The organism is Acinetobacter lwoffii, assembly GCF_015602705.1.
Taxonomy (GTDB): domain Bacteria; phylum Pseudomonadota; class Gammaproteobacteria; order Pseudomonadales; family Moraxellaceae; genus Acinetobacter; species Acinetobacter lwoffii_E.
Genome location: NZ_CP059081.1, coordinates 2821342 through 2879012, shown reverse-complemented (window position 1 = coordinate 2879012; position 57671 = coordinate 2821342). Strand labels below are relative to the sequence as shown.

Sequence of the window (57671 nt, the reverse complement as noted above, 5' to 3'; positions counted from 1 at the left end):
TAAGCCTTAATTGAGTGAACAACTGTTCACTCAATCAAATGGTGAGGCTTTATAATTTGTAGTCGATAATCACTGGAGCATGATCGCTAAACCATTGTTCTTTATAGACCCAGGCATTAACGGTTCGCTCTTTCCAGTCTGGAGAGCAGGCATGATAATCAATCCGCCAACCAACATTCTTGGCACGCGCCTGACCACGGTTTGACCACCAGGAATACAGCTCGGCTTCTTTACGCACTTCACGGAAAGTATCGACATAACCAAGCTCATCGTAGATATGATCCAGCCAGGCACGTTCATGCGGCAAGCAACCCGAGGCTTTCTGGTTACCCGACCAGTTTTTAATATCAATACGTTTATGCACGATATTATAGTCACCGCAGACAATCACCGATTTATTTTCATCGCGCCACTGTTTCAGAATTTTTGCGTATTCTTCCAGAAAGTGATCTTTACGTGCTTGCGCTTCATCGCCTGATGAACCCGAAGGCAGATACAGGGAACAGATCTGTACAGTTTGATCTAAACCCAAGTCAAATTCAGCGGCAATAAAACGGCCTTGTGAATCGGCCAGTTCAAAACCCAGGCCATCAGTTAAAGATACAAAAGGCAGACGGCTATAAATGGCCGTACCGGCATAACCCGGACGCTCGGCAGGAAACAGGTGCGTGTACCAGCCTTCAGGCTTGAATTTGTCCGTCCACTGCGCATGCGTGATCCGGCTTTCCTGCATGCAAATCACGTCGGCATCCGACTGTTCCATCCATTCTAATAGGCCTTTGGTGACAGATGAACGTAAGCCGTTGACATTAATTGAAACGACGCGAAGAATTTTTTGATCACCTGGATAGCTACTCTTTGGTATCATGCGCAAGTCTTACCTTAATTAATGGATTTAGGAGCACCTCATGTCAACGCCAGCTCAGTTTAACCCGCAAGCTTTTATCGAACTCGCATTATCACGCGGTGTGCTTAAATTTGGTGAGTTTACTTTAAAATCGGGGCGTGTGAGTCCCTATTTTTTTAATGCGGGTCTGTTGAATGATGGTGAAGCCTTGACACTGCTGGCTTCTGGCTATGCTGCAAAACTGACTGAATGTGACCATGTTGAAGTGATTTTTGGCCCTGCCTATAAAGGCATTCCTTTTGTGGCAGCAACTGCTGTGGCTCTGTCGCAAAATCATGGGGTAAGTGTGCCGTGGGGTTTTAATCGCAAAGAAGCCAAAGATCATGGCGAGGGTGGCGTATTGGTTGGTGCTTCTGTAGAAGGTAAAAAAGTCTGGATCATTGATGACGTAATTACGGCAGGCACAGCGATTCGTGAAGTCGTCACTATTTTGAAGAATGCCGGTGCTCAAATTGCTGGAGTTTTGGTAGCGCTAGACCGCCAGGAGAAAGGTCAGGGGGATTTATCTGCGATTCAGGAAGTGCAGCAAGAGCTTGAGATTCCTGTACATGCCTTAATTACCATGAAAGATTTAATGGACTATCTGGAAGCGAAAGGCGACCTAGAAGCTTTGGCGAAAATGGAAGATTACCGTGTTAAATACGGGATCTAAGCCCGGATTGGCATAGAAAAGGAAGCGTGAGCTTCCTTTTTTTATAGATACTCAATTTGTTAAACATTTGAAATCTATTATCTCTGTCTATTCTTGTAAGCATTGGCTTACATCGATTCCAGCACTTTGCGGCTGTTTTGAATAGTGGAAATTTCCTATGATAGCTTTAACAGGAACAGGAGGTTCCACACAAGAATAACAATAGATAAATACAAGGAAAGTAAGGTACGACAGGAGTTATACCAAGCGAACCCATACGGAAAACCCCTGGCAGATGCCAGGGGTTTTTCATTTCTATTTCTTTATAGAGCAACGCTTACAACAGCAATGATTCAGAACATGATTCTTAAAAATTCACTGTTAATGAGCTAAATAGAGGAGTAGAAAACCTTTCACCAAAATTATGAATCTTCAGAGCTAAAAAAAGCACCTGAAGGTGCTTTTTCTTATTGCTGTGCTAAATTATAGCGCAACGATATTGATCGCATTTGGACCTTTTTGACCATCAACCACGCTAAAAGAAACGCGCTGACCTTCAAACAAAGTTTTGAAACCAGAACTGCTGATTTCTTTAAAGTGTGCAAAAACGTCAGGACCTGATTCTTGTTGAATAAAACCAAAACCTTTAGTTTCGTTAAACCATTTTACTGTACCGGTAACTGTAGTAGACATAATATAACCTGTTAAATTTTAATAATTTTAGTCATGCAAATGACTATGGATAACTTGGAAAAACAACAAGAATTGAAATAAAGATCTGAAAAAACTGAGGATTATAAATAATACTGCGGCACTTAAAGAAGCTTAACTAAACAACGCTTTTTTCTAGTTAAAGACAGCATAGCCTAAATCAGAAAATATTCAAGTTTTTTATATTTATTATTTATTTTTCTTATAAAAGTAGCTCAATTCTTGTTTTTTAAAGCATTTCAAGCTGATTCGCTTGAGCTTTATCATTTACATTTAAGCTTTAGCGAAGCTAAACAATAAATACACGTTGTGTTTGTGTTACTTTATGTTAGTCAAAATCGTTCAGTACCCAGCAAGATTTTACTAAGTCATTGTATTTTATAAATTTTGGTGAATTAGTATTTGTAGTTTTAAGATAGTTATCGTCATTGTTTGTGTATAAAAATCCACCTATATTAAAATTCAATTGGAAAAATTAACTATAAGAATTTCTTGATTTTAATTTAAAACCAAATATGAGTGAGTCTCATGGATTACTGGAACAGTGTGTTACTTATATCCATCATCACCATGGTTGGACTGGCCATGATCATCCTGTTCGTCGGATGTAAAATGTGGAAGAACTTGGTGGTCACTTTACTGATTGCCACCTTGATTGGTTTTCTGATTGTATGTGCAATCAATTTTGTTTTTGGCGATCGTCTTCAATTTCTATGGGGTGCCCCTGAGACTGGCGATAGCAATTTTATGCTGGAAATGGGGCTGATGAGCCTGTTAATTGGCGGCGTGAGTACCTTTATCATTATGTTAGGCACTTTGGTGGCTAAAAGTAACAGTAGAAATCAAGGCGATGAAGACTAGTTTTTCGCAAAATAACAAGTCTCTTAATGAGTGGGAAAGTGCAGAAAAGCATCGCATGTACAGTTCATAGGCTTAAAAAATCTTTCTCAGTCAAATGTATAGTGCCATAGCGCTACGGGACATGAATGGCGTTTCACATCCCGTAGCTGCATAATTTTCTGTATCAAAAATTTAGAACATCATTCTTAGACCTGCACCATAGATCCAGCCTTTTTCTGAATCAGAACTTTGCTGCCAGGCTGTCTGTTGGTTGCCTTTGCTGTATTCATAACCGACTTCCAGATAAGGCATGAGCTTTTTGCTCAGTTCATAGCGTGTTTCCAGACCCAAGGTTGCATGACTAAGGCCGGTTTTTTTCGCATTCGCTGCCTGATCATTCAGGATGACATCCAGTTCGACAAAGGGCTGCATAATCAGTTTCTGCGTCAATAACAGGTCACGCTCTGTTTCCAGTTTTAATCCGACAAAGTCATCTTCACCGACATAAACATGAGCATCCGTTTCGAAAAAGTAGGGGGCCAGGCCATGTAGCCCAAATACTGCATCGAAGCGCTCGTTCTGCTGTTGTGTAGCAGGCTCGGCTAAATTTTCCTGACGGTAGCGCACACCGACCTGTACATCCCAAAAATCGGAAATATTTCGGCTATACAACACTTTGGCATCATATTCAGCCGGCTGGGATTCCTGTTTGTCGGCTTCTAGCTTGAGGACGATTTTGTTTTCATCCGTGCCAATTCTGGCTTGGTTCTTGGACTTGAATGCCCCATTTCCCTCTGAACTATGCTGCCATTTCTGGTCCAGAATAATCTGGCTATAAATCTGTGCGCCATGTTCTTTACGGTGGTCATGTTCGCTGGCAGAGCTGACTGAATTTTGTGGTGTGCTCAGCGCCTGCTGTTGATGCAATAACTTTGGTGGCAGTTGATAGGATGAGGCATCTGCTGTTCCAGTATGCTGTACGTGGTCATCAGCCATGTTTTGCATGGCATGATGCCCACTATGATGTTGATGTTCAGCATGGCTTGTATGATCGCTAGAATCTGCCGCAAAAATACTCAGACTGCTTAGGGTAAGCGCACTACTAAGCACTGACTTTACAAGAAGATTAGTGATGTGCATGGCTTTCTCCTTGGGCAGCTGCTGGTTTCGACGGCATTTTTTGTGAAGAAGGGTGAGATGCTTGATCCTCGTCAACCTGTGCCACAATCAGCTTGTTCATCATGCCGGCACTCATGTGATAGAGCAGATGGCAGTGAATCGCCCATTCTCCAAGTTCGTCAGCCGTGAGAAGGGTGGTCACCGTTTTCCCGGGCGGCACAATCACGGTGTGTTTATTCGGCATATTTGCAGCAGACTGACCATTTTCCAGCTGCATAAACATGCCATGCAAATGCATCGGATGGGCCATCATGCTGTCATTAATAAATTTCAGCCGGATCCGCTCGCCATATTTCACCTGAAGTGGTTCGGCATCACTGAATTTTTTACCATTCATGGTCCAGATGTAGCGCTCCATGGTTCCACCCAGACGAATCACCAGTTCACGTTCTGCTGCGCGGGTATCAGGTTGCGGTGTCAGGGCTTTGAGGTCTTGATATTGCAAGGCTTTGTGCCCTGCAGGCGTAGACATATTGGCCCAGCCCTCAACCGGCTGATGAGGCTGATTGGTTCCGGACATGGCACTATGACTTGCATGCATGTCATGCTGGGCATGATCATCATGTTTAGGCGTACCTGTTGCAGATTGTATGGTCTGACTGCTGTGTGTGTCATGCGACATATCATGCTGTTCGCCATGCCCCATATCTTCCATGGTCAATAAGGCACGAGGGCGCGGTGTCGGTAATTGAACCGGAGCCGGGGTTTTGCTTGAATCAGTTGCCTGATGCAGACTGCCAATGGCAAAGCCTGAGCGGTCGATCGATTCTGCTTCAATCTGGTAATGCGCTGCAGTGGGTTCCACAATCACATCATAGGTTTCAGCAGTTCCAATCCGGAATTCATCTACAGCGACCGGCTGCACAGCTTGTCCATCGGCGCTGACCACGGTCATTTTCAGCTGGGGAATACGCACATCGAAAAATGACATGGCGGAAGCATTGATGAAACGCAGGCGGACTTTTTCATTGGGCTGGAACTGGCCACTCCAGTTCTGTTGTGGTGTTTTTCCATTGACCAGAAAGGTATAACCGGTAACATCGGACAGGTCGGTTTTCAGCATACGCATCTGGTTCCACATCTTGCGGTCTGACCAAGTGGCCTTGAGGCCGTCACGTTTCACCTGCTGGAGTACATCACCCAAGGTTTCGCGCTGGTTCTGATAATATTCGGCCGATTTTTTTAAATTGTTCTGAATCTGCTGGCTGCCCTGTTCGTGAAAATCCGACAGCATCACCACATAATCCCGCTCGGTTTGTTCATGTGCAGGTAGCGATGTCTGGGCTTTGGGGCGAATCACCAAGGCGCCATAGAGGCCGTCCTGTTCCTGACCTTTGGAATGTGCGTGATACCAGTAGGTGCCGTTTTGACGAACTTTGAAGCGATAAGTAAAAGACTGTTTCGGTTTGATGCCCTGAAAACCGTTAAATCCGGGGACACCATCCATCAGCCCGGGCAGGAGCAGGCCATGCCAGTGCAGTGAGGTATCCTGATTGTTCAGGTTGTTTTGTACATGAATGACTGCATCATCACCTTCTTCGAATTCCAGCAAGGGTGCAGGGAATTTTCCGTTTACAGTGATACGCTTGACCGTCTTTCCGGTGAGATTGATCGGGCTTTCATCAATGACCAGATGATATTCTTTTACGGCTGCAAACAAGGCAGACGACGAGATGAGACCGAAGCCCAGACACAGGCTTTGACTGATTTTAAGCAACATAACTTAATCCTTAATGAATAAAAAAATTTAAAAATTCAGGATCAAGCTTTGGGTGGGCGCAGGATTTCTTGCCAGTAACCGGCAAGGTGCTGGGCATGGTAAGCAGGGAGGAGGGTTTTTTCCGGATAACCGTGATCAGGCACGCTTAACTCGGGCGTTGTAATGGGCAGGCTGGTGACCAAGTTCTGGCAGGCCATAGTGCCACAATCCAGACAATCTGATGACTGCTGGGTGCTGTCACTGACACAGTCCGGCTGAATCAGTTCCTGATCTTGATGATGATCAGTCTTATGCAGCGAGTGAGAAGCAGAGGGTTTTGTCATTTCCAGACAATGAGGATTCGTTTTTTCAGACGGCATAACCAGATGCATGGTGTTTGCAGATGCGACAGACACACTGCTCCAGCCTATGGCAAAAACCACAAGCATCACCAACCAGATCTGTTTGACGAGCCGTATGAGCAAAAGTACACCCTGAAAAAATGCGCTGCATGTTTGAGCAATAAAAGCATAAACGCAGTAACTCAAATTAGCAAATTCTGGACAAGATTATTTTTTAGGTCACCTACATACTACTTTTTTCATAGGTTCAGGTTTCAGTTTCGCACTTTTCGCATTTTTTACAGTCTAGCAGCATCCCGAGTTTTTCTTTACGTCCTTGCTCGGTCATCACCCATGGGCGATTTTGCCAGGGCGGGGTATGCCGCACATGCTGGCCATGTCCGCAGGCCAGCTCTGCAACCCAATGCTGTTCCTCATCCAGGTGAAAACCGATAATGGCCTGTTGCATGGCAAACCTCCTGTGGGCTCAATCTGTCTCAGTACCTATATAAAATAAGTCATGCAAAATCACCATAAACAAAAGAATCGACACAAGCTATACTCCTTGCCAAGTCATTTTTTGAAAAAGAGCAGAGACACATGCGCGTACTTGTTGTGATGGATCCCATTGAAAATGTAAACCTGAAGAAAGACTCAACCATGGCGATGCTATGGGCAGCAGCACGTCGCGGGCATGAACTCGGTTATGCATTGCAGCAAGATTTATATATCGATCAGGGCAAGGCCTTTGGTTTGATCGCGCCGTTACAGGTATTTGAAGACTACGACCATTATTATGAACTTGGCGAAAAACAAAAAGAGTCGATCGCTGCTTATGACGTTGTCTTGATGCGTAAAGATCCGCCTTTTGATATGAACTTCGTCTATACCACTTATATTCTGGAGCAGGCAGAGCGCGAAGGGGCATGGATCATCAACAAACCGCAAAGCCTGCGTGACTGTAATGAAAAACTGTTCGCGACCCAGTTCCCGCATCTGCAAGTTCCGACCTTGGTGACTTCGCAGCAAAGCCTGATCCGTGAATTTCTCAAAGAACAGGTCGATGTGATTGTAAAACCGTTAGATGGCATGGGCGGCACCGGGATTTTCCGTCTGTATCAGGACGGGATCAATATCGGTTCAACCATTGAAATACTGACCAATAATGGTACCCAGCCGATTATGGCGCAGCGTTATATTCCGGAAATTGTCGAAGGCGATAAACGCATCCTGATGATTAATGGCGAGCCAGTGCCGTATTGTCTGGCCCGTATTCCGCAAAATGGTGAAGTGCGCGGTAATCTGGCCGCGGGTGGTCTAGGCGAGGCGCGTCCACTGACTGAAAATGACAAAGCCATTGCGGCACAAGTAGGGCCGTATCTCAGAGAAAAAGGTCTGGTTTTTGTGGGGCTGGATGTGATCGGAAATTATGTCACTGAAATTAATGTAACCAGTCCAACCTGTATCCGTGAAATTGACGCCCAGTTTGGCACCTCGATTGCGGATGATCTGTTTGCCGTGCTGGAAGCGGGGCGGGCCAATCAGGTTTAAAGGCAAAATCAGGTGAAAGAAGAGTCTGCTTGCAGGCTCTTTTTTATTTATTTCATTTGGGATCGCTTATTTAGGATAACGCTTAAATAAAAATGCCGTCATCACGATGCCCAGCATCGAAAGGCAGACAGTGATAATGGCAAGATTGGCCCAGTATTGGGTGGCAGATATCAGCGCAGCGCTCAGGGTCGGTATAAAAAACTGTGCGCAGGCTGAAATTTGTAACACCAGACCCACACTGGCCGCTGCTGCATAAGCGCGTGGTGCATAGTGCAGGGTAATCGCAAAAACAGTGGTCGGGATCATCCCGCCAATCAGTGAAAACAGCACGGCACTGACAACCTGAAATTCAAATGAGAGCCAGGAATTTGCTGCAAAAACCAGACAACTGCTGCAGAGCATTGCCACAAATCCGGTGCTCAATAAGGTGTGCGGTCTATAACCCTGTTGTAGCAACATGCCTGCGCCAAAAGTACCCCCCAGATTGGCCAGAACGACCATTGAAACCAGCATCCCTGCGCTTTTTAAGTCCAGCCCCTGTTCCACATACAGCGTAGGCAGAAAGCCCGTGACAGTAATCCATTGACTGGTATAACAGGCAAAAATAATCGCTAGACAGATAATGGGAGGATGGGTCAGAGTAATTTTAACAATCTGCCAAAATGAGGTGTTTTCCGTAGCTGCCTGAGAAGAGTCTGGCTGTGTTACCAGGACAGGTTCAATATTTAAATATTGTTTAATCATGCCAGCAATGACAAGGCACAGGCAGCCCAAAATGGCCCAGATCGTTTGCCAGTCCAGATATTCAAGCAGCAGAGGAATCGTTAATACGGCCAGACTGACACCGATGCCCATATAGGAACTCCAGAGTCCCATCTTGAAATTCAGTGTTTCAGCGCGGCTGGTACGTTTTAAAATTGCTGGCGCACACAAGGAAATGGTTAAAAAACCGATTCCTTCCATAAAACGCAATACATATAAAGTGGCAGGCTGCGTAATCCAAAGCCCGGCAAGACTGCTCAGCCCTAAAATGATTAAGGCTATGATCAGGCAGCGCTTTAATCCCATTTTTTCCGAGAAGGCGCCAATGCATAGCGCAAACAGCATTCCGGCGGCCTGCACCAACGCTAATGAAAAACCAGCCTGAGTAAAACTCAGGTTTAAATCCTGCTGTAACACAGGAATCACGGCTGAAAGTTTGCCTACATGGATCGCAGCCAGATAACCGGCCAAGATAATCCATACATCACGACATGATATTTTTGACATCTATCCGAACGGAGTCCATTTAAAGCATCTGCTTGTACATCAAGCATCATTCATATATAGATATGAATAGCATGAAACTTTTATAAAATTGATAGGATTTAAGCCTAAGATTATCGGCCAATGATAAGAGAGGAGGTGAACGGGAGAAAACGGAAGACCGCTGTAAATAAAGCGCTCTTCGTGGCAAAGTTATTGATAATATAATGAGAAAACTATTTAAAATTGATATGATATGTCACTTAAGTCGAAGGAAAAGTGCAGACCTTATAAATAAAACGAGTCTAAACTTGAAGTTTGCGTGAAAAAAACAATTAAAGCCTTGTTGAAATAAAGTAAATAAACTTTCATGGCCTGAGGTTTGTGATTACAATTGATTACTTAAATCAGATTTCCTGCTCCATTTTTTGAATTGAAGAATTAGACCGTGACCGACGCTCAGCAAAAACAGCCTAAACATGTCATGATGATGGCCGCAGGTACAGGTGGACATGTGTTTCCAGCGTTAGCTGTTGCCAAAGATTTACAACAACAAGGTATACAGGTCTCTTGGTTGGCCACACCCGCAGGCATGGAAAACCGTCTATTAAAAAACCAGAATATTCCCATTTATCAGATTGATATTCAGGGTGTGCGTGGCAACGGTTTTCTACGTAAGGCCTTGGCGCCTTTTAAAATCATGAAAGCCACCTTCAGTGCCATGAAATTTATGAAACAGCTTAAGGTCGATGCCGTGGCAGGCTTTGGCGGTTATGTGGCAGGCCCGGGTGGTTTGGCCGCGCGTATCTTAGGCATTCCGGTGCTGATCCATGAACAGAATGCAGTTGCTGGTTTTACCAACACCCAATTGTCGCGTGTGGCAAAGACAGTGTGCCAGGCATTCCCGAACACTTTTCCGGCCCAAGAAAAAGTCGTGACTACCGGCAATCCGGTACGACAAGAAATTAGCGAAATTTTAAATCCATCCTGGCGTTATCAGGAGCGTGACAAGGTAGGAATGCCCTTACGTATTTTGATCGTTGGCGGGTCTTTGGGGGCGCAAGCCTTAAATGAACGGGTTCCGGAAGCTTTAAAGCAACTCAATGTGCCATTAAGCGTCTATCATCAGTGTGGGCAAAACCATGCCGAGGCGACCCGGGCACGTTATGAAAATGCACCAGCCAATCTACAAGTTGAAGTACAGCCCTTTATTGAAGATATGGCCAAAGCCTATTCTGATGCCGATCTGGTGATTTGCCGTGCCGGAGCTTTGACTGTAACTGAAATTGCCACTGCCGGGGTGGCTGCGATTTTTGTGCCGCTTCCAAGTGCGGTGGATGATCACCAGACGGCCAATGCTGGTTTCCTGGCCAATATCAATGCGGCAAAGATTTGCCCGCAGGCCACGATGACCCCGGAAAGTTTAAAAACATTATTAGAGCCGATGCTGAATCGCCAACTGTTAATGGAAATGGCCGTGAAAGCACGTCGACAGGCTCAACCCGATGCGACTCAACATGTGGTCCGTTTAATTCAAGAATTGTAATCCGAGTAAACTATGTCTCCAACAACCCCAGCTGAACAAGCGAAAAAGTTAATTAAAGTGCCGGAAATGCGCCGTATCAAACACATTCATTTTGTGGGGATCGGTGGCGCAGGCATGTGTGGTATTGCGGAAGTGCTGAAAAACCAGGGCTATAAAGTTTCCGGTTCAGATATCAAGGCATCCAATACCACCGCACAGCTGGAAGCGAATGGCATTAAAGTCTATATCGGGCATACTGCAAATAATATTAAGGGCGCCAACGTGATCGTGGTCTCTACCGCGATTGATAAAGAAAATCCGGAAATTAAAACCGCGATTGAAAACCGTATTCCTGTGGTTCGCCGTGCGGAAATGCTGGGTGAACTAATGCGTTACCGTCATGGTATTGCCGTTGCCGGCACGCATGGCAAAACCACAACCACCAGTCTGATCACCTGTATGCTGGCTGAAGAAAACATGGATCCAACCTATGTGATCGGTGGTTTGCTGAACCGTACCGGTATGAACGCAGCCTTGGGCGCCAGCCGTTATATCGTAGCCGAAGCTGATGAATCAGACGCCTCTTTCCTGCACCTGGAACCGATGGCTGCCGTGGTGACCAATATTGATGCCGATCATATGGATACCTATGGCGGTAGCTTCGATGTCCTGAAAGATACCTTTATCCAGTTCCTGCAAAAACTGCCATTTTACGGCTTGGCCGTAGTCTGTGGTGATGATGCTAATATCCGTGAAATCATGCCGCGGATTGCACGTCCGTTACTGACTTATGGTTTTAATGAAGACAATGACATCCGCGCAGTAGATGTTGATCAGGATGGTATGCAAACCCACTTTACCGTATTGCGTAAAGAGCGTGAGCCATTGCGTGTAACGGTCAACCAGCCAGGTTTGCATAATGTGCTGAATGCCCTGGCCGCGATTGGTATAGCAACCGATGAAGGCGTGTCTGATGCTTCAATCTGCCGTGCACTGGAAGGTTTCAGTGGTGTGGGTCGCCGCTTTGAGGTTCAGGGTGAGTTTGCGATTGAGGGCGGTGACGTGAAACTGGTGGATGACTATGGCCATCATCCAAAAGAAGTCGAAGCAACGATTAAAGCCGCGCGTCAGAGTCATCCGGACCGTCGTCTGGTCATGATGTTCCAGCCACACCGTTATAGCCGTACCCGTGACTGTTTTGATGATTTTGTGGAAGTGCTTTCTACTGTAGACCAGTTATTGTTGCTGGATGTTTATCCTGCCGGTGAAAAACCGATTGTCGGGGCGGACAGCCGTACTTTGGCCCGCAGCATTCGCTTACGTGGTGAAGTCGAGCCGATTCTGGTTGATGCGACGGACGGCAACCTGAATCAGATCATGAGAAAAGTATTGCAAGCAAATGACTTGTTATTAACCCAGGGCGCAGGTAATGTTGGAGCAATCTCAGTCGAACTTGCACAAAATCACTTATATATAAAATAGTCATCTTGTGTGACTGAATTGAATTGACCAGATTGAAAAAAGTTTAAGGATATAAACGTGTCAAATGCTTCAAAATTCGGAAAAGTTGCCGTGTTGCTTGGTGGTAAATCTGCAGAGCGTGAGGTTTCTCTAGACAGTGGTACGGCGGTACTTGAGGCATTAGTGCGTTCAGGGGTTAATGCGGAAGCGTTTGACCCGCAGGAGCGTAGTGTCACAGAACTGGTAAATTATGATCGTGCTTTTATTGTATTGCATGGACGTGGCGGGGAAGACGGCCAAATTCAGGGTGCACTGGAATGGTTAAACGTGCCGTATACCGGTACCGGTGTACAAGGTTCTGCGATCGGCATGGACAAGGTCAAGACCAAGCAGGTCTGGCAGGGCTCGGAATTACCGACAGCGCCGTATCGTATTGTCACCAGAGATTCTGATGCGACCGACATTGTTAATGCTTTAGGCTTGCCTTTGATTATCAAGCCGGTGCATGAAGGTTCCAGTATCGGCATGAGCAAGGTCGAGAAAATTGAAGACTTTGCCGAAGCGATTACCAAGGCAACTGAACATGATGCCGTGGTGATGGCAGAAAAATGGATTACCGGCCGTGAATACACCATTGTGGTTTTAAATGGTCAGGCGCTACCGGTGATTCGTCTTGAACCGCCTCAAGATGTTGCCTTCTACGATTATGAAGCGAAATATCAGCGTAATGATGTGCAATATGGCATTCCATGTGGTTTAAGTGAAGCTGAAGAGCAGCAGTTAAAAGCCTTGAGTTTGCGCGCATTCCAGGCAGTCGGTGCCAGCGGTTGGGGCCGGATTGATGCCATGCAGGATGAACAGGGCAACTTCTGGTTGCTTGAAGTGAATACCGTGCCGGGAATGACCAGTCATTCACTGGTGCCAAAGGCGGCAGCTGCAGTCGGTTACAGTTTTGATGAGCTGTGTGTGGCGATACTGGAACAGACCTTGACTGGTTCGGCACACTAAATATGGCTCAACTTCCTGTTTCCATGCGCCGTAAACGTGCTGCGATTACTTCAATTCACGACAAGCCGCCAACACGCAAAGAAAAGCTGACCAATTTTGGTGGCTGGTTATTGTTGTGTATTGCGCTACTGGTGCTGGCCTTTGGAATATTGGGCTTATATAAAGTCATGACCAATAGTGATGTGGCAGAGCTGGGTGTCGTGGGTACGCGCTCGGCTGCTGAACAGCGTCAGGTCATGCAGTATGTGTCACCGATCGTGACCGAAAACTATTTTACTTCGGATTTGGAAGCGATCCGTGATCGTACCCTGGAATTATCCTGGGTGGATCGGGTCGTGGTTTCCCGAGCCTGGCCAAATGGCATTCGGGTGCGGGTGATGCCGCATCATGCGATTGCGCGTTGGGGAACGGGACGTTTATTGAGTGACAGTGGTGTGATTTTCACGGAAGTCACACCCAAGAATTATCAGGCATTACCGTTACTACATGGGCCGGCGAGCCATGCAGAAACCATGATGCGTCGTTATAATGAAATTAATCAATTATTTTTGCCACAAGGCATTCGTCTAAAAGAATTATATCTCACCGAGCGAATGACCTGGTTTATGCAGTTTGATTCGGGTTTAAGAATAATTGTTGATAAAGATCAGACCATGAGCAAATTACAACGCCTGAGCCATCTGTCTCAGAGCGATTTAAAGCCCGTCTGGTCTAAAATTTCGGCCATTGACCTGCGTTATCGCAATGGATTGTCGATCCAGTGGAAAAATTCAATTCCGCCTAAAATTGTAAATGGACATTTTATTGTAACCATTGATGACACGGGCGTTGAGAATAAGGTAACAGTAAAGCCATAATGACCGGCTTTAAAAAATAGAGGCATTTAAAGCCATAAATCTAACAAACACGTAATGGTAGTAGTGAATAATGAGTGAAGCTGTTCCCTCGGTTGTGGCGATTGACATTGGGACACACAAAGTTTCAGTTTTGATTGGCAAGGTACACGCGCCAGACAATATCCAAGTGATTGGTATGGCCACCGCTCGTAACCGAGGCATGAGTAAAGGGAAAATTGTCAGTCTCGATAAAGTTATTACTGCAATTAAAAATGCCGTTCAAGAAGCAGAAGATATGGCGGAATGTCGTGTACATTCTGCCTGGGTCTCTATTCCAAGTGCCGAATTAAAAAGCTTTTATGCTTCAGGTCGCACCTCGATCGACAATAGCGAGCATGCGATTACCACCAGTGAAGTGGTGCGTGCACTGGAATTGGCTAAAGCTAGTCATTTGACTTCAGATCATTATCTGGTCAGTGCTGTGCCTCTGGGTTTTGAGCTGGACGACTCACCGGAATGGGTGTTAAACCCGATTCGGATGTCGGCACATAGCATGACCGGACACTATCATTTGATGATGCTGCCGATCAGTACCATGCAGAATATTGATCGCGCCCTGAAAGGTGCCAATATTGGTGTAGAAAAAATGGTGGTGTCGAGCTTGGCTACTGCTGAAGCCAGCCTGCTGAAAGACGAAAAAGAATATGGCGTATGCTTAGTAGATATCGGTGCCGGCACGACCAATGTTGCAGTGTATGTGGATGGTCGTTTGGCCTTAACCCATACCTTCCAACGTGGCGGTGAACATGTGACCCGTGATATTGCAGCAGTATTGCAAACCACGACCGAAGAAGCTGAACGTCTGAAATTATTGTATGGCTGTGTCGACCTGAAAGTGGTCAAGCCGGATCATATGATTCAGTTCCAGGGGATTGATGGGCCACAAACCATCAGCCGGATTGAATTGACTGAAATCATCATGGCGCGTTATGAAGAAATTCTGGGTCTGGTGCGTGATGAATTGGTGAAAAACGGTGCTCTTCAGGGCTTGTATCATGGTGTGGTATTGACCGGCGATGCTAGTCATATCGAAGGAATGGTGAGCTTTGTTCGCCGTACCATGGGGGTCTCGGCGCATTTAGGTAATCCGCCGACTCAGGTGTATGCAGACGAACAACATCAGGCTGCTTTACGCCGCTCGCAATATAGTACTGTGGCTGGTTTGCTGATGTTTAGTCAGAGTGATACCCAGGACACAATTGTGGAACAGGATGATGTAGAACGGTTGTCATTGGCTAAGCGGGTCAAAAGAGCCTTGTTTGGCTTTAATGACACCTTGAAATCAATCTTTTAAGTCGATTTTTATTGTGAATATTGTTGGGAAGATGTAGTTAATCGGGCTTGTACTTGACAAGTGAACGCATGAGCAGCATTCTTAAAAACAATTTTATTAAGATTAAGGCAGTATACGGGCTTAGTGACTGCCAATTATGAATTAGGAATTTTATAGGTCATGGCCTCATTTGAATTTTTCGAAGACGATCATAGCGATAGCAATGGTCAAGCCCGTTTCACTGTGTTTGGTGTAGGTGGTGCGGGTGGTAATGCTGTACAACATATGTTGCAGTCCGATATCCAGGGCGTAAAGTTTGTTTGTGCCAATACGGACAAGCAGGCATTGGATCGCATGGAAGCCGAATTTAAAATTCAGCTGGGCGAGCAAAGTACCCGTGGTCTGGGTGCAGGTGCAAATCCGCAAGTCGGCCAGACCGCAGCAGAAGAAAGCCGTGAACTGATCCGCCAGCAGCTTGAAGGGACCGATATGGTCTTTGTTACTGCAGGTATGGGTGGTGGTACCGGTACCGGTGCAGCGCCAGTCGTGGCTGAAATTGCGAAAGAAATGGGTATCCTGACCGTTGGTGTCGTGACCACGCCATTTAACTTTGAAGGCAAACGCCGTTTACAGTCTGCTGAAAAAGGCATCGAAGCCCTTGAGCAGCATGTAGACTCATTAATCATCATTCCAAACCAGCGTCTATTGAAAGTCTTCCGTGATATTTCAATGAAAGATGCATATAAAAAAGCGGATGATGTTCTACTGAATGCAGTACGCAGTATTTTTGATTTAGTCGTCCGTCCTGGCCATATCAACCTTGACTTTGCTGACTTGAAAACAGCCATGAGCACCCGTGGTTATGCCATGATGGGTGTGGGTCTGGGGCGTGGTGAGAATCGTGCACGTCAGGCTGCTGAGCAGGCAATCCGTAGTCCATTACTCGACAACGTGACTATCATGAATGCCAAAGGTATTCTGATTAACGTGACCGGTGGCGATGATGTGACTTTCGGTGAAATTGAAGAAATTACTGATGTCGTGAACCAGATTGTCGATTTAGATGAGGGTCAGGTGTTCTACGGTACCGTTTTTGATCCGGATGCGCGTGATGAAATCAGCGTGACTGTGATTGCAACAGGTTTAACCCGTCATGCAGCGGATTCAGTTGAACCGACCAAACGTACTAATGTACAGGCAACTCGTCCAGCAGCAGTTGCACAGGCTGTGGTGGAAGATGATGATGTACCGGCAATTCAGCGTCAGCAGCATGAAACAGGGGCAGCAGCGAATCCAGCGGCGGCTTCGGTTTCTAGCTCGCGCCCAACGCCAATGAGCATTCAGGATTATCTTAAGAATCAACAGCGTAAATAACATGTAACATCATGTGTTTAGATGGATTAGACAGGAAAGGTGGCTTTTAAGCCACCTTTTTGTTTTTTATCAATGGCCAAATATGCTAACGTATAGCGGTTTTATAGATGAACAGATGATAAAAGCATGTTGAAACAACGTACCCTGAAACGTGTCGTGAAAGCGAGCGGAATCGGTCTTCACAGTGGGCAGAAAGTCATGATTAACTTTGTGCCGCACCATGCCGATGGGGGAATTGTGTTTCGTCGTATAGACCTGAACCCACCAGTGGACATTCCAGCTGATGCCATGCTGATTCAGGAAGCCTTTATGTGCTCGAACCTCGTTCAGGAAAATGCCAAAGTAGGCACCATTGAACATGTCATGAGTGCGATCGCTGGTCTGGGCATTGATAACCTGATTATTGAAGTATCGGCTTCTGAAGTCCCGATTATGGACGGCAGTGCAGGTCCGTTTATTTACCTGTTGATGCAGGGCGGTTTGCAAGAGCTGGATGCTGCTAAAAAATTCGTCAAGATTATTAAACCGGTTGAAGCACTGATTGATGACAAACGTGCCATTTTTAGCCCACATGAGGGCTTTCAGCTGAACTTCACCATTGATTTTGATCATCCTGCCTTTAAAAAAGAACATCAGTCTGCCAGTATCGATTTTTCTACTGAAACCTTCGTTTATGAAGTCAGTGAAGCGCGTACCTTTGGTTTTATGAAAGATCTGGATTATCTCAAAGCCAATAACCTGGCGCTGGGTGCCAGTCTGGAAAATGCCATTGGTGTGGATGAAACTGGGGTCGTTAATGAAGAAGGTTTACGTTTCTCGGACGAATTTGTACGTCATAAAATTCTGGATGCCGTGGGTGATTTATACCTGCTCGGACATCAGATTATTGCCAAATTTGATGGTTACAAATCTGGACATGCCTTGAATAATCAACTTTTACGCAATGTGAAAAGTGATCCAAGCTGCTATGAAATTGTAACATTTGATGACGAAGCCAATTGTCCAATCATGTATGTGAATGTGACATAAGTCATTGTGTTTGTGTCTTTATGTTTTTGTTATTGCTTTAATACTGTGACACACATCACATAATGTTTGCTTTTTAATTTATTACATTTGATTGCGATGTTACTTTTTATTGCTTGCCAAACGTAGTAAAGCTTGGCTAAGCTTAGGGTCGCTTATAAAGTCAGCAGCACTACGAAGTAATTCCTGTGTTTCTGCATTTAAGGCTCTTTCAGGTGTTGCTGAAACAGGTGGCGTTTGCGAAGGATTCCGCAGGCAAACTTGAAGTTTAGTGAGATCTGTTAATTCATTTATTTGAGAGAGTTGTGAAATGTATTGCTTTTGAAGATAGGCCAATTGACTGATCATGGCCTGATTTTCACCAGTAATCGTTAACACACCATTTTGATAGCAGACAACTTGCCAGCGTTCCGGTTGGGGCAATAGCGGTTGTACGAGTTTCGTAAGTTTCTGCCAGCCAGCGACTTGTGATGAGAGAAACGAAAAGTTTCCTGTTTTTATCTGTTTTCTTGTTTGTTGAAAAACGTTGACAGGTTCCGACATACATAATTCCTACATATTTATGTCTTAATCTTATGCGCTTCTTTTAGTGGATATCAAGGATAGAGATCTTCAAGGAACTCGATTAAAGCAGTTTAGAGAGGTTTTTTATGCATATGCGACGTATTTTGTTGGCATTTTCTTTATCAGTTTCAGCGGCTTCGGTTGCGTTCGCAGATTTAGTCAATCTAAATCAAGAAAATGGTTCAACAGATCGTATCGAGCAATTGACGCGTACTCTGGCACAGGGTGCATATACTCATCCAGATGATATCGATATTCCAGCACAGACTAAATTGAATGTTCAGCTTCGTGAGAAGCCGGTTGAATTGAACAATCGTACGCTTGCTCAGAAGTATGCCAATACTTCATCCAACAAAGCGGCAGCAAATAGTGCTTATTCTTGGTTAATTTCTCATCCTTTACCTAATTCTCGCGTAAGTTCAAATTACGGTGGCCGTACTATGGGTGGCCGTGCTGAAAATCATTCAGGCCTTGATCTTGCAGCGCCAAGTGGTACACCAATCTATGCAACAGGTCCAGGGATTGTGACCAAATCAGGTTGGGGTACAGGTTATGGTCAATACGTTGAAATCAATCATGGCAATGGCTATTTAACGCGCTATGCTCATGCTTCACGTCTTATTGCACGTGTGGGAGAGCAGGTGCAAGCGGGTGATCATATTGCCAACGTTGGTTGTACTGGTCGCTGTACCGGTCCACACTTGCATTATGAAGTAGTAAAAGACGGTCAACGTAAAAACCCATCTACTTATTTGGCCATGTTACCTTAAGTATAGACCTGAATAACAAGATGCATCTCTATACATAAAAAATCTCCGATAAGCATTTTAAAGCGTTTAAGCTGAAGGCTCTTCAAGTCAACTTGAAGGGCTTTTTGTTTTATCGCTTTTAGATATCATATTATCACCAACTATTATAATGATTGTATAATAAATCGCCTTTATTGACTATTTTTTGTTATGTTGTGTAATTATACGTCACCCATCATTTAGTTCCTAAATAGTACTGCTAAATCGCATTCAGCTGAGGCCATACCTGCTGAGGTCTCAAATATGGTACATATAAGACATTAGATTAGGCTTTTAGGAACTGTAGATTATGGCGTTTTATGGCGATACAGACGCGCAAGAAACCCAAGAATGGCAAGATGCATTTGACTCTGTTTTGCAGCACATGGGCACTGAGCGTGCAGCATTTTTGTTAGAAAAACTTTATCAACGCGCAATTGCAAAGCATGTTCCTATTCAGCGTTTAAATACTCCCTACTTAAATACGATTTCTGTTGAAGAACAACCTGCCATGCCGGGCGACCAGGACATGGAGCGTCGTATTCGCGCGCTGATCCGTTGGAATGCCTTGGCAATGGTCTTACGCGCGAATAAAACCGGTGATGATCTCGGTGGTCACCTGGCGAGTTTTGCTTCTTCCGCAACCCTTTATGATGTGGGCTTTAACCACTTCTTCCGCGCCAATAGCGATAGCTTCGGCGGCGACATGATCTATTACCAGGGTCACTGTGCACCTGGTATTTACGCGCGTTCATTTTTAGAAGGTCGTTTGACAGAAGAGCATTTGAATAATTTCCGTCGTGAAGTGGGCGGTAAAGGTTTGCCATCTTATCCGCACCCTTATTTGATGCCGGACTACTGGCAGTTCCCAACCGTATCGATGGGTCTTGGACCAATCATGTCGATTTATCAGGCACATATTCAAAAGTACCTGATGAACCGTGGCCTGATCAAAGAAGAAGATCGTAAGGTTTGGGCGTATTTGGGCGATGGCGAGATGGACGAGCCGGAAAGCCTGGGTGCAATTTCTCTGGCAGGTCGCGAAAAGCTCGATAACCTGATCTGGGTGGTGAACTGTAACTTGCAACGTCTGGATGGTCCGGTACGTGGTAATGGCAAGATCATTCAGGAACTTGAGTCACTATTCCGCGGCGCAGGCTGGCGTGTGATTAAAGTTGTGTGGGGCCGTCATTGGGATCCACTACTGGATAAAGATAAATCCGGTGCACTGAAAGCAGTGATGGAAGAAGCAGTCGATGGCGATTTCCAGCGTTACCAGGTAAAAGGTGGTGCTTACGCGCGTGAAAAGTTCTTCGGTAAATATCCAGAAGCCAAAGAGCTGGTGAAAGATTTAAGCGATGAAGATATTGATAATCTGAACCGCGGTGGTCATGACCCGTACAAAGTTTTTGCTGCTTATGCTGAAGCATGTACGGCTAAAGGTCAGCCGACCGTGATTCTGGCGAAAACCGTGAAAGGTTATGGTTTGTCCGAGGAAATCGAAGCAGTCAACAAAACTCACCAAATCAAGAAGATGCAAATCAATTCTTTGAAATATGTGCGTGACCGATTCAATCTTCCTTTCACTGATGAACAGCTTGAAGAAGTACCATTCTACCGTCCAAGCGAAAATTCGCCTGAATTGAAATATATGAAGGCACGTCGTGAAGCATTGGGTGGTTATCTGCCTGCACGTCGTAAGGAAAGCGAACAGCTGGCGATTCCTGGACTTTCAGTATTTGATTCGGTCTTGGCCGGTTCAAATGGTAAAGAACAATCGACCACGATGGTGATGGTGCGTTTAATCTCTGCACTTCTTAAAGAGAAAGCGATTAAAGACCGTGTTGTGCCAATCGTGCCTGATGAAGCCCGTACTTTCGGTCTGGAAGGGATGTTCCGTCAGCTCGGTATTTATGCCGCGCATGGCCAGAAATATACCCCGGAAGACCAAGAACAGCTGATGCATTACCGTGAAGCCAAAGACGGTCACATGTTGCAGGAAGGGATTAACGAAGCCGGTGCGATGAGTGCATGGGCAGCATTGGCGACCAGTTATTCAACCAATAACCTGCCAATGATTCCGATGTACATGTACTACTCGATGTTTGGTTTCCAGCGTATTGGTGATATTGCCTGGGCAGCCGGCGATGCACAGGCACAAGGCTTCTTGCTGGGTGCAACTGCGGGTCGTACGACACTGAACGGTGAAGGCTTACAGCATCAGGATGGTCACTCACACATCTTGGCCAATACCATTCCAAACTGTGTCTCTTATGACCCATGTTTCGGTTATGAATTGGCAGTGATCGTGCATGACGGTTTACAGCGTATGTATGTGAACCAGGAACGTGTGTTCTATTACCTGACCGTGATGAACGAAAACTACGAGCATCCGGAAATGCCAAAAGGTGTTGAAGAAGGCATTAAGCGTGGTATGTACTTACTGGAAGAAGATGAAAAAGCCACTGTTCAGTTACTGGGCTCAGGTGTAATCCTGCGTGAAGTGATCAAGGCGGCGAAGATTCTGCGTGAAGAATATCAAATTCATTCAAATGTCTACAGCGTGACCAGCTTCAATGAACTGGCACGTGACGGTATGGCATGTGAAGAATACAACCGCTTGCATCCGCTGGCTGAAGACGTAAAAGAAGCATGGGTATCGAAACAGCTTCGCGGTACTGAAGGTATCGTCGTGTCTGCAACCGATCATATGCGTGCTTATAGCGAACAGATCCGTGCTTATCTTCCAGATGGCCGTCCATTCGTAGCATTGGGTACTGACGGTTATGGCCGTTCAGATACACGTGCCAACTTGCGTAGTTACTTCGGTGTTGATGCTGCCCATATTGTGGTTGCAACCCTGAAAAAACTGGCAGATGAAGGTGAAGTTGATGCGCGCCTGGTAAAAGATGCGATCTCGACTTTTGAGCTTGATACAGATCGTCCAGTGGCTTGGGCACCGCAAGAAACCCCATCTGTACATGCTGTTGCTGACTACAAAGAGGAGAACTAAGCATGCAAATTACGACTCCTGATATTGGTGTAGATAAGGCAACAGTGGCCGAAATTCTGGTCAAAGTGGGTGATACGATCGCGATCGATGACAGCATTGTATTGCTTGAATCTGATAAAGCCTCTGTTGAAGTGCCTAGCACTTCAGCAGGCGTGGTAAAAAGCATTCTGGTGAGTCAGGGTGATGAAGTGGCTGAAGGCGCGGTACTGATTGAGCTACAAGCTGAAGACGGCAGCGCTGATGTGGTCGAGCCACAGCAAGCAGATGCCTCACAAAAAACTTCAGAAAATACTCCGACTTCATTGCCGGATCAGGAAATCATGCAGGAACTGGCTTCACATCAGCCTAAAGCTTCTGCTGCTCCTGAGGCTCAAGCAAGCTCACAAGTGGTTGATGTTCAAATCCCTGATATTGGTGTAGAAAAAGCTACTGTAGGGGAAATCCTGGTCGCTGTCGGTGATGAAATCGAGGTAGATCAAAGTATCGTAGTGGTGGAATCAGACAAGGCGACTGTTGAAGTGCCAAGTACGGTTTCAGGTACGGTGGAATCCATCCAGATTAAAGAAGGCGACACGATCAAAGAAGGTGTGGTCATTCTGAAAGTGAAAACGGCTGTTTCGGCAGCGTCAGCACAGACAGAAGCATCTCAAGCACCAGTTGCTCAAGCGGCCACCCAAGAGAAAGCAGTTGAAGCACCACAAACGCCAGCAGCACCTGCAGGTGATGTTGAAATTGCTGTGCCTGACTTGGGTGTAGACAAGGCGGCTGTGGCGGAAATTCTGGTTCAGGTCGGTGATACGGTTGAAAAAGACCAGAGCATCATCGTGGTGGAATCAGATAAAGCGACTGTTGAAGTGCCAAGCACTACAGCCGGGGTGATTAAAGCCATTCACGTGGAACTGGGTCAAAATGTCTCTCAAGGTCTTGCACTGGTGACAATTGAAGCTGAAGCACAAGCACAAGCACAAGCACAAGCTGCTCCTGTTGCAGCCAAAGCAGAAGCACCGAAAGCGCCTGCTGCAAAAGCAGCACCAGCACCTGCTGCATCTTCTACTCAAACAGTCGCGACATCGGATAATGCCGACAAATTGACCAGAGAGCAGAATGTCGCTAACTCGAAAGTCTATGCCGGTCCTGCTGTGCGCAAACTGGCACGTGAACTGGGCGTCGTGTTGGCAGACGTTAAAGCATCTGGCCCACATGCGCGCGTCATGAAAGAAGATCTGAAAGCGTATGTCAAAACGCGTCTTACTACGCCACAGGCGGCTCCTGTCGCCGCTGCTGCTCAAGTCGCAGGTCTGCCAAAACTGCCAGACTTTAGCGCTTTTGGTGGTGTGGAAGAGAAAGCCTTGACGCGTTTGCAACAAGTGTCTATTCCACAGTTGTCGCTGAATAATTTCATTCCGCAAGTGACCCAGTTTGATGCAGCAGATATTACTGAACTCGAAGCATGGCGTAATGAACTGAAAGGCAACTTCAAGAAAGAAGGTCTTAGCCTGACCATTATGGCGTTCATCATCAAAGCAGTTGCGCACTTGTTAAAAGAAGAGCGTGAATTTGCTGGTCACTTGGCCGATGATGGCAAGTCAGTATTGCTACGTAACGAGATCCATATGGGTATCGCGGTCGCAACGCCAGATGGTTTGACTGTGCCTGTACTGCGTCATCCAGATCAGAAGTCAATTAAACAGATTGCCACTGAGCTAGGAACCTTGGGTCAAAAAGCGCGTGACAAGAAATTGTCGCCGAAAGATCTGCAAGGTGCGAACTTCACTATCACTAGCTTGGGTTCAATCGGTGGTACAGCATTTACGCCATTGGTGAACTGGCCGCAAGTGGCAATTCTGGGTATTTCACCTGCAACCATGCAACCGGTCTGGAATGGTGAAGGCTTTGATCCACGCTTGATGCTGCCGCTTTCATTGTCCTATGATCACCGTGTGATCAATGGTGCAGATGCTGCACGTTTCACTAACAAGCTGACCAAGCTGCTTAAAGATATCCGTACTTTATTGATCTAAAAATCATGTATATGCCCTTTATTTTCTCTCTCTGGGAGAAATACAAAGAGGGTGTAAAGAGAAAACCCTGCTTCGGCAGGGTTTTTTGCTGCTGCATTGAAAAATAATCTATTTGATTCTATACTTGGCGCACTTCATTGGGGAGTAGCCGCCTTTTGCGCAAAGCAGAAGGGTGATGGTCAACATATTTGCTCAACCGAGCATGGTCATCATAGCAAAGAACCAAGTCAGCTTTTCCAAGCTTTCTTTTGTTGGCAAGACCTTTGATTTACCACTCTGCAGATTTTGGCTAGCAGGAGCGGTGAGTCATTGGTATTGGATGCTAGCCAGAGAAAAACCTCATGTATGAATTCCTACTGTCGACTGCAATCGTAGCGCTGGCTGAAATGGGTGATAAAACCCAACTGCTGGCATTGCTGCTTGCCGCACGCTTTCGCAAACCTGTTCCTATTTTAGTTGCTATTTTATTGGCGACACTGATTAACCACGGCCTTTCTGCAGTATTGGGACAATGGGTGACCACGGTGATCGGGCCGGAGGTGCTACTGTGGATCGTCTCGATTGGCTTTATCGCAATGGCTGTCTGGATGTTGATTCCGGATGAACTCGGGGATGAAAATGCCAGTATCAATAAATGGCAAAAATTCGGGGTCTTTGGTGCGACATTTATTTTATTCTTTCTGGCAGAAATCGGCGATAAAACCCAGATTGCTACGGTCGCATTGGCAGCACGTTTCGATAGCGTCTTCTGGGTGATGCTCGGTACCACTTTGGGCATGATGCTGGCCAATGCACCTGCAGTGTTTTTGGGAGATAAGCTGGCGAACAGACTCCCGATCAGCCTGATTCATAAAATTGGTGCGGCGATTTTTCTGGTGATTGGTGTTGCAACACTGACTCAACATTATTTCTTTTAAATCATAAAATAATAAATTACATGAATCCTGAGCTAAAAACTCAGGATTTTTTATGGTTAAAAATCTCTCAAAAATATTGATAAATAGTGTGATATGGCTAGTTTTATTGATTGTAAGTTTGATTAATTCCTTATATTTTATACGGGTATAAAAACGTTATTTTTATTATAAATTGGGGAATTTACATGGCTTTTGAACGCACCACATCGCAGGTTCTGTTTGATAACGGGACACATAAGTGCATCAGTTTTACCAGTCTGGTCAAAGGTGAAGGCGTTCAGGCAAACCAGTTTCTGATCATTGATCATGAGCGCGCAGCGGTACTTGATCCGGGTGGTGATTTAACCTATGTGCCGCTGACCATGGAGCTGAATAAATATACCCGTTTGACCAACCTGGATTATGTCATGGCCTCGCACCAGGACCCGGATATCATCACCTCGATGCCGCGCTGGCTGGTCTATACGGATGCCAAAGTGGTGGCATCCAAGCTGTGGGCGCGTTTCTTGCCGCACTTAAACTCGGCCTTTATGAGTGACCGGATGAAAGGCAACTGGCTGGATCGATTGGTGGAACTTCCGGATCATGGTCAGATCGTTTCGTTGGGTCAATCACACATTGTGGCGGTGCCGGCGCATTTCCTGCATTCGGTGGGGAATTTCCAGTTTTATGATCCGATTGCCAAGATCCTGTTTTCGGGAGATATGGGCGCATCGATGGTCGATGATGCTGCCAAACCATTGGAAAACTTTGCGGCGCATATCCCAAAAATGAAAAGCTTTCATCAGCGTTATATGTGCAATAACAAGGTGATTCGTCTTTGGGTGAACATGGTGCGGGGCATGGATATCGAGATGATTGTGCCGCAGCATGGCACGCCTTTTATGGGTAAAGAGCAGATCACCCAGTTTCTGGACTGGATTGAAACGCTGCAATGTGGCACCGACCTGATGGACGAAACTGTTTTTACCTGTCCTGAATAGTTCACAGAAAAATAAAATTTTTCTTGTGTAGAAAAACAACATTTTTTATATTTCTTCTCCAAAAAACTTTTTTTTGATCATGAGAACTTATAAGAAATGTTGTCTCAAGTTCCAAAACCGGATGCGTGTTTAAGCTGCGGGGCGTGCTGCGCCTATTTCAGGGTTTCGTTCTATTGGGCCGAAGGTATTCATATGCCTGAGCACTATACCGAACCTGTGACAGCAGTCTATTCATGTATGGCTGGAACTAATCAAAAAAATCCACGCTGTATTGCACTGGATGGCACCATTGGCCAGCAGGTCAGTTGCGGTATGTATGAGCTGCGCAGTTCATCCTGCAAAGAAGTACAGATCGCCGATGATCAATGCAATAAAGCCCGTTTGGCACATAATATGTTGCCTTTTATTCAGATTGAAAATGATGAAGCTGACAATGATGACAGTTTTGAATACGTCAGCTAAATCGACCCAAAGCAGAGTTTAGGCTCTGCTTTTCACTCCATTAAAATGATCGGGGTATATTTAAAATAGGGAACTTCATTATCAGAGGTATTATTGATACTGTTTTAGCACCCACATAGATCTGCGTGTACAAAGCTTGAATAAAAAAATAATTTTGCAATTGCAATGAAATTTAAGCCGATATTTGTTTATAATAGTGCACGGAAATTACCAGTGAGACTGTTATGTTGACCATCGTTCAAGACGCGTTAACCTTCGATGATGTCCTATTACTCCCTGCCTATTCTACTGTTCTTCCAAAAGATGTCTCCCTAAAGACACGTTTAACTCGTGGCATTAACCTGAATATTCCTCTTGTGTCTGCAGCAATGGATACGGTGACTGAGTCCCGTATGGCAATTGCAATGGCGCAAAATGGTGGTATTGGTATTTTGCACAAGAACATGGATATCGCTGTTCAGGCTGCAGAAGTGCGCCGTGTGAAAAAATTCGAAGCGGGTATGGTTAAAGACCCGATTACAGTGACTCCTGAGACCACAGTACGTGAATTGATTGCGCTGACTCAAGCCAATAATATCAGTGGTGTGCCTGTTGTGAAAGACGGCAAAGTGGTGGGTATCGTGACAGGTCGTGATACACGCTTTGAAACCAATCTTGAGCAGCCAGTCAGCAATATCATGACTGGTCAGGATCGTCTGGTGACAGTTCGTGAAGGCGAATCGAAAGAAAATATCCAAGCTTTATTGCAACAGCACCGTATTGAAAAAGTATTGGTGGTCAACGATCAGCAAGAGCTGAAAGGCTTAATTACGGTAACCGATTTCCGTAAAGCTGAATTGTATCCAAATAGCTGTAAAGATGATCTAGGGCGTCTGCGTGTTGGTGCTGCGGTTGGTACTGGTGCAGAAACGCCAAGCCGCGTAGAAGCCTTGGTTGATGCAGGTGTGGACGTGATTGTAGTTGATACTGCACATGGCCATTCTGCAGGTGTGATCGAGCGTGTACGTTGGGTTAAGGCCAATTATCCACAAGTTCAGGTGATTGGCGGTAACATCGCGACAGGTGATGCTGCGCTGGCGTTACTTGATGCAGGTGCGGATGCCGTTAAAGTTGGTATTGGTCCTGGTTCAATCTGTACCACGCGTATTGTGGCGGGTATTGGTATGCCACAAATCTCTGCGATTGATTCTGTTGCCAATGCGCTGAAAGATCAGATTCCTTTGATCGCAGATGGCGGTATTCGTTTCTCTGGCGATATGGCCAAAGCGATTGGTGCGGGCGCAAGCACGATTATGGTTGGTTCATTGATGGCCGGTACTGAAGAAGCACCAGGCGAAGTTGAATTTTTCCAGGGCCGTTACTATAAAGCTTATCGCGGTATGGGTTCATTGGGCGCGATGGCGGGTGCAACAGGTTCTGCTGACCGTTACTTCCAGGACTCTAAGGCCGGTGCTGAGAAACTGGTTCCTGAAGGTATTGAAGGTCGTGTACCGTACAAAGGCCCAATGGGCAATATCGTACATCAGATGATGGGCGGCCTACGTTCTTCGATGGGTTATACCGGTTCTGCGACGATTGAAGACCTGCGTCAAAATGCCAAGTTTGTGAAAATCACTTCGGCCGGTATGTCTGAATCGCATGTACATGATGTGACCATTACCAAAGAGGCACCAAACTATCGCGTGGGTTAATTTCCTGTGATTTAAAATTTTAAAAAGCCGTCATGCAAATGACGGCTTTTTTATTTTGGTGTAAAGTGTGACTCAAGGAAAAAAATGGGTGATATCAATCATCCGCTAAGAAGTGAGATAAAGATGAGTTATTTTGGTACGGATGGTATTCGTGGAAAGTTTGGCGAATTGCCGATTACCCCTGAGTTTGCCCTGAAACTGGGATTTGCGGCTGGTAAAGTTTTAAAACGTCATAGTAAAAAATCCAAACCATTGGTGGTTCTGGGTAAAGATACCCGTTTGTCTGGTTATATCCTGGAAGCTGCCTTACAGGCAGGTTTAAATGCCGCTGGCGTTTATGTTCACCTTTTAGGTCCACTACCGACACCGGCGATTGCTCACTTGACCCGTGCCTTACATGCCAGCTTGGGTATTGTCATTTCCGCTTCGCATAACCCGTATTTTGATAACGGCATTAAGTTCTTCTCTGCGGAAGGTAAAAAATTACCAGATGCTTTACAAGACGAAATTAATCAGGAACTTGAAAAAGATTTTGTGATTGAAGATACGGCGAATCTGGGTAAAAGTATCCGGGTTAAAGATGCCAACGGTCGCTATATTGAATTCTGTAAATCGACGTTCCCGTATCATCTGGATCTGAATGAACTCACCATTGTGGTGGATTGTGCCAATGGTGCAGCCTATAACGTGGGACCTGCAGTGTTCCGTGAACTGGGCGCACGTGTAATTGCGATTCACAATGAGCCGAGCGGTTTAAATATTAATGAGGGCTGTGGTTCAACGCATCCGGAAAGCTTGCAACAAGCCGTGATTCAACATCAAGCGGATTTGGGTATTGCCTTTGATGGGGATGCTGACCGTGTGGTTCTCGTAGATAAAGCCGGTAATCTGATTGATGGCGACCATATTCTTTATATTCTTGCGACTCAAAGCTCAAAAAAACCGGCCGGGATTGTTGGTACTTTAATGAGCAATATGGCGCTGGAACTGGCATTGGAAAAAGCTCAGGTGCCGTTATTACGTGCCAAAGTTGGCGACCGTTATGTATTACAAGGTCTGGAAGAAAATGGCTGGGTAATTGGCGGTGAGCCTTCTGGTCATATTCTGACTTTAGACAAGAGCACCACAGGCGATGCCATTATTGCAGCCTTGCAGGTTTTAACCGTGATGGTCGAGCAGAAAAAAGCCCTGCATGAACTTGTGGCTGACTTTAAACTGTTGCCAAATGTCCTGGTTAATGTACGTTTAAATGCCATGTTTGACCCTTATTCAGTGCCTGCACTGGCAGCTGAATTTGAAAAAGCCGAACAGCAGCTGAAAGGTCGTGGCCGTTTATTGATTCGTAAATCCGGCACAGAACCTGTCATTCGTGTGATGGTCGAAGGCGATGATCTGGCTGAAGTCACCACACTTGCAAACAGCCTGGCAGATGCTGTGCGTGCCAATGCCGCTTAACGGGAACATAGATAATGAGTGATCTGATCAAGGATCTGAGTGAGCTGCGCCTGAATTATGAAAAAGGCGAGTTACAGGAACAGCAAGTGAATCCCAATCCACATATGCAGTTCCTGCAATGGTTTAACCATGCACTGGAAGCAAAATTGCACGAGCCCTATGCCATGTCGTTGGCAACAGCCAATGCACAAGGTCGTCCACATGTGCGTACGGTATTGCTACGTGGAGCGACTGAAGCGGGTTATGACTTTTATACCAACTATGATAGTCAAAAAGGTCTGGATCTGGCTGAAAATCCTTATGCCGAACTGTTGTTCTACTGGCAGGATCAGGAACGTCAGATTCGTATCTCGGGTCGTGTAATGAAAATATCAGAAGAAGAATCAACTGATTATTATCATAAACGTCCGCGAGAAAGCCAGATTGCCGCGCATATTAGTACCCCGCAAAGTGGTGTCGTGGCCAGTCGTGAAGAATTGCAGCAACGTTTTTGGGATTTACATACTCAGGTCGCGAATCAGCAAGAGTTGGACAAGCCGGTATTCTGGGGCGGTTATCGTCTAGAACCCGATTATTATGAATTCTGGCAAGGTCGTCCGAACCGTTTGCATGACCGTTTAAGTTATCGCAAAACCGATGCCGGCTGGACTTTAGAGCGCTTAATGCCATAACCATGCAAAAACTGGAAATCAAACAACGGCCCTTGCTAACCCGTCCTGAAAATTTTCAGGGTGTGCCGGCATTTGTGGCTGAAATTTTGGCCCGGCGTGGGGTAGAGTCCGAGCAGGAACTTGAGCTTAAGCTGAAGCATCTGCTGGCACCGACCATGAAGGGGTTGCCTGAAGCGATTCAACTGATCGATCAGGCGATTGATCGTGGCCAGAAAATCGTGATCGTCGGTGATTATGATGCCGATGGTGCGACCAGTACTGCACTCATGGTTCTGGCTTTGCGTGATATGGGTGCAAAGGTCGATTATCTGGTACCAGACCGTTTTAAATATGGGTATGGATTGACGCCCGCAATTGCAGATCTGGCCTTTGTCAATTTCACGCCTGATTTACTGATTACCGTGGACAATGGCATTTCCAGCCATGACGGAGTAAAACAGGCGCAGGATCATGGCATGCAGGTGATCATTACTGATCACCATCTGACGACCAAGCCGACACCAAAAGCCGAAGCCGTGGTCAATCCCAATCAGCTCGGTTGCGACTTTCCAAGCAAAGCACTGGCTGGGGTCGGGGTGGCTTTTTATATACTGGCTAATCTGTCTACCCATCGCAAGAAACTTGGAAAATCCTCTACGATAATTACCAATTATCTTGATCTGGTGGCACTCGGTACTTATGCCGATGTCGCGAGTCTGGACTATAACAACCGGATTCTGGTCGATGCAGGTCTGAAACGGATCCAGCAAGGGCAGTGCCGTGCAGGGATCAGTGCGCTACTTGATATTGCCAAACGTGATCCTGCTGGTCTAAAAGCCCAAGATCTCGGTTTTGTTCTGGGCCCACGGATTAACGCGGCTGGACGCATGGAAACCATGGATATCGGGATCGAATGTTTGCTGGCTCCTGATCTGACAACTGCTTATCCACTGGCTGAACAGCTGAATCAGCTCAATGTCGAACGCCGTCAGGTGGAAGGTAAAATCAAGCAGGAAGCCTTGCTTGAGCTGGATAAAATCCAGTGGGATGCCACTGAACTACCTGCTGCGTTGATCATGTTTGAACAGCATTGGCATCAGGGAGTGATCGGGATTGTAGCAGGGCGTTTAAAAGAGCAGTTCCATCGTCCGAGTATTGTTTTTGCCGCGGATCAGGATGGGATTCATATCAAAGGTTCGGCGCGTTCGATTGAAGGTATTCATATTCGTGATGCGATTGAACAGGTGGCGGAGCAATATCCCCATTTAGTCAGTCATTTTGGCGGCCATGCAGCAGCAGCCGGTTTAACCCTGAAAAAAGAAAATTTCGCCGAGTTTAAGAAGGTCTTTGAAGTACTGATTGGTGCGATGGATGAGGATTTATTCACTGCGACTTTATGGACGGATGGAGAGCTGCCAGCTTCTGCTTTTCACATTGAAACAGTCGATTTATTACAGAATTTAAGTCCATGGGGGCAAAAATTCCCCCAACCGATTTTTGATGGTGTGTTCAAAATCATGGACTATCGTTGGCTCAAAGATGTGCATCTTAAATTACGTGTGGCATTGGAGAATGGGCAGGTCGTGGATGCAATCGCCTTCAATGCAGCGGATAAATATGACTTTGATCCGATGAAAGATACGCGTTTAGTCTATGAACTGGATAGAAATGTCTTTAATGGCAATGTCAGTTTTCAAATGCGGATTATCCATTTGGAACAATAGGCCATAAAAAAAACCGCTCGGGTGAGCGGTTTTTTTGCTTTTAATCGGAGAGATTAGAAGCGGTATGCACCACGTACGCCAAAGATATCAGCATTATCAGCAAAATTAATCGAACCTTCTAAGCTAACTTGTTGGTTAAAGAATTTTTTGGCACGAATAGTAAAAACATCATTACCTTCTAGGTCTGAGTCAGAGAATCCTAAGCCAACACTGAAAGTTTTGTCTAGATATAAATCTGCACCTAGGTTATAAGCATCGATATCACCGAAACTTGCACCACCTTCGAAGTTCATATCGTATTGACCGACTTGTGTTACATATTTGGCACGTAAAGTTGGATCAATTTCATCGTCTGCATTGTCTTCAGAAATACCTACAAGACCAAGTGCTACTAATAAGCCAGGAACAGGTAAATAACCCGCTTCAGCAGCGTAACCAGTTATGTCACCAGCATCATTATCAAAATGAGCAATGTTACCACTTAAATAAAAGTCTGAATTTGGAACAAAATACTCAATACCAGCACCAATGCCAAACGTGTCTGAATCATCTTGATAGCTTAATACACCATTCACATTGCTGGCACGGTTTAAGAATGCAGCTTCATTCAAAGGTGAATTTTTGACTTGGACCGAGTTGAAGTAGTAAGTCCCATCGATAGCAAAACCTACATCCGAACCACCTTGGTCATGATCAAGAAGATCAATAGAAGCCCCAACTTCAGTTTGATAAGCGTGTGCAGTTCCCAGGCCAGCAAGAAGCGCTGTAGCAAGAGCAAGTTTCTTAAGCATTTAGATTTCTCTCTTTGTTATAAAAATATGACTGTTTTATTACAGTTGTAACAAATTGTACAGTTTATATTCGCTCCGTCAATGTGCAAAAAATACCTAAATGCTTGTTAAGAGTGCAATAAAAAAACCCATCCGAGGATGGGTTTCTATGCATGACTAACTTTTGGTTTTAGATTAGAAGCGGTATTTCGCTGCTACACCAAAAGAGTTGTAGTCATTGTTAAACTGTTCACCAAAGCCGACACGGCCTTCTAAGCTCACTTGCTGGTTAATGAACTTACGTGCATTGATACCAAATTCGCTCTTGTCGGTAATATCATTGTTGTGATAATCAGCACCGACACTCAAGGTTTTGTCGATGAAATAATCTGCTGCCAGATTGTATTCATCTAAATCACCAAACGCTGCACCTGCTTCCAGGTTGATATCTTTACCATTGCTTAATGTCGTCACATATTTAGCACGAAGTGTTGGATCTACGCCATCATCATTGTCGTTATCCCAACCTTTCACACCAGCCGCAATCAATAGACCTGGCGCTGGCAGATAACCGACTTCAGCTGCATAGGTGGTTAAATCATTTTCTAGATCATCATTGTCTTGCAGATCATGGCCATTGACGTTACCGCTTAAGTAGAAGTCAGAATTCGGTACGAAGTACTCTGCACCTACGCCATAACGATGCGCTTCAGAATCACCAATTTCATTATATTGATATTGCGCACTCACGTTGCTAGCACGATCAAGGAATGCTGCTTCTGCTAATGGTGCATTACGTGTTTGAACTGGATTGAAGTAATATGTACCATCAACGCCGAAAGAACCGCTAGTTCCACCGTTATCAGGATCAACCACTCCTGCTGATGCACCAATTTCTGCTTGGTAAGCATGTGCTGCTGTACCAGTCATTGCTATTGCTGAAAGTAGTGACGAAGCAATCGCTAATTTTTTCATGGTTACTACCCCTCAAATCGTGAGTTAAAAACATTACACTTTTTGTTACAACTTTCAGTCTAGAGCAATTCCAAAGATCGTCAATCAAAGGAAAGTTACAGTAATGTGAATAGCGTAATCTTGTGTAATTTTTGCTGAACAAGTGACTGAATAATAAAATTAAATTTATAATGTAGTGTTTTATTAAAAGTGTGTAGATATTGTGGAATCTATTGAATTCGCTGATTTTTTATACAGACCAATAAGAAATCCTAAATTATAAAATCAATTGCAAAATTATATTTCGGTCATAAAACGGGGCTAAAAAGCCGATAAAAATTTCGGATAAAAAGACGCAAAAGAGTCTATGAGATGTTGAAAATTGGATGAGGGAAATACAGGTCTAAATGCTCAAGACATTCGAGCCTTAGACTGAATGGATCGTTAAAATAGCGGAAATAGACTGTGCTATAATATCGGGCTAAGAATTTTGTGCCTAATTTTGATTGAGAGTAATTCACGTGGAAATTAATCCGTATCTAAACCAATTAAAAGACTTAAACGAACGTGGTCAAACACTACGGGGGTATCTTTGACTACGATCTGAAAAAAGAGCGTTTAGAAGAAGTCCTGCGTGAATTAGAAGATCCAACCATCTGGAATGACCAGAGTCGTGCCCAAGCGATGGCCAAAGAGAAAGGCGAGCTTGAAAATGTATTAAATGTGCTGGATCGCTTAAGTACCCAGCTTGAAGATGCACAGGCTTTGCTTGATCTGGCGGTTGAAGCGGATGATGAAAGCTTGCTAGAAGATGTACAGGCTGAACTGAGCACGGCTGAAGAAGAACTGGCCAAGCTTGAATTCCGCCGTATGTTCAATAATCCGATGGATCCAAATCCTTGCTATCTGGAAATTCAAGCTGGTTCAGGCGGTACAGAAGCACAGGACTGGGCGTCTATGTTGCTACGTATGTATCTACGCTGGATTGAACGTCATGGCTTTAAAGCAGAAGTGATGGAAGAATCTGATGGGGATGTTGCCGGGATTAAATCTGCGACGATTCGTGTGGAAGGTGAGTACGCCTATGGCTGGTTACGTACCGAATCTGGTGTACACCGTTTAGTGCGTAAGTCGCCCTTTGACTCGGGCAACCGTCGTCATACCTCATTCTCTGCCGTGTTTGTGTCACCGGAAGTTGATGACAATATCGAAATTGAAATCAATCCGTCCGATGTTCGTACCGATACTTATCGTGCATCAGGGGCGGGTGGTCAGCATATTAACAAAACAGATTCTGCCGTGCGTTTAACCCATGCACCGACCGGAATTGTGGTGGCCTGTCAGAACCAGCGTTCACAACATGCCAACCGTGACCACGCCTGGAAGCAGTTACGTGCCAAACTTTATGAGCTCGAGATGAGCAAACGTAACGAAGCGGCACAAGCACTGGAAGATTCCAAGTCTGACATTGGGTGGGGTAGTCAGATCCGTTCTTATGTCCTGGATGATTCACGTATTAAGGATTTGCGTACAGGTGTGGAAAATTCCAATACTGGCGCAGTTCTGGACGGTGATCTGGACAAATTTATCGAAGCAAGCTTGAAACAGGGCTTGTAAGAAGTTGTTTAAATAGCTGGCGTAACCAAGCTTGTACAGATTGTGACTCTTATATCTAAATTATTCGATATATAAATCGTAAAAATACGATATAATGGTCGCAGATGCTGAATAAAGTTTCGTTGCGCCACTGATTGTGATGTGCCTATGGACCTTGATCTAATTTTTAAAGCCTTAGCCAATCCGACCCGTCGACAAATTCTGGAGTGGTTAAAATCTCCGGAGCAATATCTGTCTGCGGAAGAGTGTGGTGGCTTTCAACGTGGGGTCTGTGCAGGTCAAATTGAACGTTTGGGCCAGGTTTCCCAGTCCACCATGTCCAATCACCTGTCGGTGTTACAGCAGACTGGCCTGATCACTGCGACCAAGCATGGACAGTGGTCATATTTCTCCCGCAATGAAACTTTGATTCAACAATTTATCGAACACCTACAACAACACCTTTAACAGGTGGGAGTAACGATGGCTGAATTAAATTCTCCTTTAACGCTCGGTGCGTTAGAGCTTAAAAACCGTGTCATCATGGCGCCGCTGACCCGTAACCGCGCAACTGCTGATCGCGTTCCAACCCCAATGATGGTTGAGTACTATGCGCAACGTGCAAGTGCTGGCCTGATTATTTCTGAAGCCACAGTGATTTCTGAAGAAGCCAATGGCTATTTAAATACTCCAGGATTGTTTACCGATGCTCAGGTCGAAGGCTGGAAAAAGGTTACTCAAGCGGTTCATGAGAAGGGCGGTCTGATTGTTGCCCAGCTTTGGCATGTTGGTCGTGTATCGCATCCGGATCTGTTAAATGGTGAAACACCAGTCTCTGCAAGTGCAGTACAACAGGCGGGTCATGTCAGCTTGTTACGTCCAAAACGTCCTTATGTGTTGCCGCGTCCGCTGGAAATTTCGGAAATTCATGCCATTACCGAGCAATATAAGCAAGCCGCGATTCGTGCTAAAGAAGCCGGTTTTGATGGTGTTGAATTACATGCTGCCAATGGTTATCTGATTGACCAGTTCTTGCAAAGCAAAACCAATCAGCGTGAAGATGAATACGGCGGTTCAGTGGAAAATCGTACACGTTTCCTGCTAGAAGCAACTGATGCACTGATTGAAGTATGGGGCGCAGATCGTGTAGGGGTGCATTTTGCGCCGCGTTGTGATGATCATGACATGGGCGACAATGATCCACGTGAAACATTTGGCTATGCCATGGAGCAGCTGGGTAAGCGCAAGATTGCCTTCTTCTTTACCCGTGAATATCTGGCAGAAGACAGTATTTCTGAATATATGAAACAGCGCTCAAATGGAGTGCCTTATATTGCCAATATGCAACTAAGTCGTGAAGATGCCATTGAATTACTGGCTTCAGGCAAGGCTGATGCGGTGGCTTTTGGTAAGGCGTATATTGCCAATCCGGATCTATACGAACGTCTGCTCGAAGATGCGCCGCTGAATGAACTGAAGCTGGAAAATATGATCGGAACCAATGTCGCGGAAGGCTATATTGATTATCCGACATTGGCTGAAGCAGAAGCTTTAACTACAGTAGAATAATCTAAAAATGAGCCACATTGATTAACATGTTGATGTGGCTCTGCTATATTCTGCCCATTGAATCTTTGGACAGGGGCGCAATGTGGCCACTCCATTTTGGTATAACGCAGCCTTGGCGCTGGTTAAACCCTTATATCAATCGCGTATCCGTAAACGTGCGACCGATCCTGAACAATTACAACAAGAACTGACAGAACGTTTCGGCCCGTTTCAGCCACCCAAAAACCTGCATGCCATCTGGTTTCATGTGGTGTCGGTGGGTGAAACCAATGCTGCCCAACCGTTAATTGAACATTATTTAAAACTTGGCCATCCGGTGCTGGTCACCAATACCACCAAAACCGGTCAGACACGCGCTAAATCACTTTTTTTAAAAGCGCCTTATCTCGATTTGTTTCAAGCCGTGTATTTGCCTGCTGACCAGAAAACTTTAATTCGTGAATTTTATCAAAAATATCAGCCGAAACTTTTATTGCTGATGGAAACTGAACTTTGGCCGAATCTGCTGGATCAGGCACCCCAGTTTAATGTGCCAAGTGTATTGTTGAATGCGCGTCTGTCCGAAAAATCCGCCAAAGGCTATGCCAAGGTCAAAGGTTTGACTAGAGGCATGCTACAGCAGTTAACCCAGCTTTTGGCACAGGACATTGCCACCCAGCAACGTTATATCCAGTTAGGAATAGCAGCCGAAAAAACCCAGGTTTTGGGCAATATCAAATTTGATATTACTGCGCCCGAGCGCTTTATCCAGCAGGCAGATCAATTGACACAGGAGTGGCAGTTAGGGGGGCGAAAGATCGTCACGTTAGCTAGTACTCATGCTCCTGAAGAAAAAGAAATTCTGAGTGCTTTAAAAGCTGCTTTAGAAGCTGATCCATATTTGGTCTGTATTGTGGTACCGCGCCATCCGGAACGTTTTGATGAGGTGTTCCAGGCTGCACAGTCTTTGGAATTAAAAACTCAGCGTCGTAGTTTAGGGCAACGTATCGAAGCAGATACCCAGGTTTATTTGGCCGATTCGATGGGTGAAATGTGGCTCTGGTATGCTTTGAGCCAGGCCTGTTATGTCGGTGGTTCTTTAAATGAGCCAGGTGGAGGACATAATATTCTGGAGCCGATTGCGCTGAATGTGCCGACTGTTTTAGGCAAAAACTATTTTAATTTTCAGACTATCGTGGATGAGTTCGTTCAGGCGGATGCAGTTGCAGTAGTACAGGATGCCCAGCAGGCTGCAGATGTCTTACTGGAACTTTTGCAAGATCAGGTTAAGGCAGAAAATTTGAATGCAGCAGCGCAGAAAATTATGCAATTAAATACGGGGTCACTTGCCAAGCATATTCAGGTGATTGATCAGTATCTTTAATTTATATTGATAAGTAACAGATATTGGATTTACCAAGACGGCAGGGAGGCCGTCGTTAGGCTGTGATACAGGGAAGTGTCATCAGCCTAAAAAAGCGTTTTGCCTACTTTTGCGCTGTCAAAAGTAGGGAAGGCCTATACAATAATAATTTGATCTAATTATGATTTGAGGCGATGTTAAATCAATTCAAAGGGCAATCACGGCCTTTTGATGAGGTACAGAATATATTTTTTATAGCGTAGGCAGTATCTTACTTTTGTCGGGCCAAAAGTAACAAAAGCCTTTTGCAGTGCTGAAGGGACGTCCTGTCCCTCAGCACTGCAGGCGACATCCCTGTCGCCACCCTCTAGCCAATAGAGGGATATATCATATTTTTTTGGTCTTCTTTTTTATGAACATCATCCTGCTTGATTCACGTCAAACCGAAACTGAACTTTGGTCCATTACCTCAACTCGGCAACTGGAACATTTACAGCAGCATTTGCAGATCCAGGTGGGAGATACGTTAAAAGTCGGAATTCGGGAAGGTCTGCGTTACCTGACTGAGATTGTCGAAATCTCTGAAAAAGCAGTGCGCTTGAAACCGCTGCAAGAAGAAGCTGTTCCAGAAAAATTGCCAGTGACTTTAATTGTGGCCTTGCCACGTCCGAAAGTACTGCGCCGTCTGATCATGGACAGTGTCACTTTGGGCGTTGAAAAAATCATTTTACTGCATAGCTATCGCGTCGATAAAAGCTATTGGCAAACCCCATTTTTACAGCAGTTAAATCATTATATCGAGCTGGGACTGGAACAGGCAGGCGATACGATTGCTCCGAAAATCGAGTTGTATAAACGTTTTAAACCCTTTGTTGAAGATATCTTGCCGGGTTTGATTAGTACAGATTGCCCGGCTTATGTGGCACATCCTTATGCAGAGCAGGCGATGCCATTTGCGATTGAGCATCCCTGTACGATTGTTATTGGTCCGGAAGGCGGATTTATTCCATATGAAGTCGATTTACTCATAAAAAACGGCTGTCAGGCTGTGAGTCTGGGCAACCGTATTATTCGTACAGAAACTGTGATTCCCTATGTTTTAGGTCGACTGTTTAGCGCGTGCTGAAGCTTCTTCATTGCCTTCACCACGATAGACTTTGACTTCCTGTACCGGATACGGAATCGAAATATTATGCTCGGCAAAAGCCTGAATCACCCGTTCCTGCACCGCACTGATTGAAGTTCCGGTGCCGGTTTCAGTGGTATCGACCCACCAGAAGGCTTTCAGGGTAATGGAAAAGTCAGCCAGCGCCGTGACGTTGACACTAAAGCCAGGCTGGCTGAGGATGGTCGGATCTTTATCTAAAATAGCGGTAATCAGGTCCTTGGCTTTCTGGATGTCATCTTCATAGCCGATACCCACGACGAATTCGCAGCGGCGACGGGTATAGGCGGTATTCACCGTAACCGCACTGGTGTAGACGGTCGCGTTTGGAATGACGATACGGCGGCCATCCGGTGAGCGTAAAAAGGTTGCACGAATCTGGATATCTTCAACCGTACCTTCCATGCCATTCACGATAATGTCATCGCCAAGCTTGAACGGTTCACTGAGCAGAATCAACACGCCAGAGAGCAGGTTCTGGAAAATATCCTTGAAGGCAAAACCGATCGCGACCGAACCAATCCCGAGGGCACTCATCAGCTGACCTGGGGTAAAGCCAGGAACAGCAATCACCAGTCCAATCAGAATACCAAAGAAAATAATAAAGGTACTGCCGACACGGTTGAGTACCAACACCAGATTCTGACGGGTATAAGAGCGGTTTTCCAAAGTTTTACGTACGAAAAACTTGAAGACTTTGGAGAGTAACCAGAAAATCGTAATCACGATCAGTGCGATACAGAAATAAGGCACACGCTCCCAGAAGCCCTCCATGATTTTGTCAATGGTGCTGTAGGCATCATTATACTTGGCGGTATGTTCAATCACGGTCTTGGTCGTTTTTTCAGTTGCCTGATGTAACAACTCCGTGGTGCCCTCAGTTACCTGGCTTAAGGTATTGTTTTGCTCTGCCACAAAAATTCCACAATTCAAATTTTGCCTATTTTGCCTGATGTTCAGCAAAAAATTAATAAGGGCTCGAAGTCACCATTGGATAATTTTAAAAATAACGGCGCTGTTGTTAAAAGTATTTGGTGGTTTTTTGCATCATTTCCGTGGGGGTAGGGGTTTGTTCTTCACCGCTCATATAACTGAATAAAGCGATAGATCCCAACAAGCTAAGCAGGGTCAGGATAATCATCAGCCAGGCCAGAATTTTTTCCCAGAGCAAGGTCATCCGTGCCGGGCCATACTGATTAGTGCCTCGATCGCCCGAACCAAAAACGATATAAAGCCATACAAAAATGTTTACTAGCGGCAGCAAAAATAATAGCGCCCACCAGCCACTGCGGTTCATATCATGCAAACGGCGAACGGTCACCACTAAAGCGAAATACACATAGACCAGAACCATGGCCAGTACAACAATACTGGCCAAACCTTGCAGTGAAATCAGCCAGTTGGGATCCATGGAGTGGGTAGAAATATTCACAATATCAATGCTGAGACCCAGTGCGATACTGCCAAATAAAAAAATGAAATACAGAAATGCCGACCAGGCAATAAAGCTCAAGCGCCCGAAGCGACCTTTCATCGACAGGGGATGATCGGTTGCAGGCAGCGCAGGCGGGTTAAAGTAGGGAGATTCAGGCGATTTCATAAAGTGTATCCTGCTAAATCAGATGAAATAACTACAAGCGATCAATTTTATTTTTAAAGGGCTGTGCTACAGATCATACACAGTTGCGCAGAAGATTCTGTACTGTAAGTTGTGGTTTATTTTGATTGAATTTGTATAAATAATCTACGACGAAAGCATGATTGCCGGATTTGAAATAAGCAGGCCATACTGCCATTATGCATAAAAAACAATCAACAACGCAGCATTAACCTCTCGTGATGAGATAGAACAAAATCAAGGAAGTGACCTATGCAAGAGATCTATCCAGTACCCGAAGAATTTAAAAAAACAGCACGTACGCTCGAAGACCAGTACTTTGAACGTTATCAATATTCTATAGAACAGCCAGATAAATTTTGGGCAGAACAGGCGCAACGTCTGGACTGGATCAAGCCCTTTACCCAAGTCAAAAATACCAGCTTTAACAAAGACGATTTTAAAATCGAATGGTTTGCCGATGGTCAGCTCAATGTCAGTGCCAACTGTCTGGATCGGCACCTGAAAGAACATCCTTATAAACCGGCCATCATCTGGGAAGGGGATCATCCTTCGCGGCACAAGATTATTTCCTTTGCCGAGCTGCATGATGAAACCTGCCGTTTTGCCAATGTGCTGAAGAAAAATGGCATCCAGAAAGGCGACCGGGTCATGCTGTATATGCCGATGGTTTCTGAAGCTGCGATTGCTATGTTGGCCTGTGCCCGGATCGGGGCGGTGCATTGCGTGGTATTTGGTGGTTTCTCGCCAGATTCTTTGGCCAGCCGGATTGAAGACTGTCAGGCGAAAATGGTGATTACTGCCGATTCCGGCATGCGTGGTGGTAAGTCCATTCCATTGAAAGCCAATGTCGATGAGGCACTAAAACTGGCGGGTACAGACTCGATTCAAAATGTAATGGTGGTGCACCGCACCGGTAACCCGATCGAAATGCAGGACGGGCGTGATCTGTGGTATCACACGGAAATTATGTCAGTGAATGACATCTGTCCACCCGAACCGATGAATGCCGAAGATCCGCTGTTTATCCTGTATACCTCAGGTTCCACCGGCAAGCCCAAGGGCGTGATGCATACCACTGGCGGTTATCTGACCTATGTGAATTGCACCTTCCGTGAAGCATTTGATATCAAGCAGGATGATGTATTCTGGTGTACCGCAGATGTGGGCTGGATCACCGGGCATTCCTATGTACTGTATGGGCCACTTTCGAATGGTACCACCACCGTGATGTTTGAAGGTGTGCCGCAATATCCAAGCTGGGCGCGTACTGGACATATTGTCGATAAGCATAACATCACCATTCTCTACACAGCACCGACGGCGATCCGCGCCATGATGCGTGAGGGCGATGCCTTTGTACGGGAAAGTGACCGCAGTAGTCTGAGAATTCTGGGTTCGGTCGGTGAGCCGATTAATCCAGAAGCCTGGAACTGGTATTACACCGTGGTTGGTGAAAGCCGCTGTCCAGTGATTGATACCTGGTGGCAAACCGAAACTGGCGGTTTTATGATTACGCCATTGCCGGGTGCGACTGATTTAAAACCAGGTTCTGCGACACGGCCTTTCTTCGGGGTACAACCGGCTATTGTCGATGCCGATGGCAAGGAACTGGAGGGTGAAGCTGAGGGAAATCTGGTGATTAAGGATTCCTGGCCGGGTCAGATGCGTACCATTTGGGGAGACCCGGAGCGTTTTATTGAAGCTTATTTCTCTACCTATCCCGGTACTTATTTTACCGGAGATGGGGCGCGTCGCGATAAAGATGGTTATTACTGGATTACCGGTCGTGTCGATGATGTCCTGAATGTATCCGGACACCGTTTAGGTACTGCAGAAATTGAAAGTGCACTGGTGGCGCATGAATCGGTAGCAGAGGCCGCTGTAGTCGGTATGCCGCATGATATTAAAGGTCAGGGAATTTGTGCCTTTGTGACCTTACAGGCTGATGTTGCCAGTTCAGATCAATTACGTGGAGAACTGGTCAGCTGGGTACGCAAGATTCTCGGGCCAGTGGCGACTCCCGATGCCTTGCACTGGGCACCGGCCTTGCCAAAAACCCGCTCTGGCAAAATCATGCGCCGGATCCTGCGAAAAATTGCAGCCGATGAGCTAGACAGTCTGGGAGATACTTCAACCCTCGCTGAACCGCAAGTGGTGGATCATCTGATCGCAGAGGTACAGCGTAATAAAGTTTAAATTCAAGCGGTTCCAATACCGGCATTCTGCCGGTATTTTTATATCAGTCATAAGCTCTGCATGCTTTCGGATATAGGTCAGTACCCTGATCTGCTAAGCTGTTTCCATGCTGAACATGAGTTAAAATAATGAATGCACAATCCCCATATTTAAATCAGTCTCCTGTCGATATTGCCCAGAAACTTGCTGAAATTTTTGCTTTGACTGCAGCAGAGCGGGATCGGCAAGGTGGGAATCCTAAAGCCGAACGTGACCTGATTCGCCAGAGTGGCTTGCTGGGCCTGTCCATTCCAAAACAGTATGGCGGTCAGGAGACAGATTGGCAGACCATTTTTAAAACTATTCAAATTGTAGCCCAAGTCGACAGTTCATTGGCGCATGTCTATGGCTTTCATCATTTGCTGATTGCGACCGTGCAATTATTTTCCCAATCGGAACAATATGGCCCGTGGTTTGAACAGACTGCCCAAAATAATCTATTCTGGGGTAATACTCTAAATCCGCTGGACCATCGCACCACAGTTACAAAAGTTTCAGAAAACGAATATATTTTCCATGGTGATAAAAGCTTCTGCTCAGGTTCGATTGATTCGGATATGTTGCTGTGTTCAGGTTATGACGAAGCAGGAAAATTACTGATAGGAGTGATTCCTACCTGGCGAGAGGGCGTGAGCTTTCTGGGCGACTGGAACAATATGGGCCAACGCCAGACCGACAGTGGTACCAGCCATTTTGAGCAGGTCAAAATTCATGAAGATGAATTGCTGTTAAATCCCGGTCCACTGAGTACGCCATATTCCAGTCTACGGCCTTTGATTGCCCAGCTGATTTTTGTGCATCTGTTTTTGGGCGTGGCAGAAGGGGCATTTGACGTCGCCAAGCAGACCGTACAAACCCAAAAAGCCTGGTCCAAATCACTGGCAGACGATGCAGTGAATGATCCTTTTATCCAGAAGCATTTTGCCGAGTTTTATGTACAACTGGAAAGTGTACGCTTACTGGCAGATAAAGCGGTTCAGACTTTACAGGCAGCCTGGGAGCTTGGGAATGATTTAACAGCTGAGCAGCGCGGTGAAGTCTCAGTTGCCATTGCCACAGCCAAAATTGCCGCAACCAATACCTCTCTCTATATTACCCAGAATATTTTCCAGGTGATGGGTGCGCGGGCCACCACGGCCAAGCTCAATCTTGACCGTTTCTGGCGCAATGTCCGCACCCAGACCTTGCATGACCCGATCGATTATAAATATCAGGAAGTGGGGGAATGGGTGCTGACTGGAAAAGTGCCTGATCCGAGTTTTTATTCCTGATCTAAAAATAAAACAGCCTCTTTATCGGAGGCTGTTTTATTCGGGATGAAAAAGTTTGGTTTTAAATTTGCTTAAACGCTTCAATCGCTCTTACACGAGAGGCTTTTAAATCCACAATCGGTTTTGGATAATCCAGTGCAAGATCCGGATTTTTAGCATAGGGTTCATGAATAGATTTAGCATTCAGATGTGTCAGTTCTGGCACCCATTGACGGATGTAATCCCCATTCGGGTCAAACTTCTGTGACTGGCTGACCGGGTTAAAAATCCGGAAATAAGGTACGGCATCCATGCCGGTCGAGGCACACCATTGCCAACCGCCATTGTTCGCTGCCAAATCGCCATCAATCAGATGCTGCATGAACCAGCTTTCTCCCAGACGCCAGTCAATCAGCAGGTTTTTACATAGAAACATCGCAGTAATCATGCGCACCCGGTTATGCATCCAGCCAGTGGCCCGCATTTGCCGCATGCCGGCATCGACAATTGGAATCCCGGTTTGTCCTTGTTGCCAGGCAGCCAAATTATCCGGTGCATTGCGCCACTGGATGTTATCGGTATTTTCCTTAAAAGGCCGATGCCTAGATACACGGGGAAAATCAAACAGGGTATGCAGATAAAACTCGCGCCAGAGCAGTTCATCCAGCCAGGTCTGCTGACCGATATCATCAATCTGGAAATAACTGTCCTTAAACAGGGTCTGCATACATTGACGGATCGAGAGAATACCGATATTCAGATACGGTGACAGGCGGCTGGTACCATCGACTGCAGGTAGCTCTCGCTCGGTTTTATAGTGAGCTATTTTATCCTCCATAAAATCATCGAGCAGCTCTAAGGCAGCTTGATCCTGCGCAGGCCAGAACTGGGCAACATGATCGACCTTATAATCAACTGCAAATTTTCCCAGATCAAAGCTGGTCAGTTGAGCTGGTAATTCAAGCGGATCTTGAGGCTGAATGGCAGGATAGCAGCCCGGTATATCCTGAATCAGTCGCTCATAGCACTTTTTCTTGAATGCGCTATAGACCTGATAGGGTTGATTGGACTGGTTGCGGATACTGGTCAGTGGAAACAGGCTGCGATCATGATACAGCTCGACCCGGATCTGCTGCTGTTCCAGCATCTGCTGTACCTGTGCATCACGTTGTAGTTCATTCACACCCACTTCAATATTGGCATGTAGCGTATCAATCTGCAGTTTTTGGCACAGGCTTAGCATTTCGGCAGGCAGGTTTTGCCATAAGGGAACATTTAAAATGATTAATGGAATATTCAGCTGCGCTAACTGCTGCTTTAAGATGCCGAGGCGGCGCAGATAAAAATCGATTTTAATCCGGGCATCCTGATGCAGCTTCCATTGTTCGGGAGAGAGAACCACGAGAGCAAAACAGGGTCCTTGCTGGGTGGCATGCCAGAGCGCGGCATGATCATGAATGCGGAGGTCTTGACGAAACCAGATCAGTTGCATTATTAAAATTCTTGGAAAGTCGTTAGTGCAGAATTTTAAGGAATAGCTGGTCTCAAACCTAGCCAGACAACAATTTTATCACATAAAAAAATCCCCCAAGCCGAGCCTTGAGGGAAGGAGTGAGTCTGCTGAGATTTATTGGAATGATTATACGGGCTCAGCTTCTTCTTGCTGCACAGGTGTTGCCTGTTGTGCTTCAAGCTCACGGACCAAAGGCAGCACCTTCTGGCCAAAATATTCAACCTCTTCAATAAAGTGTAGGAAGCCTGACAGAATCAGATCAACGCCAACTTTTTTCAGCTCGATAGTCCGTTCAGCAATCTGCTGCGGTGTCCCGATCAGATTGGTGCGGAACCCGTCATTGTATTGCACCAGATCTTCAAAGGTGGATTGGGCCCAGTTGCCTTCACCTTCCTGACTTGCTGCGCCCGCTTCACGGGTGGCTTCACCAAAAGATTTCACTGCCTGCACATTGGCCTTGCTAATAATTTCCTGCAATACAGCCTGCGCTTCTTCTTCGCTATCCCGTGCAATCACAAAGGCATTTACACCAATTTTCACCGAGTGATTGTTGGCCTTGGCTTTTTCACGAATATCATCGATCTGTTTTTTCAGCTCTTCCGGGGTATTGCCATTGGTGAAGTACCAGTCAGATACGCGAGAAGCCATATCACGTGCTGCCCGGGAACTGCCGCCCTGAAAGATTTCTATATGAGGCTTCTGCAATGGTTTAGGACTCAGGGTATAGTCTTTAAATTGATAATATTTACCTTCAAAATTAAAGTTGTTCTGGGTCCAAACCCCTTTCAGGCTACGGATAAATTCTTCCGAACGGGCATAACGCTCGTCATGCTCCGGCCACTCTTCCCCAATCGCATCAAACTCGCCGCGGAACCAGCCACTGACTACATTGATTGCGATCCGGCCATTACTCAGATGGTCAATCGTCGCCAGTTGCTTGGCAGCCAGTGCCGGCTTCCATGGACCCGGCAGAATCGCGGCAATGACTTTCAGGCGTTCTGTTTTGGCCAGAATGCCATGACTGAAGCTGACCGATTCATGCTGGTTTTCTGCATTATAGCCGGCGGTAAAACGGATCTGGGTCAGAGCATAGTCAAAGCCTGCCTGTTCAGCCGTTTGTGCCAGACGCACGTTATAGTCATAGCTCCAGTCGGTACGTTGTTCGATGTTACTGACCACCAAGCCGCCACTGACATTCGGTACCCAATAGGCAAATACGATATTTTTATCATTCGACATATTCATCACCCTTTGCAATGCTGTGTTCAAGCCACTTGAGTCTTTGGTGCTTTCTTACTGTGCAAGCGCGATTCTGCGGCATCCAGACTTGGTACGGCTGCTGAAGGCAATACTTCTTCTTGTTCGATCTGCTTGTTAATGCCCAGATTTTGACTGGCTTGAATGGTTTTTTCTTTAACGACTTCAGCACGTTGTCCCTTGGCCGGTGCCCATTCAAGAATCGGCAAGGCACGTGCCACGGCTAAGGTAATCCGGTCGCGAAGCAGTTCACTGTAAATGGTATATTCAGGGGTGAAATCGCGGTCAGTGGCATAGACGCCAATCGGTAAAGTCTGTGCCTGAAAGAAGCTGAATAAGGGACGCAGTTGATGTTCAAGCACCAGCGCATGACGGTCACTGCCCCCAGAAGCCGCCAGTAATACCGGGACATCGACCAGCGCCGTTTGCTCGACAAAGTCAAAGAAATGCTTGAACAGGCCGGTAAATGAAGCGCGGTATACAGGAGTGCCAACAATCAGCGCATCTGCGGCTTCTACTGCTGCCAGGTCATCCTGAACGCGTTGCGGCAACTGATTGCGATAAATCGCGCCGCCCAAGAGCGAACCAATTTCACTAAATTTAATGAAATGCACATTGATTGGTGTCGCTTCTCCAAGCTCATCCAGAATGGCCTGAACCAAGGCTTCGGTTTTTGAGGGGTGATTTAAACCGCCAGATACGGCAACAATATTTAAGGGTTTTTGCGCATTAAAATTAGACATATTTAGAACCTGAAAATAGGGTTAATCTCGGAATGACCCTATTAATCCCGATTCAGCGAAGGGCTGTAAAATAACGAAAAGCTGAAAAGTTATCTGATTTTGCGATATACGACAAAGGCCTGATTTTTAAGGAAGGTTTTGTGGGTAAGTGAATGATATTTATATTTATATTGAATAAAGATAAGCTTTTTCAGTGAGGAATAAGTGATATATAAAAAAGTGATGAGAATTAAACAATTATTGCAATAGTGCAAAAATGGGCAATTTTGAAGAAAAACTGCATATTATTTTAAAAATTGTAGTGTCTTGCATATCCTTAACCGGGTTGTGTGGTTAGAATAGAGGCTACCGTGCCAAGATCTCTCTCACGTTGCCTATGAATATTTTAATCGTTGATGATCATCCACTATTTCGTCATGCCTTGATTCAAGCTGTACGTTATAGCCTGCCACAAGCCCAGATTCATGAAACTGCGGCAGTCAATGAATTTTATGAACGTCTAGAAAATGGCCCTGAGCCTGATCTTGTGCTCTTGGATTTAAACCTGCCGGGTGCTTCTGGCTTTTCTGCCTTGGTGCATGTCCGCGCACAGTATCCGTCTTTACCGATTATTGTCGTGTCTGCACATGAAGAAGTCAGCATCATCCAGCGTGCTATTGCACATGGTGCGATGGGCTATATTCCTAAATCTGCCCATCCAAGCCATATTGGTGAAGCGATTCGTGAAGTGCTTGAAGGTGAAATCTGGTTACCACCAAATCTGCCGGCCAATATGAATTTTGATCCGCGTGCTGCCGATGAAACGGCTTTGGCAGAACGGATCCAGTCTTTGACGCCACAACAGTTCCGGGTATTGATGATGGTGGCTGAAGGTTTATTAAACAAGCAGATCGCTTATGAGCTGGATGTATCGGAAGCGACGATTAAAGCGCATGTGACTGCAATCTTCCGTAAGCTTGGCGTACAAAACCGGACACAAGCGGTATTGGCCATCAATGCACTGAATATTGAAGACCGAAAAATGTAAGTTCTGCATAGCCGAATTGAAAAAGACCTCCTTGGAGGTCTTTTTTTATGGGCGAAATCTGCAAAAATGATTGCAAAGGCCTGAGTCAGCTAGGCGATATAATCCTGTTTGCGGGTGAAATCATCACAAAACAAAGGATTTAAGGCACATTGCAATTCATCAATCTGCTCTTCGGTGACATAACCTTTCGACTTCAGATATTCCGCCACGCGATCATCACGCAGACTCAGGAAAGTCGCATCATAAACACCGAGATCGACAAACAGCGCCGCAGTTTCCAGACTGTTAAAACGGTCCAGATAAACTTCATTGTCATACATCAGGAAGACATGTTCGTCGCGCGTATTCGGATCGACATGTAAACGTTGTGCCAGTTCATGTGGGCAGGTTTTGATAAATAACAGATCAGACAGCTCATCAAATTGGCTGGTGTCCAGGCAATCTTCTTCATTTTTGACTTTACCCAGCCAGGCCTTAAAGACCAGTACCGCGCCACCACGCAGCAACATGCTCCAGATCTGATGACGGGTCTTTGCCGGAAGATCCTCTGTTTCAGCTTCTAAAGACTGGATCAGCTTGTCTTCCTGTTCAGCAATCTTTTCAAATAGACCCAGACCTTGCGGCTTGTAGGCATAAGGTTCAAAGACATCAAAATGTAATTCATCAAAGACTTGCAGTGCCAGAGGGACTGCACTCTGATACAGCGTTTCCAGTGCCTGATACTGGGCATCATTCAGCTTGCTGTATTTAAAGATCTGTGCCCAGTCAATGCTTGGCAATAAGGCATTGGCGCCATATTGACGGTGAAACTGCTGGGTCTGATTCAGGCCATGGTTTTGATCTATGTTCATGTGAAGAACTCCGATATGCAGAAATAGATCAGCGACTAAAAAATTAAGGCTGCATGAGATGGGAACTGATCGTTTCTTATTCCTCTATTTTTAGAGCCAAGTGCAAGGGATAAAAAATACGACTAAAGTTATAGTAGTGGAAAATTACTCTTTAATTTTTATTAAAAACAATAAGATAACTAATTGTAACTAAGTGTACACATGTACATTAATACATTCGTCAGTTTTTGCCATAGTGAATTAAAAAATGAGCATTTTGGTCAATTTATTCCGCTGTATTTTCGGCATATTTGCTGCTTTTAGCACATTAGAATAAATTTTATGCAACCTAGGTAAGTTTATGTGGCAGTTGAGTATAAAAAATGCCCATTTCATGGTCTGAAATGGGCATTGATCAGATCGTAATCTACTTAGGAGTCGGAAATCTTCAGTCCGGATAACCATGAACGTAATGATGCCGGTTTTAGCGGTTTTTTCAGCAGAACAATGTTCAGCTCTTTCAGACGTTGCGGCAATTCCGGATCGGAGTCGGCGGTAATCAAGGCGACCGGAATATCCTTCGAACGATGTTCCAGAATGAAATCCAGACCGATCTTGTCTTGGTTGAGATGCTGATCCACCAGCCAGACCTGAATATTTTCCTCCTGAATCAGCATGGCGGCTTGCTCAGGTTCAGTGGCTTTAAACACCTGATAACCCCATTTGGTCAATAAGGTTGACATGCCTTCCAGAATGGTTTCATCATTATCCAGACACAGAATCTTAAAGGCTTTGCTCTTTAAAGGTACGGCCTGAACCGGTACTGCGACCACTTTCGGTGCTTCGATCACAGGCACTTCAATCATAAAGCAGGAACCTTTACCCAGCGCAGAAGACACATGTACCGGATAGTCCAGCATGCTGGTCATGCGTTGTACGATCGCCAAACCTAGGCCCAGACCCTGTTCACCCCAAGGCGAGGTGTGGCCGCAACGTTCAAATTCCTGAAACAGTTTGATGCGCTGTTCTTCGGCAATGCCCGGGCCAGTATCCCAGACGCCAATACGGATATGATTCGGTCTGCTGCTCGAACGTAATACACCGACCACCACTTTACCTCTGGCAGTATAACGCAACGCATTGCTGACAAAGTTCTGGATAATGCGGCGAATCCATTGTGGATCGGTATCAATCCAGAACTGTGCATCATGCACACTGAACTTGATACCACGCTGTGCAGCGATGGATTTGAACTGGAGTTCCAGATCGCTGAGCAGGTCATGCAGCGGATAAGCCTGACGTTTCGGCTGAATGGTGCCGCCTTCCAGTCGGGCAATATCCAGCAGGGCAGACAACATGCTTTCTGCACCATGCAAAGCACGATCCAGTTGTTGTAAGGTCTTGCGGTCTTCATCATTCTGCACGCTTTGTTCGAGTGCGGTACTGAACAGGCGCGCGGCATGCATTGGCTGCAACAGGTCATGACTGGCAGCTGCAATGAAGCGGCTTTTTGACATATTGGCCTTATCGGCCTGTTCACGCGCCAGTTGCTGCTCGGACAATGCATCGGCCAGCTGCTGGGTACGGTCCTGAACGCGGGCTTCAAGCACGGCTTCATTTTCACGGAAAGCGGTAATATCGGCGAAAGTGGTAACGAACCCGCCGCCTTCGATCGGATTGCCGCGCATCTGAATGACGCGGCCATCTTTACGAATCCGTTCAAATTCATGGGCACTGCCGACCTGCATCCAGTGAATCCGTTTCCGTACATGTTCTTCAACCGAGCCCGGGCCACATTCACCACGTTCAGCGTTATAACGGATCAGGTCTGCGATTGGACAACCGACATAGACAATATCGGTCGGATAATCGAACAGTTTCAGATATTGATTGTTCCATGCGACCAGGCACATATTTTCATCAACTACGCTGACCCCTTGGGTCATGTGATCAATCATGGTCATGATCAGGTTCTGATTGAAGCGTTGCCATTGCGAGGCCTGATCGAGAATATTGGCGACTTGACCCAATGCCAAACCATTGTTGACCATTGCCGTAGTCAGTAGGGTACGTGCCGAAGCGGCCCCGATAGTTCCGGCCAGATACTGTTCGGTGAAACGCCACCACATGCCATTGGCACTGCTGTTTTCATTCAGCTCAACACTGTTTTGGGTGCAGAACTGCTGGAAAGCGCGTGTGGTTGGGCCTTCGCCGGTAATGCGTTTAGCTAGGGTAATCAGATCACCGACTTTTAAACGGGCGACATCCTGATGCGAATAGCTGACCTCGGTAGAAGGACTCTGCGAGGGTAGTGGCTTGGTTTCATAATAGAAGAAACTTTCGGCCTGAATCTGTTCGGCAATACTCGGACGGAAAATACGGGAAATCCAGATATACAGCAGGATATTTAAGCCCAGTGCCCAGACTACTCCATGCGTCAGCGGATCAAAAGACTCAAAACCGATCAGGGCTTCCGGTCTTAACCAGTTCCAGCCAAAAGGACCTTGATTCAGCAGGCTTTGACTAAAGCTGCTATAGGCTTCGGGCAGGCTGCGCAAAATGGTCGGAAACAGCAGGGTATAAGCCCACAAGGCAAAACCGGTCAACAATCCGGCATATACACCCTGTTTACTGCCGCCACGCCAGTACAGGCCGCCGATCAGGGCTGGAGCGAATTGTGCTACCGCACTAAAGGCCAGCAGGCCAAAAACCGAGAGCTGATCAATATCATTAAAGAAGTTGAAGAACAGGAAGCCCATCAACATCACGCCCAGAATACAGACCCTGCGGGTAAATTTCAGCACCAGCGGCAAGCGTTTGTCATGCCGGGAAATCAGCTTTAAGCGCCACAACGCCGGCATGATCAGGTCATTACTGAGCATGATTGACAGTGCCACAGAAGACACCAGCAGCATCCCGGTAGAGGCAGAAAAACCACCCAAGAAGGCTAATAAAGTGAGCCAGTCTTGGTTATAGCTGAGTGGCAAGGACAGTACCGCCACATCCGGAATGGCCAGATATTGCGGTGCAGCATGTAGCGCCCAGCTGGCAATGGGAATAATCGCCAAGGTAGTCAGAATCAAATAGACCGCAAACCAGCGCCGTGCACCGCGGATATGTTTTTCATCTCGCAGCTCGACCACCGCCACATGGAACTGGCGCGGCAGGCAGATAATCGCCAGTGCCGCGAGTAAGGTCTGAATCCAGAAACTTTGTGGTACGCCAAACAGTTGCACATCATGAAAAGTAGTACTGATATCGGTACTGATCTGTGCCAGATTTTCTGGTGCTTCAAACATAAAGAAACAGGCGACTGCCAACAGGGCGAAGAGTTTAACAAAAGACTCAAATGCTACGGCCAGCATCAGCCCGCCATGCTGTTCAGTATTGGCAATCTGCCGGGTACCAAACATCATCGCCAGTATTGCCAGAACCCCGGTCAAAAACAGTACGCCATTGGTCGTGCCGGTTACACCTGCGGAAGGCTCCAGAATGACGGCGGCACTCAGGGCAATCGCACGTAACTGTAAGGCCAGATAAGGCACAATCGCCACCACCGCCAGAATGGTCACCAGCGAGGCGAGGGGACCACTTTTACCATAGCGTGCTGCGACAAAGTCAGCGATCGAAGAAATGGCATGATGCTGTCTCACCCGTCCCAGACGGCGCCAGATGTCATAGCCGACAGCAACAAAGAGCAGCGGACCCAGATAGATCGGCAAGAAAATAATGCCTTCACGTACCGCAGCACCCGTGGCGCCATAAAAGGTCCAGGAGGAGCAGTACACTCCTAAAGTTAAACTAAACAATAGCATGCGCCCACGGGTACTCAGCCGGCTGGCATGTTTTTCCCCGTAGAAAGCGCAGATAAAGAGTAATGCGATATAGAGGGCGAGTACCCCTATGATGAGCCAACTGTTCATATAGCCTGATGTGTACTGAGCATGCCGCTATGATAACGCATCGTGAACGCTACAGTTTAAATTGATCATTTTTTAACGACCAAAGTCTAAATTACAAGCACCTACGATTATTGTTAACTTGCAACAGTGATAATTCGAATTAAAAAATAGGCAGCCCAAGGTTGGGCTACAGGAGTAGTAATTATGGATGAGGTACAAGTAGATCGTATTCTACAAAATCCAAAATTCAAGGAAATGGTCCGCAAGAAAAGTATGCTCAGCTGGACGTTGACCGGCATTATGCTATTTGTCTATGTGGGATTCATGTTGCTGGTTGGTTACAACAAAGAATTTCTATTGTCTTCAATCTCAGGTGGTGTGACCACGTGGGGTATTCCACTTGGTCTAGGTATCATTGTCCTGTCGTTTATCTTGTGTGGTGTGTATTCCTACATTGCCAATAACAAACTTGATCAATTGACTGAAGAAGCAATCCGTGAAGTCGAAGCGATTGCGCATGAAAAAGGACACCACTAAGATGAAATGGAATTCTCTTATTGCCCTGGCGACCACGATAGTGGCTTCAGGCGTTGCATTCGCTGGTCCCGATCTGGGTGCAGCAGAACAGCAGGCGACCAACTGGCACGCGATTATCATGTTTGTGATTTTCGTAGGTGCTACGCTGTTTATTACCAAATGGGCAGCAAAACAAACCACCAATACCAAAGACTTCTATACTGCCGGTGGCGGTATTTCCGGTTTCCAGAATGGCCTGGCGATTGCCGGTGACTATATGTCAGCTGCATCGTTCCTGGGTATTTCCGCGATGGTATTCCTGTCCGGTTTTGATGGCTTGCTGTATTCACTGGGTTTCATGGTGGGCTGGCCGATTGTATTGTTCCTGGTGGCAGAACGTCTGCGTAACCTGGGTAAATACAACCTGTCAGACGTAGTGTCTTTCCGCTTGCAGGAAAAACCGGTACGTACCTTGGCTGCTTTAAGTTCACTAGTTGTGGTCGCGTTCTATCTGATTGCACAGATGGTGGGTGCAGGTCAGCTGATCAAACTTCTATTCGGTCTGAACTATAACATTGCAGTCGTGATCGTTGGCTTGTTGATGATGGCCTACGTGATGTTCGGCGGTATGTTGGCAACCACTTGGGTACAGATCATCAAGGCGGTGATGTTGCTGTCTGGTGCAACCTTTATGGCATTCATGGTTATGAAAGGTGTGGGCTTCAGCTTTACCAACATGTTTGAACAGGCGATTGGTGTCTACTCAAAAGTACATGACTTGAGCCTGACAGATGCGACCAAAATCATGGGTCCGGGTAGTCTGGCATCTAATCCGATTGATGCGATTTCTTTAGGTCTGGCATTGATGTTTGGTACCGCAGGTCTGCCACATATTCTGATGCGCTTCTTCACAGTAAAAGATGCCAAAGAAGCGCGTAAATCAGTCGTGGTTGCTACAGGTTTTATTGGTTATTTCTACCTATTAACCTTCATCATTGGTTTTGGTGCGATTCTATATGTATCGAACAACCCGCAATTCCTTGATGTTGCGAAAATGGCTGTGACTGGCAAGCTGGAGCTGGTGGGTGGTAATAACATGGCAGCGGTGCACCTGTCTGATGCAGTGGGCGGCGACCTGTTCATGGGCTTCATTTCTGCAGTTGCATTTGCCACGATTCTTGCGGTCGTTGCTGGTTTGACCCTGTCAGGTGCTTCAGCAATTTCGCATGACTTGTATGCCAACGTTTTGAAGAAAGGCCAAACCACGCCTGAATCTGAACTACGTATGTCTAAAATCGCGACTTTAGGTCTTGCGATCTTCGCAATGATTCTCGGGATTCTGTTCGAGAAACAAAACGTAGCCTTCATGGTCGGCCTGGCATTCTCGGTTGCGGCATGTGCCAACTTCCCGGTACTGGTATTGTCTATGTTCTGGAAAGGCTTGACGACACGTGGTGCCGTGATTGGTGGTGTTGCCGGTCTGGTAACCGCAGTAACCTTGATTGTGCTGTCTAAAGCAGTATGGGTCGATACTTTGGGTATTTCTGATACGCCAGTGAACCCGTTCAATGGTCCTGCAATCTTCGCGATGCCATTGTCATTCTTGTGCTGCTGGTTGTTCTCTGTGACGGATAATTCGGCACAGGCTCAGGCAGAACGCAAAGCCTTTGATGCCCAGTTTGTACGTTCACAAACCGGTATTGGTATCTCAGGCGCATCGGATCACTAAGATCTGCGCTACGCTAAAAAAGCCCCGTCAGGGGCTTTTTTTATGGAGATATAATCAAGCTTTCTCTTTAGCATAAGCGCCGTATTGAATTGAGATGGCTGGATTTGTGCAGCGTTATTTCAGTAATTTTCATACAAATCGCATATCTGCAAGCGGATTTAAGCATGCTATGTTAAAAGCTGCTAACAATAACAATGTGTTCCCTACATGACGATAGTAACAAGAAGAGCAACAAGAAGGGTATTATGAAGCAATCTCTGCAGCAGTTCTGGAACAGCTTTACTCATCTGCCTTCGGCATGGCTGTTGTGCCTGCAATTGCTGATCTTGCTCTTGTCGGTATTGAGTTATGGAAGCATGTCTTATCGGGCGGGAACCTGGGTACTGGGTGTTCTGGTTTTGCTGGTGATTGCCAGGGTCATTCGCCAGACTCCGATGTTTACCATTTTAGGACTCAGCTTTGTCGCCGGCGCAATTTTCTTTTCCTCTCTGATTGTGCTGGGACTGCGTTATACCTGGATCCATGTCACCGCCAACCTGTTTGAAGCTGGTGCTTATTTCAGTGCAGCTTATGGCCTTTTGCGTTATATGTTCCATGACCGTTATCTGACCAAGGATGAACTGTTTGCCGCTGGGGCGGTATTTACCTTGCTGGCCTGGGGCTTTGCCTTCCTCTACAGTATTTGCCAGCTGCTGATGCCGCACAGCTTTTCGGACCCCGATCTGCAAGCCTATCAGCCCTGGCTGGATCTGATTTTTCTCAGTTTCAGTGTACAGTCTGCAACAGGACTGTCCGATATAATGCCGGTCAGTCCGGTCGCACGGATGCTGGCCATTATCCAGATGTTTGTCGGGGTGATGTATCTGGCACTGATTGTATCCCGCTTAATTGCCTTGCAATATATCGCACGTCTACCGCATAAAAAGAACGTGAAAAATAGAAAAAAACCGCCTGAGCAATGAAGCTCATCCTTTTATTGTATTTGTTACAGTAACTTAACGGCTTTATTTTGTGTCACATCCTAAAATAGCAGTAGATCTAGCTCCCATAGATTGAATCTGTCTGATCATTTTGACCTTACCAATAATTATTTGACGCTGTTTGTCGATCCAATTTTTAAAAAATGGAGGAGGTATGCCTTCCACAAAACCATCCTGGTTTGCCAATATCAATCCAAATGTTTTTATTAGTACTGTCGCCATTATTGCGATATTTTTAGCGTTGGTCGTATTTGCACCCGATGCTTTTTCAGTTTTCACCCAGCAACTGAACCAGTGGATTACTACGTCCTTTAGCTGGTTCTATGTATTGTCGGTGGCGATATTTCTCATCCTTCTGGTTTATATTGCCCTGTCGGATATGGGCAAAATCAAACTGGGACCCGACCATAGCCAGCCGAAATATAGCAGCGCCTCTTGGTTTGCGATGCTATTCACCGCAGGGATGGGGATTGGCCTGATGTTCTTTGGTGTGGCCGAACCGGTGATGCATTATGTCACGCCACCTGCCGGTGAACCGGAAACCGTACTGGCTGCACAACAATCTATGCGGGTCACCTTTTTCCACTGGGGCTTACATGCCTGGGCCATTTATACGCTTGTTGGCCTATCGTTAGCTTATTTTGCTTATCGGCATCAATTGCCTTTAAAAATCCGTTCGGCCTTGTATCCGCTGATTGGTCAAAAGATCTATGGACCGATTGGAGATGGCGTCGATA

Annotated in this window: 49 protein-coding genes and 1 riboswitch (1 of these 50 running past the window's edge); of the genes, 32 read left to right on the top strand and 17 right to left on the bottom strand. The window is 46.0% G+C overall.

All coding sequences use genetic code 11. The features are described 5' to 3' along the window. Positions 1 to 49: 49 nt before the first annotated feature. Positions 50 to 868, bottom strand: coding sequence for an exodeoxyribonuclease III (locus tag H0S56_RS13680; protein ID WP_004281295.1), 819 nt, complete (start codon positions 866 to 868; stop codon positions 50 to 52). A gap of 40 nt (positions 869 to 908) precedes the next feature. Here H0S56_RS13680 and pyrE point away from each other — a divergent pair, with 40 nt between their 5' ends. After that, positions 909 to 1559 (top strand): orotate phosphoribosyltransferase, encoded by a 651-nt coding sequence (pyrE, locus tag H0S56_RS13675; protein WP_005267676.1) that lies wholly within the window; start codon positions 909 to 911, stop codon positions 1557 to 1559. 462 nt (positions 1560 to 2021) lie between these two features. Here the strand turns inward: pyrE and H0S56_RS13670 are convergent, their stop codons facing one another. Beyond that, complete coding sequence (locus tag H0S56_RS13670; RefSeq protein WP_004281299.1) at positions 2022 to 2231, bottom strand: cold-shock protein; 210 nt, start codon at positions 2229 to 2231, stop codon at positions 2022 to 2024. A 546-nt stretch (positions 2232 to 2777) separates the two neighbouring features. Between H0S56_RS13670 and H0S56_RS13665 the strand changes: the two genes are divergently transcribed. Then, positions 2778 to 3110, top strand: a complete 333-nt coding sequence (locus H0S56_RS13665; protein WP_005105347.1) for a hypothetical protein — start codon at positions 2778 to 2780, stop codon at positions 3108 to 3110. Positions 3111 to 3281: 171 nt separating this feature from the next. Here H0S56_RS13665 and H0S56_RS13660 read toward each other — a convergent pair whose 3' ends face one another. The 4 genes from H0S56_RS13660 to H0S56_RS13645 all read right to left on the bottom strand — a co-directional run bounded on the left by H0S56_RS13660 (position 3282) and on the right by H0S56_RS13645 (position 6777). Next, positions 3282 to 4229, bottom strand: coding sequence for a copper resistance protein B (locus H0S56_RS13660; protein ID WP_195725305.1), 948 nt, complete (start codon positions 4227 to 4229; stop codon positions 3282 to 3284). Beyond that, positions 4216 to 5988, bottom strand: a complete 1773-nt coding sequence (locus tag H0S56_RS13655; protein ID WP_195725304.1) for a copper resistance system multicopper oxidase — start codon at positions 5986 to 5988, stop codon at positions 4216 to 4218. Before H0S56_RS13655 ends, H0S56_RS13660 begins: the two co-directional genes overlap by 14 nt. 41 nt (positions 5989 to 6029) lie before the next feature. Next, the gene (locus H0S56_RS13650; protein WP_005267669.1) at positions 6030 to 6452 is read right to left on the bottom strand and encodes a hypothetical protein; all 423 of its coding nucleotides are present in this window, start codon (positions 6450 to 6452) and stop codon (positions 6030 to 6032) included. Between the two features lie 124 nt (positions 6453 to 6576). Next, positions 6577 to 6777 carry a DUF3565 domain-containing protein gene (locus tag H0S56_RS13645; RefSeq protein WP_004281307.1) on the bottom strand — a complete coding sequence of 67 codons (201 nt, stop codon included), beginning with the start codon at positions 6775 to 6777 and terminating at the stop codon, positions 6577 to 6579. 131 nt (positions 6778 to 6908) lie between these two features. Between H0S56_RS13645 and gshB the strand changes: the two genes are divergently transcribed. Continuing rightward, complete coding sequence (gene gshB, locus H0S56_RS13640; protein ID WP_195725303.1) at positions 6909 to 7859, top strand: glutathione synthase; 951 nt, start codon at positions 6909 to 6911, stop codon at positions 7857 to 7859. Between the two features lie 66 nt (positions 7860 to 7925). Here the strand turns inward: gshB and H0S56_RS13635 are convergent, their stop codons facing one another. Further along, positions 7926 to 9128, bottom strand: coding sequence for an MFS transporter (locus H0S56_RS13635; protein ID WP_195725302.1), 1203 nt, complete (start codon positions 9126 to 9128; stop codon positions 7926 to 7928). A 424-nt stretch (positions 9129 to 9552) separates the two neighbouring features. Here H0S56_RS13635 and murG point away from each other — a divergent pair, with 424 nt between their 5' ends. From murG to lpxC, 7 genes are all read left to right on the top strand, one after another. Then, positions 9553 to 10650, top strand: a complete 1098-nt coding sequence (murG, locus tag H0S56_RS13630; protein WP_195725301.1) for an undecaprenyldiphospho-muramoylpentapeptide beta-N-acetylglucosaminyltransferase — start codon at positions 9553 to 9555, stop codon at positions 10648 to 10650. 12 nt (positions 10651 to 10662) lie between these two features. Next, positions 10663 to 12111: a UDP-N-acetylmuramate--L-alanine ligase gene (gene murC / locus H0S56_RS13625; protein WP_004647236.1), complete on the top strand. Its 1449-nt coding sequence runs from the start codon at positions 10663 to 10665 to the stop codon at positions 12109 to 12111. Between the two features lie 57 nt (positions 12112 to 12168). Then, entirely contained in the window at positions 12169 to 13098 is a 930-nt protein-coding gene (locus tag H0S56_RS13620; RefSeq protein WP_195725300.1) for a D-alanine--D-alanine ligase, read from the top strand. Between the two features lie 2 nt (positions 13099 to 13100). Next, positions 13101 to 13955, top strand: a complete 855-nt coding sequence (locus H0S56_RS13615) for a cell division protein FtsQ/DivIB (RefSeq protein WP_005108153.1) — start codon at positions 13101 to 13103, stop codon at positions 13953 to 13955. Between the two features lie 70 nt (positions 13956 to 14025). Next, on the top strand, positions 14026 to 15288 hold the full coding sequence (ftsA, locus tag H0S56_RS13610) for a cell division protein FtsA (RefSeq protein WP_005245712.1): 1263 nt from the start codon (positions 14026 to 14028) through the stop codon (positions 15286 to 15288). Between the two features lie 159 nt (positions 15289 to 15447). Further along, on the top strand, positions 15448 to 16641 hold the full coding sequence (ftsZ, locus tag H0S56_RS13605; RefSeq protein WP_044111346.1) for a cell division protein FtsZ: 1194 nt from the start codon (positions 15448 to 15450) through the stop codon (positions 16639 to 16641). A gap of 126 nt (positions 16642 to 16767) precedes the next feature. Further along, the gene (gene lpxC, locus H0S56_RS13600; RefSeq protein WP_004647241.1) at positions 16768 to 17670 is read left to right on the top strand and encodes a UDP-3-O-acyl-N-acetylglucosamine deacetylase; all 903 of its coding nucleotides are present in this window, start codon (positions 16768 to 16770) and stop codon (positions 17668 to 17670) included. A gap of 99 nt (positions 17671 to 17769) precedes the next feature. Here lpxC and H0S56_RS13595 read toward each other — a convergent pair whose 3' ends face one another. Beyond that, positions 17770 to 18210, bottom strand: a complete 441-nt coding sequence (locus H0S56_RS13595; RefSeq protein ID WP_005245716.1) for a DciA family protein — start codon at positions 18208 to 18210, stop codon at positions 17770 to 17772. A 107-nt stretch (positions 18211 to 18317) separates the two neighbouring features. Here H0S56_RS13595 and H0S56_RS13590 point away from each other — a divergent pair, with 107 nt between their 5' ends. The 10 genes from H0S56_RS13590 to recJ all read left to right on the top strand — a co-directional run bounded on the left by H0S56_RS13590 (position 18318) and on the right by recJ (position 31935). Beyond that, positions 18318 to 19001 (top strand): M23 family metallopeptidase, encoded by a 684-nt coding sequence (locus H0S56_RS13590; protein WP_005245719.1) that lies wholly within the window; start codon positions 18318 to 18320, stop codon positions 18999 to 19001. 328 nt (positions 19002 to 19329) lie between these two features. Next, on the top strand, positions 19330 to 22032 hold the full coding sequence (gene aceE / locus H0S56_RS13585) for a pyruvate dehydrogenase (acetyl-transferring), homodimeric type (RefSeq protein ID WP_071850274.1): 2703 nt from the start codon (positions 19330 to 19332) through the stop codon (positions 22030 to 22032). Between the two features lie 2 nt (positions 22033 to 22034). Next, entirely contained in the window at positions 22035 to 24053 is a 2019-nt protein-coding gene (locus H0S56_RS13580; protein WP_195725299.1) for a 2-oxo acid dehydrogenase subunit E2, read from the top strand. A gap of 127 nt (positions 24054 to 24180) precedes the next feature. Beyond that, positions 24181 to 24322, top strand: a riboswitch (yybP-ykoY riboswitch). A 72-nt stretch (positions 24323 to 24394) separates the two neighbouring features. After that, complete coding sequence (locus tag H0S56_RS13575) at positions 24395 to 24970, top strand: TMEM165/GDT1 family protein (RefSeq protein ID WP_195725298.1); 576 nt, start codon at positions 24395 to 24397, stop codon at positions 24968 to 24970. 185 nt (positions 24971 to 25155) lie between these two features. Then, positions 25156 to 25953 carry an oxygen-binding di-iron domain-containing protein gene (locus tag H0S56_RS13570; protein WP_004729170.1) on the top strand — a complete coding sequence of 266 codons (798 nt, stop codon included), beginning with the start codon at positions 25156 to 25158 and terminating at the stop codon, positions 25951 to 25953. A 96-nt stretch (positions 25954 to 26049) separates the two neighbouring features. Continuing rightward, positions 26050 to 26415, top strand: a complete 366-nt coding sequence (locus H0S56_RS13565) for a YkgJ family cysteine cluster protein (protein ID WP_004729171.1) — start codon at positions 26050 to 26052, stop codon at positions 26413 to 26415. A 224-nt stretch (positions 26416 to 26639) separates the two neighbouring features. Further along, positions 26640 to 28106, top strand: coding sequence for an IMP dehydrogenase (gene guaB / locus H0S56_RS13560; protein ID WP_004281332.1), 1467 nt, complete (start codon positions 26640 to 26642; stop codon positions 28104 to 28106). Between the two features lie 123 nt (positions 28107 to 28229). Beyond that, a complete protein-coding gene (gene glmM, locus H0S56_RS13555) occupies positions 28230 to 29561 on the top strand; it encodes a phosphoglucosamine mutase (protein ID WP_004281334.1) in 1332 nt (443 codons plus the stop codon). 14 nt (positions 29562 to 29575) lie between these two features. After that, positions 29576 to 30232 carry a pyridoxamine 5'-phosphate oxidase gene (gene pdxH / locus H0S56_RS13550; protein ID WP_195725297.1) on the top strand — a complete coding sequence of 219 codons (657 nt, stop codon included), beginning with the start codon at positions 29576 to 29578 and terminating at the stop codon, positions 30230 to 30232. A 2-nt stretch (positions 30233 to 30234) separates the two neighbouring features. Further along, the gene (recJ, locus tag H0S56_RS13545) at positions 30235 to 31935 is read left to right on the top strand and encodes a single-stranded-DNA-specific exonuclease RecJ (RefSeq protein ID WP_195725296.1); all 1701 of its coding nucleotides are present in this window, start codon (positions 30235 to 30237) and stop codon (positions 31933 to 31935) included. Positions 31936 to 31988: 53 nt separating this feature from the next. On the opposite strand, the gene H0S56_RS13540 is transcribed toward recJ, so the two are convergent. Then, positions 31989 to 32726 (bottom strand): putative porin, encoded by a 738-nt coding sequence (locus tag H0S56_RS13540; RefSeq protein WP_004281339.1) that lies wholly within the window; start codon positions 32724 to 32726, stop codon positions 31989 to 31991. 174 nt (positions 32727 to 32900) lie between these two features. After that, positions 32901 to 33680 carry a putative porin gene (locus H0S56_RS13535; protein ID WP_195725295.1) on the bottom strand — a complete coding sequence of 260 codons (780 nt, stop codon included), beginning with the start codon at positions 33678 to 33680 and terminating at the stop codon, positions 32901 to 32903. Positions 33681 to 34180: 500 nt separating this feature from the next. Here H0S56_RS13535 and prfB point away from each other — a divergent pair. From prfB to H0S56_RS13510, 5 genes are all read left to right on the top strand, one after another. Further along, positions 34181 to 35276 (top strand): peptide chain release factor 2 gene (gene prfB, locus H0S56_RS13530; RefSeq protein WP_101627160.1). Its coding sequence is split into 2 segments (ribosomal slippage): positions 34181 to 34252 and positions 34254 to 35276, totalling 1095 coding nucleotides; the frame shifts between segments, so codons are not numbered across the junction. A 147-nt stretch (positions 35277 to 35423) separates the two neighbouring features. After that, complete coding sequence (locus H0S56_RS13525) at positions 35424 to 35723, top strand: ArsR/SmtB family transcription factor (protein ID WP_004281346.1); 300 nt, start codon at positions 35424 to 35426, stop codon at positions 35721 to 35723. 15 nt (positions 35724 to 35738) lie between these two features. Next, complete coding sequence (locus H0S56_RS13520; RefSeq protein WP_004729181.1) at positions 35739 to 36824, top strand: alkene reductase; 1086 nt, start codon at positions 35739 to 35741, stop codon at positions 36822 to 36824. Between the two features lie 82 nt (positions 36825 to 36906). Continuing rightward, positions 36907 to 38187, top strand: coding sequence for a 3-deoxy-D-manno-octulosonic acid transferase (locus H0S56_RS13515; RefSeq protein WP_195725294.1), 1281 nt, complete (start codon positions 36907 to 36909; stop codon positions 38185 to 38187). A gap of 391 nt (positions 38188 to 38578) precedes the next feature. Beyond that, positions 38579 to 39292 carry a 16S rRNA (uracil(1498)-N(3))-methyltransferase gene (locus H0S56_RS13510; protein WP_195725293.1) on the top strand — a complete coding sequence of 238 codons (714 nt, stop codon included), beginning with the start codon at positions 38579 to 38581 and terminating at the stop codon, positions 39290 to 39292. Here H0S56_RS13510 and H0S56_RS13505 read toward each other — a convergent pair. Both H0S56_RS13505 and H0S56_RS13500 read right to left on the bottom strand, forming a co-directional pair. Then, positions 39266 to 40246 carry a mechanosensitive ion channel family protein gene (locus tag H0S56_RS13505; RefSeq protein ID WP_195725292.1) on the bottom strand — a complete coding sequence of 327 codons (981 nt, stop codon included), beginning with the start codon at positions 40244 to 40246 and terminating at the stop codon, positions 39266 to 39268. The genes H0S56_RS13510 and H0S56_RS13505 overlap by 27 nt on opposite strands. Positions 40247 to 40352: 106 nt before the next feature. Next, positions 40353 to 40931 (bottom strand): DUF805 domain-containing protein, encoded by a 579-nt coding sequence (locus H0S56_RS13500; RefSeq protein ID WP_180087139.1) that lies wholly within the window; start codon positions 40929 to 40931, stop codon positions 40353 to 40355. A 270-nt stretch (positions 40932 to 41201) separates the two neighbouring features. Here H0S56_RS13500 and acs point away from each other — a divergent pair, with 270 nt between their 5' ends. Continuing rightward, complete coding sequence (gene acs, locus H0S56_RS13495; protein ID WP_195725291.1) at positions 41202 to 43148, top strand: acetate--CoA ligase; 1947 nt, start codon at positions 41202 to 41204, stop codon at positions 43146 to 43148. Between the two features lie 128 nt (positions 43149 to 43276). Beyond that, positions 43277 to 44458 (top strand): acyl-CoA dehydrogenase family protein, encoded by a 1182-nt coding sequence (locus H0S56_RS13490; protein WP_086044226.1) that lies wholly within the window; start codon positions 43277 to 43279, stop codon positions 44456 to 44458. A gap of 61 nt (positions 44459 to 44519) precedes the next feature. On the opposite strand, the gene H0S56_RS13485 is transcribed toward H0S56_RS13490, so the two are convergent. From H0S56_RS13485 to msuE, 3 genes are all read right to left on the bottom strand, one after another. Then, entirely contained in the window at positions 44520 to 45929 is a 1410-nt protein-coding gene (locus tag H0S56_RS13485; protein ID WP_195725290.1) for a cryptochrome/photolyase family protein, read from the bottom strand. Between the two features lie 147 nt (positions 45930 to 46076). Beyond that, a complete protein-coding gene (gene sfnG / locus H0S56_RS13480; RefSeq protein WP_195725289.1) occupies positions 46077 to 47189 on the bottom strand; it encodes a dimethylsulfone monooxygenase SfnG in 1113 nt (370 codons plus the stop codon). A 26-nt stretch (positions 47190 to 47215) separates the two neighbouring features. Continuing rightward, complete coding sequence (gene msuE / locus H0S56_RS13475) at positions 47216 to 47950, bottom strand: FMN reductase (RefSeq protein WP_195725288.1); 735 nt, start codon at positions 47948 to 47950, stop codon at positions 47216 to 47218. Between the two features lie 376 nt (positions 47951 to 48326). Between msuE and H0S56_RS13470 the strand changes: the two genes are divergently transcribed. Continuing rightward, positions 48327 to 48977 carry a response regulator gene (locus H0S56_RS13470; protein WP_004281370.1) on the top strand — a complete coding sequence of 217 codons (651 nt, stop codon included), beginning with the start codon at positions 48327 to 48329 and terminating at the stop codon, positions 48975 to 48977. Between the two features lie 89 nt (positions 48978 to 49066). Here H0S56_RS13470 and H0S56_RS13465 read toward each other — a convergent pair whose 3' ends face one another. After that, positions 49067 to 49828 carry a hypothetical protein gene (locus tag H0S56_RS13465; protein WP_004647267.1) on the bottom strand — a complete coding sequence of 254 codons (762 nt, stop codon included), beginning with the start codon at positions 49826 to 49828 and terminating at the stop codon, positions 49067 to 49069. Between the two features lie 410 nt (positions 49829 to 50238). Then, complete coding sequence (locus H0S56_RS13460; RefSeq protein ID WP_195725287.1) at positions 50239 to 53730, bottom strand: hybrid sensor histidine kinase/response regulator; 3492 nt, start codon at positions 53728 to 53730, stop codon at positions 50239 to 50241. A gap of 183 nt (positions 53731 to 53913) precedes the next feature. On the opposite strand from H0S56_RS13460, the gene H0S56_RS13455 reads away from it, so the two are divergent. The 4 genes from H0S56_RS13455 to H0S56_RS13440 all read left to right on the top strand — a co-directional run. Beyond that, the gene (locus H0S56_RS13455) at positions 53914 to 54246 is read left to right on the top strand and encodes a DUF485 domain-containing protein (protein WP_004281374.1); all 333 of its coding nucleotides are present in this window, start codon (positions 53914 to 53916) and stop codon (positions 54244 to 54246) included. Position 54247: 1 nt separating this feature from the next. After that, positions 54248 to 55954, top strand: coding sequence for a cation acetate symporter (locus H0S56_RS13450; protein ID WP_004729195.1), 1707 nt, complete (start codon positions 54248 to 54250; stop codon positions 55952 to 55954). Positions 55955 to 56199: 245 nt separating this feature from the next. Further along, a complete protein-coding gene (locus H0S56_RS13445) occupies positions 56200 to 56916 on the top strand; it encodes a two pore domain potassium channel family protein (protein WP_195725286.1) in 717 nt (238 codons plus the stop codon). Positions 56917 to 57088: 172 nt separating this feature from the next. Then, on the top strand, positions 57089 to 57671 hold the 5' portion of the coding sequence (locus H0S56_RS13440; RefSeq protein WP_195725285.1) for a BCCT family transporter. The gene runs 1388 nt beyond the window's last position; the window shows 583 of its 1971 coding nt (coding positions 1-583); the start codon lies at positions 57089 to 57091; its stop codon lies off the right edge, out of view.

Excerpts from the sequence above, each read along its gene's own strand:
- H0S56_RS13680 (WP_004281295.1), bottom strand. The coding sequence starts at position 868 with ATGATACCAAAGAGTAGCTATCCAGGTGATCAAAAAATTCTTCGCGTC.
- pyrE (WP_005267676.1), top strand. The coding sequence starts at position 909 with ATGTCAACGCCAGCTCAGTTTAACCCGCAAGCTTTTATCGAACTCGCA.
- H0S56_RS13670 (WP_004281299.1), bottom strand. The coding sequence starts at position 2,231 with ATGTCTACTACAGTTACCGGTACAGTAAAATGGTTTAACGAAACTAAA.
- H0S56_RS13665 (WP_005105347.1), top strand. The coding sequence starts at position 2,778 with ATGGATTACTGGAACAGTGTGTTACTTATATCCATCATCACCATGGTT.
- H0S56_RS13660 (WP_195725305.1), bottom strand. The coding sequence starts at position 4,229 with ATGCACATCACTAATCTTCTTGTAAAGTCAGTGCTTAGTAGTGCGCTT.
- H0S56_RS13655 (WP_195725304.1), bottom strand. The coding sequence starts at position 5,988 with ATGTTGCTTAAAATCAGTCAAAGCCTGTGTCTGGGCTTCGGTCTCATC.
- H0S56_RS13645 (WP_004281307.1), bottom strand. The coding sequence starts at position 6,777 with ATGCAACAGGCCATTATCGGTTTTCACCTGGATGAGGAACAGCATTGG.
- gshB (WP_195725303.1), top strand. The coding sequence starts at position 6,909 with ATGCGCGTACTTGTTGTGATGGATCCCATTGAAAATGTAAACCTGAAG.
- H0S56_RS13635 (WP_195725302.1), bottom strand. The coding sequence starts at position 9,128 with ATGTCAAAAATATCATGTCGTGATGTATGGATTATCTTGGCCGGTTAT.
- murC (WP_004647236.1), top strand. The coding sequence starts at position 10,663 with ATGTCTCCAACAACCCCAGCTGAACAAGCGAAAAAGTTAATTAAAGTG.
- H0S56_RS13615 (WP_005108153.1), top strand. The coding sequence starts at position 13,101 with ATGGCTCAACTTCCTGTTTCCATGCGCCGTAAACGTGCTGCGATTACT.
- ftsA (WP_005245712.1), top strand. The coding sequence starts at position 14,026 with ATGAGTGAAGCTGTTCCCTCGGTTGTGGCGATTGACATTGGGACACAC.
- ftsZ (WP_044111346.1), top strand. The coding sequence starts at position 15,448 with ATGGCCTCATTTGAATTTTTCGAAGACGATCATAGCGATAGCAATGGT.
- lpxC (WP_004647241.1), top strand. The coding sequence starts at position 16,768 with ATGTTGAAACAACGTACCCTGAAACGTGTCGTGAAAGCGAGCGGAATC.
- H0S56_RS13595 (WP_005245716.1), bottom strand. The coding sequence starts at position 18,210 with ATGTCGGAACCTGTCAACGTTTTTCAACAAACAAGAAAACAGATAAAA.
- H0S56_RS13590 (WP_005245719.1), top strand. The coding sequence starts at position 18,318 with ATGCATATGCGACGTATTTTGTTGGCATTTTCTTTATCAGTTTCAGCG.
- aceE (WP_071850274.1), top strand. The coding sequence starts at position 19,330 with ATGGCGTTTTATGGCGATACAGACGCGCAAGAAACCCAAGAATGGCAA.
- H0S56_RS13580 (WP_195725299.1), top strand. The coding sequence starts at position 22,035 with ATGCAAATTACGACTCCTGATATTGGTGTAGATAAGGCAACAGTGGCC.
- H0S56_RS13575 (WP_195725298.1), top strand. The coding sequence starts at position 24,395 with ATGTATGAATTCCTACTGTCGACTGCAATCGTAGCGCTGGCTGAAATG.
- H0S56_RS13570 (WP_004729170.1), top strand. The coding sequence starts at position 25,156 with ATGGCTTTTGAACGCACCACATCGCAGGTTCTGTTTGATAACGGGACA.
- H0S56_RS13565 (WP_004729171.1), top strand. The coding sequence starts at position 26,050 with ATGTTGTCTCAAGTTCCAAAACCGGATGCGTGTTTAAGCTGCGGGGCG.
- guaB (WP_004281332.1), top strand. The coding sequence starts at position 26,640 with ATGTTGACCATCGTTCAAGACGCGTTAACCTTCGATGATGTCCTATTA.
- glmM (WP_004281334.1), top strand. The coding sequence starts at position 28,230 with ATGAGTTATTTTGGTACGGATGGTATTCGTGGAAAGTTTGGCGAATTG.
- pdxH (WP_195725297.1), top strand. The coding sequence starts at position 29,576 with ATGAGTGATCTGATCAAGGATCTGAGTGAGCTGCGCCTGAATTATGAA.
- recJ (WP_195725296.1), top strand. The coding sequence starts at position 30,235 with ATGCAAAAACTGGAAATCAAACAACGGCCCTTGCTAACCCGTCCTGAA.
- H0S56_RS13540 (WP_004281339.1), bottom strand. The coding sequence starts at position 32,726 with ATGCTTAAGAAACTTGCTCTTGCTACAGCGCTTCTTGCTGGCCTGGGA.
- H0S56_RS13535 (WP_195725295.1), bottom strand. The coding sequence starts at position 33,680 with ATGAAAAAATTAGCGATTGCTTCGTCACTACTTTCAGCAATAGCAATG.
- H0S56_RS13525 (WP_004281346.1), top strand. The coding sequence starts at position 35,424 with ATGGACCTTGATCTAATTTTTAAAGCCTTAGCCAATCCGACCCGTCGA.
- H0S56_RS13520 (WP_004729181.1), top strand. The coding sequence starts at position 35,739 with ATGGCTGAATTAAATTCTCCTTTAACGCTCGGTGCGTTAGAGCTTAAA.
- H0S56_RS13510 (WP_195725293.1), top strand. The coding sequence starts at position 38,579 with ATGAACATCATCCTGCTTGATTCACGTCAAACCGAAACTGAACTTTGG.
- H0S56_RS13500 (WP_180087139.1), bottom strand. The coding sequence starts at position 40,931 with ATGAAATCGCCTGAATCTCCCTACTTTAACCCGCCTGCGCTGCCTGCA.
- acs (WP_195725291.1), top strand. The coding sequence starts at position 41,202 with ATGCAAGAGATCTATCCAGTACCCGAAGAATTTAAAAAAACAGCACGT.
- H0S56_RS13490 (WP_086044226.1), top strand. The coding sequence starts at position 43,277 with ATGAATGCACAATCCCCATATTTAAATCAGTCTCCTGTCGATATTGCC.
- H0S56_RS13485 (WP_195725290.1), bottom strand. The coding sequence starts at position 45,929 with ATGCAACTGATCTGGTTTCGTCAAGACCTCCGCATTCATGATCATGCC.
- sfnG (WP_195725289.1), bottom strand. The coding sequence starts at position 47,189 with ATGTCGAATGATAAAAATATCGTATTTGCCTATTGGGTACCGAATGTC.
- msuE (WP_195725288.1), bottom strand. The coding sequence starts at position 47,950 with ATGTCTAATTTTAATGCGCAAAAACCCTTAAATATTGTTGCCGTATCT.
- H0S56_RS13470 (WP_004281370.1), top strand. The coding sequence starts at position 48,327 with ATGAATATTTTAATCGTTGATGATCATCCACTATTTCGTCATGCCTTG.
- H0S56_RS13465 (WP_004647267.1), bottom strand. The coding sequence starts at position 49,828 with ATGAACATAGATCAAAACCATGGCCTGAATCAGACCCAGCAGTTTCAC.
- H0S56_RS13460 (WP_195725287.1), bottom strand. The coding sequence starts at position 53,730 with ATGAACAGTTGGCTCATCATAGGGGTACTCGCCCTCTATATCGCATTA.
- H0S56_RS13455 (WP_004281374.1), top strand. The coding sequence starts at position 53,914 with ATGGATGAGGTACAAGTAGATCGTATTCTACAAAATCCAAAATTCAAG.
- H0S56_RS13450 (WP_004729195.1), top strand. The coding sequence starts at position 54,248 with ATGAAATGGAATTCTCTTATTGCCCTGGCGACCACGATAGTGGCTTCA.
- H0S56_RS13445 (WP_195725286.1), top strand. The coding sequence starts at position 56,200 with ATGAAGCAATCTCTGCAGCAGTTCTGGAACAGCTTTACTCATCTGCCT.